General features: G+C 40.1%; 43 protein-coding genes and 1 pseudogene. 21 read left to right on the top strand and 23 right to left on the bottom strand.

Annotated elements, in window-relative coordinates:
• Window positions 1–151 precede the first annotated feature (151 nt).
• From V7L31_RS00160 to V7L31_RS00195, 8 genes are all read right to left on the bottom strand, one after another.
• Window positions 152–1,321: an aldo/keto reductase gene (locus tag V7L31_RS00160; RefSeq protein ID WP_334694434.1), complete on the bottom strand. Its 1,170-nt coding sequence runs from the start codon at window positions 1,319–1,321 to the stop codon at window positions 152–154.
• Between the two features lie 29 nt (window positions 1,322–1,350).
• Window positions 1,351–2,367, bottom strand: coding sequence for a fatty acid desaturase family protein (locus tag V7L31_RS00165; RefSeq protein WP_334694373.1), 1,017 nt, complete (start codon window positions 2,365–2,367; stop codon window positions 1,351–1,353).
• 52 nt (window positions 2,368–2,419) lie between these two features.
• A complete protein-coding gene (locus V7L31_RS00170; protein WP_334694374.1) occupies window positions 2,420–7,390 on the bottom strand; it encodes an amino acid adenylation domain-containing protein in 4,971 nt (1,656 codons plus the stop codon).
• Between the two features lie 66 nt (window positions 7,391–7,456).
• Window positions 7,457–8,251, bottom strand: a complete 795-nt coding sequence (locus V7L31_RS00175; protein WP_334694375.1) for an SDR family oxidoreductase — start codon at window positions 8,249–8,251, stop codon at window positions 7,457–7,459.
• A gap of 13 nt (window positions 8,252–8,264) precedes the next feature.
• Window positions 8,265–8,951, bottom strand: a complete 687-nt coding sequence (locus V7L31_RS00180; protein WP_334694376.1) for a cupin domain-containing protein — start codon at window positions 8,949–8,951, stop codon at window positions 8,265–8,267.
• A gap of 9 nt (window positions 8,952–8,960) precedes the next feature.
• Window positions 8,961–9,557 carry a LysR family transcriptional regulator gene (locus V7L31_RS00185; protein WP_334694377.1) on the bottom strand — a complete coding sequence of 199 codons (597 nt, stop codon included), beginning with the start codon at window positions 9,555–9,557 and terminating at the stop codon, window positions 8,961–8,963.
• A 59-nt stretch (window positions 9,558–9,616) separates the two neighbouring features.
• Complete coding sequence (locus tag V7L31_RS00190; RefSeq protein ID WP_334694378.1) at window positions 9,617–14,359, bottom strand: amino acid adenylation domain-containing protein; 4,743 nt, start codon at window positions 14,357–14,359, stop codon at window positions 9,617–9,619.
• Complete coding sequence (locus V7L31_RS00195) at window positions 14,360–18,649, bottom strand: SDR family NAD(P)-dependent oxidoreductase (RefSeq protein ID WP_334694379.1); 4,290 nt, start codon at window positions 18,647–18,649, stop codon at window positions 14,360–14,362.
• Window positions 18,650–19,325: 676 nt separating this feature from the next.
• Here V7L31_RS00195 and V7L31_RS00200 point away from each other — a divergent pair.
• From V7L31_RS00200 to V7L31_RS00240, 9 genes and pseudogenes are all read left to right on the top strand, one after another.
• Entirely contained in the window at window positions 19,326–19,466 is a 141-nt protein-coding gene (locus tag V7L31_RS00200; protein ID WP_334694380.1) for a microviridin/marinostatin family tricyclic proteinase inhibitor, read from the top strand.
• A 294-nt stretch (window positions 19,467–19,760) separates the two neighbouring features.
• Complete coding sequence (locus V7L31_RS00205; RefSeq protein WP_334694381.1) at window positions 19,761–20,747, top strand: MvdC family ATP-grasp ribosomal peptide maturase; 987 nt, start codon at window positions 19,761–19,763, stop codon at window positions 20,745–20,747.
• 91 nt (window positions 20,748–20,838) lie between these two features.
• Entirely contained in the window at window positions 20,839–21,816 is a 978-nt protein-coding gene (locus V7L31_RS00210) for an MvdD family ATP-grasp ribosomal peptide maturase (RefSeq protein ID WP_334694382.1), read from the top strand.
• A 131-nt stretch (window positions 21,817–21,947) separates the two neighbouring features.
• Entirely contained in the window at window positions 21,948–24,227 is a 2,280-nt protein-coding gene (locus V7L31_RS00215; protein ID WP_334694383.1) for a patatin-like phospholipase family protein, read from the top strand.
• Window positions 24,228–24,355: 128 nt separating this feature from the next.
• The gene (locus V7L31_RS00220) at window positions 24,356–24,760 is read left to right on the top strand and encodes a hypothetical protein (protein WP_334694384.1); all 405 of its coding nucleotides are present in this window, start codon (window positions 24,356–24,358) and stop codon (window positions 24,758–24,760) included.
• Window positions 24,761–25,189: 429 nt separating this feature from the next.
• The gene (locus V7L31_RS00225) at window positions 25,190–27,208 is read left to right on the top strand and encodes an ABC transporter ATP-binding protein/permease (RefSeq protein WP_334694385.1); all 2,019 of its coding nucleotides are present in this window, start codon (window positions 25,190–25,192) and stop codon (window positions 27,206–27,208) included.
• A gap of 28 nt (window positions 27,209–27,236) precedes the next feature.
• On the top strand, window positions 27,237–28,919 hold the full coding sequence (locus tag V7L31_RS00230; RefSeq protein ID WP_334694435.1) for a GUN4 domain-containing protein: 1,683 nt from the start codon (window positions 27,237–27,239) through the stop codon (window positions 28,917–28,919).
• Between the two features lie 19 nt (window positions 28,920–28,938).
• Window positions 28,939–29,215: pseudogene (locus V7L31_RS00235) on the top strand (ISKra4 family transposase); the annotation flags it as partial.
• A gap of 282 nt (window positions 29,216–29,497) precedes the next feature.
• Entirely contained in the window at window positions 29,498–29,980 is a 483-nt protein-coding gene (locus V7L31_RS00240; protein WP_334694386.1) for a hypothetical protein, read from the top strand.
• Between the two features lie 703 nt (window positions 29,981–30,683).
• Here the strand turns inward: V7L31_RS00240 and V7L31_RS00245 are convergent.
• On the bottom strand, window positions 30,684–31,763 hold the full coding sequence (locus V7L31_RS00245) for a hypothetical protein (protein WP_179065369.1): 1,080 nt from the start codon (window positions 31,761–31,763) through the stop codon (window positions 30,684–30,686).
• A 53-nt stretch (window positions 31,764–31,816) separates the two neighbouring features.
• Window positions 31,817–32,800 carry a hypothetical protein gene (locus V7L31_RS00250; RefSeq protein ID WP_334694387.1) on the bottom strand — a complete coding sequence of 328 codons (984 nt, stop codon included), beginning with the start codon at window positions 32,798–32,800 and terminating at the stop codon, window positions 31,817–31,819.
• A gap of 447 nt (window positions 32,801–33,247) precedes the next feature.
• Here V7L31_RS00250 and V7L31_RS00255 point away from each other — a divergent pair, with 447 nt between their 5' ends.
• From V7L31_RS00255 to V7L31_RS00275, 5 genes are all read left to right on the top strand, one after another.
• The gene (locus V7L31_RS00255; RefSeq protein WP_179065367.1) at window positions 33,248–34,000 is read left to right on the top strand and encodes a winged helix-turn-helix domain-containing protein; all 753 of its coding nucleotides are present in this window, start codon (window positions 33,248–33,250) and stop codon (window positions 33,998–34,000) included.
• 53 nt (window positions 34,001–34,053) lie between these two features.
• Window positions 34,054–35,379, top strand: a complete 1,326-nt coding sequence (locus V7L31_RS00260) for a sensor histidine kinase (protein WP_334694388.1) — start codon at window positions 34,054–34,056, stop codon at window positions 35,377–35,379.
• Between the two features lie 28 nt (window positions 35,380–35,407).
• Complete coding sequence (phoU, locus tag V7L31_RS00265) at window positions 35,408–36,076, top strand: phosphate signaling complex protein PhoU (RefSeq protein ID WP_334694389.1); 669 nt, start codon at window positions 35,408–35,410, stop codon at window positions 36,074–36,076.
• 678 nt (window positions 36,077–36,754) lie between these two features.
• Entirely contained in the window at window positions 36,755–37,381 is a 627-nt protein-coding gene (locus tag V7L31_RS00270) for a Crp/Fnr family transcriptional regulator (RefSeq protein WP_334694390.1), read from the top strand.
• Between the two features lie 127 nt (window positions 37,382–37,508).
• Window positions 37,509–39,158, top strand: a complete 1,650-nt coding sequence (locus tag V7L31_RS00275) for an iron uptake porin (protein WP_334694391.1) — start codon at window positions 37,509–37,511, stop codon at window positions 39,156–39,158.
• A 92-nt stretch (window positions 39,159–39,250) separates the two neighbouring features.
• On the opposite strand, the gene V7L31_RS00280 is transcribed toward V7L31_RS00275, so the two are convergent.
• Window positions 39,251–39,511 carry a hypothetical protein gene (locus tag V7L31_RS00280; RefSeq protein WP_334694392.1) on the bottom strand — a complete coding sequence of 87 codons (261 nt, stop codon included), beginning with the start codon at window positions 39,509–39,511 and terminating at the stop codon, window positions 39,251–39,253.
• A gap of 354 nt (window positions 39,512–39,865) precedes the next feature.
• Between V7L31_RS00280 and V7L31_RS00285 the strand changes: the two genes are divergently transcribed.
• From V7L31_RS00285 to V7L31_RS00295, 3 genes are all read left to right on the top strand, one after another.
• Entirely contained in the window at window positions 39,866–40,471 is a 606-nt protein-coding gene (locus V7L31_RS00285; protein WP_334694393.1) for a DUF3318 domain-containing protein, read from the top strand.
• Window positions 40,472–40,592: 121 nt separating this feature from the next.
• Window positions 40,593–42,137: a hypothetical protein gene (locus tag V7L31_RS00290; RefSeq protein ID WP_334694394.1), complete on the top strand. Its 1,545-nt coding sequence runs from the start codon at window positions 40,593–40,595 to the stop codon at window positions 42,135–42,137.
• Window positions 42,138–42,472: 335 nt separating this feature from the next.
• Complete coding sequence (locus V7L31_RS00295; RefSeq protein WP_334694395.1) at window positions 42,473–42,664, top strand: hypothetical protein; 192 nt, start codon at window positions 42,473–42,475, stop codon at window positions 42,662–42,664.
• A gap of 199 nt (window positions 42,665–42,863) precedes the next feature.
• Here V7L31_RS00295 and V7L31_RS00300 read toward each other — a convergent pair whose 3' ends face one another.
• From V7L31_RS00300 to acpP, 6 genes are all read right to left on the bottom strand, one after another.
• Entirely contained in the window at window positions 42,864–43,268 is a 405-nt protein-coding gene (locus V7L31_RS00300) for a hypothetical protein (RefSeq protein ID WP_334694396.1), read from the bottom strand.
• A gap of 330 nt (window positions 43,269–43,598) precedes the next feature.
• Window positions 43,599–44,000, bottom strand: a complete 402-nt coding sequence (locus V7L31_RS00305; protein ID WP_334694397.1) for a type II toxin-antitoxin system VapC family toxin — start codon at window positions 43,998–44,000, stop codon at window positions 43,599–43,601.
• Window positions 44,001–44,005: 5 nt separating this feature from the next.
• Window positions 44,006–44,299, bottom strand: coding sequence for a hypothetical protein (locus V7L31_RS00310; protein ID WP_334694398.1), 294 nt, complete (start codon window positions 44,297–44,299; stop codon window positions 44,006–44,008).
• A 123-nt stretch (window positions 44,300–44,422) separates the two neighbouring features.
• Entirely contained in the window at window positions 44,423–46,450 is a 2,028-nt protein-coding gene (gene tkt, locus V7L31_RS00315) for a transketolase (RefSeq protein ID WP_334694399.1), read from the bottom strand.
• A gap of 281 nt (window positions 46,451–46,731) precedes the next feature.
• Window positions 46,732–47,982: a beta-ketoacyl-ACP synthase II gene (gene fabF / locus V7L31_RS00320; RefSeq protein ID WP_334694400.1), complete on the bottom strand. Its 1,251-nt coding sequence runs from the start codon at window positions 47,980–47,982 to the stop codon at window positions 46,732–46,734.
• Between the two features lie 223 nt (window positions 47,983–48,205).
• The gene (gene acpP, locus V7L31_RS00325; protein WP_179065427.1) at window positions 48,206–48,460 is read right to left on the bottom strand and encodes an acyl carrier protein; all 255 of its coding nucleotides are present in this window, start codon (window positions 48,458–48,460) and stop codon (window positions 48,206–48,208) included.
• Between the two features lie 49 nt (window positions 48,461–48,509).
• Between acpP and V7L31_RS00330 the strand changes: the two genes are divergently transcribed.
• Entirely contained in the window at window positions 48,510–48,668 is a 159-nt protein-coding gene (locus V7L31_RS00330; protein WP_334694401.1) for a hypothetical protein, read from the top strand.
• 211 nt (window positions 48,669–48,879) lie between these two features.
• Complete coding sequence (locus V7L31_RS00335) at window positions 48,880–49,785, top strand: CoB--CoM heterodisulfide reductase iron-sulfur subunit B family protein (protein ID WP_334694402.1); 906 nt, start codon at window positions 48,880–48,882, stop codon at window positions 49,783–49,785.
• 404 nt (window positions 49,786–50,189) lie between these two features.
• On the opposite strand, the gene lpxD is transcribed toward V7L31_RS00335, so the two are convergent.
• Window positions 50,190–51,242 carry a UDP-3-O-(3-hydroxymyristoyl)glucosamine N-acyltransferase gene (lpxD, locus tag V7L31_RS00340; protein WP_334694403.1) on the bottom strand — a complete coding sequence of 351 codons (1,053 nt, stop codon included), beginning with the start codon at window positions 51,240–51,242 and terminating at the stop codon, window positions 50,190–50,192.
• A gap of 262 nt (window positions 51,243–51,504) precedes the next feature.
• Window positions 51,505–52,596: a hypothetical protein gene (locus tag V7L31_RS00345; protein ID WP_334694404.1), complete on the bottom strand. Its 1,092-nt coding sequence runs from the start codon at window positions 52,594–52,596 to the stop codon at window positions 51,505–51,507.
• Between the two features lie 328 nt (window positions 52,597–52,924).
• Here V7L31_RS00345 and V7L31_RS00350 point away from each other — a divergent pair, with 328 nt between their 5' ends.
• The gene (locus V7L31_RS00350) at window positions 52,925–53,410 is read left to right on the top strand and encodes an SMI1/KNR4 family protein (protein ID WP_334694405.1); all 486 of its coding nucleotides are present in this window, start codon (window positions 52,925–52,927) and stop codon (window positions 53,408–53,410) included.
• Window positions 53,411–53,644: 234 nt separating this feature from the next.
• Here V7L31_RS00350 and V7L31_RS00355 read toward each other — a convergent pair whose 3' ends face one another.
• The 3 genes from V7L31_RS00355 to V7L31_RS00365 all read right to left on the bottom strand — a co-directional run bounded on the left by V7L31_RS00355 (window position 53,645) and on the right by V7L31_RS00365 (window position 55,524).
• Window positions 53,645–54,883, bottom strand: a complete 1,239-nt coding sequence (locus tag V7L31_RS00355; RefSeq protein ID WP_334694436.1) for an NAD(P)/FAD-dependent oxidoreductase — start codon at window positions 54,881–54,883, stop codon at window positions 53,645–53,647.
• A 105-nt stretch (window positions 54,884–54,988) separates the two neighbouring features.
• Window positions 54,989–55,099 (bottom strand): rubredoxin, encoded by a 111-nt coding sequence (locus tag V7L31_RS00360; protein WP_442944331.1) that lies wholly within the window; start codon window positions 55,097–55,099, stop codon window positions 54,989–54,991.
• Between the two features lie 230 nt (window positions 55,100–55,329).
• On the bottom strand, window positions 55,330–55,524 hold the full coding sequence (locus tag V7L31_RS00365) for a hypothetical protein (protein ID WP_179065434.1): 195 nt from the start codon (window positions 55,522–55,524) through the stop codon (window positions 55,330–55,332).
• Window positions 55,525–55,946: 422 nt separating this feature from the next.
• On the opposite strand from V7L31_RS00365, the gene V7L31_RS00370 reads away from it, so the two are divergent.
• Window positions 55,947–56,504 carry an SRPBCC family protein gene (locus V7L31_RS00370; RefSeq protein ID WP_334694406.1) on the top strand — a complete coding sequence of 186 codons (558 nt, stop codon included), beginning with the start codon at window positions 55,947–55,949 and terminating at the stop codon, window positions 56,502–56,504.
• A gap of 149 nt (window positions 56,505–56,653) precedes the next feature.
• Here V7L31_RS00370 and V7L31_RS00375 read toward each other — a convergent pair whose 3' ends face one another.
• Window positions 56,654–57,649 carry a glycosyltransferase family 2 protein gene (locus V7L31_RS00375; RefSeq protein ID WP_334694407.1) on the bottom strand — a complete coding sequence of 332 codons (996 nt, stop codon included), beginning with the start codon at window positions 57,647–57,649 and terminating at the stop codon, window positions 56,654–56,656.
• Between the last annotated feature and the right edge of the window lie 22 nt (window positions 57,650–57,671).

The raw sequence follows: 57,671 nt of genomic DNA on the forward strand, positions 1-57,671 counted from the left end.
TACTTATTACTCATTACTCATTACTTATTACTCATTACTCATTACTCATTACTTATTACTCATTACTCATTACTTATTACTCATTACTCATTACTCATTACTTATTACTCATTACTCATTACTCATTACTCATTACTTATTACTCATTTATTTATCCTTTACTAGGTTGAGATAACAACCTATGGGCATCTTCTAATAAAGCTGGTATTTTGTCAGCATGGGGGCTTTGACGCAGACAATCACTTAGATCAAATTGTCTCACTCGTTCTGCTGTCAAACCAGGAAACCAAGGATCGGCAGTATTTAAGTGGTTGTAACGCCTTGTGGCATATTCCCACATATCAAAAGCGATCGCTAAATTTTGCAACCATAAAATCACTGGAATATTAATCTCACCAGGGGTTTGGGGATATCTGGGTAAACCAGTGTGCCAAGTAGAGTACCAGTCTTTTCCCAGTGAGGCGATCGCTTCTTTTTCCAACCGATTTAAAATTGGTAATAAAATCTCATCCGCTTTGTCTAAAAGTTCTATAACCTTCAAATGTTCGTCAAAATCTGATGGTTTAGATGCCCCCAAGCTGAGAGTATGTACTTGCGGATGACTCAAACAAAACAAATCGTTAAACACCATCGCGCTGAGAGGATGGCACAAATCTAATAACTTTTGTGGAGGCTTATAGAGCATACCACCTTTATCTGATGGGCTAATAATAAACACCCCCATGTCATGACGTGTGGCTACTTCAATAGCAGGCCAATTGAATTGATTAATGTAGTACCAATGGAGATTTACATAATCAAATTGATTGGTTTCAATGGTTTTGATAATTAAGTCCGTTGGCGCGTGGGTAGAAAAACCAATAAACTTTACCTTACCTTCAGCTTGCAATTGTCGCGCTACATCAAGACAGCCATTGGGACGAATGCTATCTTCAAATTGTTGGTCATAATTAATGCCATGTAGTGTTAATAAATCAACGTAATCTAGCTTTAATAAAGCCAAAGATTTTTCAAACAAACGGCGAAATTCTTCAGAGTCAGAGATAGGAGTAACCTTAGTCTGCACGATAATTTTTTCTCTTGGCAACTTAGGTAAAATCGCTCCTAATTGCATCTCAGAAGTTCCATACATTCGCGCAGTTTCGATGTGATTGATGCCAACTTCTAAAGCACGGCGAATAGTGGCTTCTAAATTCTGTTGATTTTCATCGGGAATTTTATCTTGAGTAAGTTCTTCAGATTCAGTATAGATGTAGCGCATTCCGCCGCAGGAAAAGACTGGCATTGGTAATTCTGTACGCCCAAATCTACGATATTCCATCATAAATGTGTTTTGATAAGAGCGATTCATTAATGACTTTTTGCCGAAATCAAACCCTGCATTATTTTTAGATGATACATCAAGTATGATTTTTCCAGATATTGCAGGTGAGGTTGAATTAACTCATGTATCTTGGAGTATTTAGAAGGTGGCATACTTGGATAAAGATGATGCTCTACATGGTAATTATTATTCCAGTAATAAAACCTAACGATGGGGTTAGAAATCATTGTTCGTGTATCATTCCATAGGTTGTGGTTTAAGTCAGACTCACAGCCATAGTGATCTGTAATACTGAAAATAAACCCGAATGGAGAAGCAAACGTTATTAATGGTATCCAGTAACCAAAGAATAAAATCCGAGGAAAAATTACGGTTAATCCTGCCATTAATACAACCCAACCCAATAGTAGCCAATTATTTTTTAAGACAAATTGACGTTGTTCTGGTGTTTTAAAATAGCTCAAATAAAAGTTAGTTGGTAAGGCTGATTCCTCTTCTGTATGGTTTTTCAAAGAGTCTAAATATAAATCTTTGGTAACAACCCACCAATTCTTCCAAGCTGCGAGAGGATAAAAATATGTCAAGGCCAGAAAATAGGTCTTAATATTAGGAAAGGTTTGCCATGCTGATGTATCTCCTACGATTTTACCTTTGAGTTTTGCTTCTCGATGATGTCCAATATGAATATATTTGTGAAATGAAAAGTTCATCAATAATACTAATGATAAGAAAGTCCCCATGAATCGGTTAGTATTTTTTGACTTATACAAACTATAGTGAGAGCAATAATGTATTGCCGCAAAAAAACAGACAAATAAAAATCCTTGAACAAACCAGACTAATAACCACACTGCCCAGTTATTCAACCAAAACCCAATAGCTGAGAGGATGAAATATGTACCAATTACAACGAATGTTTGAACAATCGGTCTAAATGTAGGAATCTCATGCAATATACGAAGTTCTTCGTTGGATATTTGAGTAACTTCACTAATACTAGGTTTGGCATTTTCAATTATTTGATTGTTTTTTGTAAGTTCCATGTTGTTCACCTCTATGTTGACAATAACAATTGAAAAACCAGATATTAACCTATTAACTGTTTAATTTGTCTTGGATGGCTGCTGCTAGCTGAAATACAGTAGGTTTTTCAAACAAGTAAATCAACGGTAGTTCGACTTGCAAAGCCGACTGTAGTTTACAGATAACTTCAAGAGTTTGAGCAGAATGCCCTCCCAGTTCAAAAAAGTTGTCTTGAGTGCTAATCTCCTCTAGCCCTAAAATTTCTTTCCAGATAGTTAACACAACTTCTTCGATAGAATTTTGAGGTTTAACAAAATCCTTCGATATTGGGATTACAAAAGTTTGAGTGGGCAAACTTGGTGGTTCAGATATTAAGATAAGTTCAGTTAAACGCTGGTTATAATTGGTTGTTATTTTTTCCAGCAAAGTCTGGAAATTATCAACCATTTTGGAAATAGTGGCAGGTTCAAATAAATCGGTTCTGTATACGAGCAAACCTTCAATACCTGTTGATGTTTCTTCGAGGGTTAACTCTAAATCAAACTCTGCGGTATCTTTTGTATCTCTAGCAATAAACTGCTCTTTCAAAACTAGATTAGCAAATTCTAAATTATCCCCTGGAGTGTTTTGAAAGACAAACATTACTTGATTTATTAATGTGTAACTGGGATCTCTGACTGGCTGGAGTTCTTCTATTAGCTTAATCAGGGGCATTTCTTGATGAGCATAAACACCCAAAGCTACCTCACGCACTCGGCCAAGTAGTTCCCGAAAGCTGGGGTTTCCTCCTAAGTTGGTACAAAATGGCAGTAAATTCACAAAGAAACCAATCAGTCCCTCAGTTTCTACTCTGGTGCGATTGGCAAGGGCGCTGCTAACAATGATCTCTTCCTGTGTTGTATAAGAGAAGAGTAATGTCTGGAATGCTGCCAACAAGGTCATAAACAAGGTTACGCCTTCCTGTTGACTCAGTACCTTCAGCGCATCGGTTAATTTCTGGGAGAGAATTATCGGTTGGCCTGCACTTTTAAAGGTTCGCACTGATGGACGGGGGCGATGCCTACGGCCAGCTTCGCTAACGCATGGTAGCTTCAATATTGGCGGAGTAGTGCCTAAATGCTTTTTCCAAAACTGAAGCTGAGATTCTAAAACTTGCCCTTGTAACCACTGCCTCTGCCATTGAGCAAAGTCGGTATATTTGATCGGTAACTCAGTCAGTGGCGACGGCTTACCCTCACAGAAGGCTTCGTAAACTTTTGCCAGTTCTTGGGTGAGGACACTAAAAGACCAACCATCAGCAACAATATGGTGGGTGACGGCAACGAATAGATACTCTTGTTCGTCCAAACGCCAAAGCTTGCTGCGTAATAAAGGGCCTCGTGCCAAATCGAAAGGATGCTTAATTTCCTGTTCAGCCTGTTGTGTGCCTTGAGCTTCGCGCTCAGTTTCGGGGAGGTGCTGGAGATCGATTACGGAAAAATCAAAGACAGGATCGTTAACAACAGCATAAACGACTTGCCCATTTTTAACCTGAAAGGTCGATCGCAATGTCTCGTGTCGCCGGACAATTTCTCTTAAACTATCTGATAATGCTTTCTCATTGAGCGCACCTGTGATGCGATAGACCAAAGGTAGATTATAGATGGAATTCCCTGGATAGAATTGGTCAAAAAACCACAACTCTAGCTGGGTTAAAGAAATTGGTATTGGTTCGTTTTGGGGGGGAAGTCGTTTTAAAGATAACTCCTGCCCGTCTGGTGCTTTAGCTGTGGCGATTTTTTGGGCTAAATGTGCGATCGCAGGAGATTCAAATAAACTCAATAGTGGTAATTCTATCCCAAATGCTTTGCGCGTTAAAGCAATAACTTGAGTTGCTAGTAAAGAATGTCCCCCCAAATCAAAGAAGTTATCGTAAATGCCAACTTGTTCTAACCCTAAAACATCTCTCCAAATCCCAGCTAAAATTTCTTCGGTGGGAGTACGCGGTGCAACAAAAGTTTGACCTAATTCCGGTCGGCTATTTGTGGGTTCTGGTAAGGCGCGACGGTTAACTTTACCATTGGGTGTAAGTGGGAAAGATGCCATTTCGACAAAAGCCGATGGAATCATATAATCTGGCAATTGCTCAGTTAAATAAGTCCGCAGTTGTTCGACTGTGATTGTCTCTCCCGGAATTGGCACAAAGTAAGCAACTAAATATTTTTCTCTGGCACTTTCTCCATAAACTTTCGCGACGGCTTGGTTAATCTGGGGATGTTTGCTCAAAACGGCTTCAACTTCTCCCAGTTCAACACGAAAGCCCCGAATTTTTACCAAATCATCTATCCGTCCCAAAAACTGGATATTCCCATCTGGTAGATATTGCGCTAAGTCGCCAGTTTTGTACAAACAACTTGATTTTAGATTTTGGATTTTGGATTTTGGATTATCAGAACTTTCAGCAGATTGGAAATTTTCACTTGTGTCCCTCAATCTAAAATCTAAAATCGGCAATCCAAAATCGGCAAACGGATTTGGTAGAAATTTCTGATTAGTCAAATCTGCACGGTTGAGGTAGCCACGAGCCAAACCATCACCACTCACGTAGAGTTCCCCAGGAACGCCAATTGGCACGGGTTGAAGATTGCTGTCTAACAGATAAACTTGCACATTGACAGCAGCTTTACCAATGGGTGGATAAATTGGCCATTCATCTGGCTTTTGGCTAAAAGTATAAGCTGTCACTAAGTCTGCTTCCGTAGGGCCATAGAAATTGTAGAGTGTACAATTTTCCAGACGCTTAAACAGCTTAATCATCGGCTGAGTAATTTGGAGTTGTTCGCCACAAGCGATCGCTTCTTGAATATTCTGAAATAGATGTGATTGCTCTCCGTATATTTCTGCTAATTGCTGCCAAAGGCTAACTGGCAGAAAAACTTTACCAATTGGGTTTAAGCTAAGTAATTGGATTAATTTATCTAAATCTTTGCGATCGCATTCAGAAATCATATACAGCGTACCTCCGAAAGCCCACGCCACGGATATTTCGTGATAACTGACATCAAAACTGAGGGAGGCAAACTGAAGCACACCAATACCTGTGGCCATTTTTGCCTGATGGTGTTCTACTAAATTGGTGAGCGATCGCTGGGTAACAAGAGTGCCTTTCGGAGTGCCGGTAGAGCCAGAGGTATATATGATATAGGCTAAATTATCACCTGCTACTTCAACTTGTAGATTATTCTCAGATTCTTTGGCGATTTCGTCCCCATCTTTATCTAACACAATTAGACGATGAGCCAAGTTGCCATTAAATAATGACTGCAAATGTGTTTGAGTTAAGATAACTGGTGTTTGAGAATCCTTGAGCATGAACGCTAAACGCTCTGGCGGATAGGTAGGATCGAGGGGAACGCAAACTCCCCCAGCCTTGAGAGTTCCTAAAATAGCGATCGCAGCTGCTAGCGATCGCTCTACACAAATCCCCACTGGAACATCTGGTTTCACACCGAAGCGTTGCAAGTAATGAGCAATTTTATTGGCTTGCTGGTTTAACTCTTCATAAGTCAATTGTTGGTTTTCATATACTACCGCCAAAGCTTGGGGTGTTTTTTTGACTTGTTCCTCAAATAATTGATGGATGCAACGATTGATGGGATGCGCTGGTGAGGTATCATTCCACTCGACTAAAAGCAAATCTTGTTCTGCTGGAGTTAGTAGCGGTAATTCCCCTGCGGTGCGATGAGGATTGATGGTAATTCCTTCCAACAGGGTGAGGAAGTGACCAGCCATGCGATCGATAATATCTGCATCAAAGCGTTGGCGATCGTAGTAAATTTTCACCGTCATTTCCTCGCCAGGAATTGCCAGCAGCGTGAGAGGATAATTGGTTTGTCCTCTGTCTTGTAGTTCCCCGATGCTCAAGTTTCCAGGGAGTTGCTGTAACGTTGCATTTACCGGATAGTTTTCAAATACAACAATGCTTTCAAACAACTGTTGAGTTCGAGGAATTTCACTCACACCCTGAATATCTACAAGTGGGGTGTATGAATACTGCTCCCGTTCTATATATTCTTGTTGCAACAACCCCAGCCAGGTTAACAAATCGGTTTTCTCAGGGATTTTTACCCGTGCAGGTAAAGTATTGATAAACAACCCCACCATCGACTCTACACCAGATAAAGTAGGGGGGCGACCAGATACAGTAGTGCCAAAAACTACGTCAGACTCGCCACTGTAGCGACTTAGTAACAGTCCCCAAGCGGCTTGTACCAAGGTGGCTAGTGTTAGATGATGTTGTTGGGCAAAAGATTTTAAAGTAGTTGTTGTTTCAGCTGATAGATGCTGCGATCGCACATCAATATTTTGCTGTTGGTGAGAACTCTGCCCAATTGCTCGTTCAACTATCAAAGGCGTAGGTGCAGTAAAACCCTCAAGATTTTGTTGCCAAAAAGCCTTCGCCCCAGCCAAATCTTGCTGTTGTAACCAATTAATATAATCCCGATAAGGACGAATAGGAGCTAAATATAACTGTTGCCCATTCTGAATTGATTCATATAAAGCAAATAATTCTTTGAAGATAATCGGCCAACTCCAGCCATCAACCAGCAAGTGATGAAAACTCCAAATAAACTGGTATGTTTCATCGGCTACCCGAATTAAAGCAAAGCGCATTAATGGAGCTTTATCAAGTTCAAAACCTTGTTTTCTATCTGCATCTAAAAAAGAATTGAGCCGGATTTCTTGCTCCTGCTGAGGAAACATCCGCCAGTCTAAATTAGACAAAGGCAAATTCACTTGTTTACGCACCACCTGAACTGATTGTTTACGATTCTTCCAAACAAAAAGAGTCCGCAGAGCCGAATGTCGCGCTACCAAACGTTGCCAAGCCCGTTCAAATATACCCGGATCTAAATTGCCATGAAGAGTTAATTTAAACTGCTCAAAATATATTGTCGATTCCGGCTCATAGAGAGTATGAAAGAGTATCCCCTCCTGTGTAGGCGAAAGAGGATAGATAGATTCAATATCTTTATTTTTAGTTTGGTTTTGTGCAACTACCATTGTTTTATATGATATTAATTATGGGATTTATCTCTTTTCTTTGCGGTTCGTTTAAAAAAGTAATTATTAAAAAGCAGACGTTGACAATCCGCCATCTACGGGAATAGTCACACCCGTAATATAGCTAGCACATTCTGACGCTAGAAAAGCAACCAAATTAGCAACCTCACTAGAATAACCGCGACGACCAAGAGGAATATTATTATTCGTTCCTGCGATGATTGAATCCACTGTCCGGCCTTCTTGTTGGGCGAATACTTCTAAATATTCTCTATGCCTTGGAGTATCAATCAGACCAGGATTAACAGCAGTAACTAAAACATTCCACTTAGCAACTTGCGTAGCAACAGTTTTAGTAAAGTTGATTAATGCAGCATTCGCAACTCCCGATCTTACAAGACGGCTAGAAGGTTCTTTTCCTGATGTTCCCACAATATTGATAACGCGCCCCCATTGCTGATTTTTCATCGTTGGCAGCACCAAATTAGTCATGCGAATATAGCCGAGTAACTTGCCATCAAAGACAGTTGCCCAATCTTCATCAGATAGATTTTCTACTGGTTCATTAGAAAATGTTGCCCCCTCAGAATTATTGACCAAAATATCAAGTTTTCCAAATTGACTGATAGCTTCTTGGACTAATTTTTGAGAATCACTTGCATTCTGCACATCAGCACAAATGGGAATAACTTTTGCTTGAGAGCCAACTAAACCTTGATAAGCTTGTTCTAATCGCTCAGAATTTCTCCCACAAATTACTAACTGACAACCTTCTGCTGCCAGCTTTTGGGCAACGCTATAACCAATACCAGCACTTGCTCCTGTCACTAAAGCTACTTTCTGTGTTAATCCTAAATCCATGATAAGTATGCCTTTAAGAAGTAGCGATCGCTGTCTTTGAAAAAATATTTTTGACTGAGAAATCAGAGCTAGGTTTAATCAGAATTTCAGTCAAAGATACTGTTTCATCAGAAAGATTATGTCCTCCATAAGGAACATCAGCCGGAGCATAATAAACACTACCATATTCTAGCTCTCGTTGCTGTTTTTCTATGGCGATCGCTAATTTACCACTCAGGATTATTCCCATTATTTCACTAGGATGTGAGCGAATTGGTATTACCCCTTTGGGAGGAATCTTAGTAATTAAAATCTCAAACCAAGAACCAACAACAGACTGGCGATCGAAACCTGTAACTTCGTCTTGAGTGGGTGTAACTTTTAAAATCTTCTCCTCAGCTTCCTCAGAATTTGTGATGCGTTTTACATCAAATGCTAATGCTGTTTCTGAGAAATAATTGATAGAACCATGAAGAACATTAGAACCAGCTACATAAACTTGCTTAAATGGCTTCAGAATTTCTTTAGTCCCGTTGAGGTTAAATTCCAAACGTCCCGCAATTTGCATTCCAATTTGACTTTCGGGATGTTTATGTAATTCAAAAGTAGCTCCTGGGGGAATAGAAACTAACTGCACAACTGTGTCTTCACACTGAAATACAATTAACTCTACATCGTAATTAATTTTGATGATTTTTGGCTGGGGAAAATATTTAGACATAACTTGCTATTAATTTAATTTTTTCTGAAAAATTGACCAACTCATCCGAATGTTTCCATAGGTGGAAACAAATTCTAAATCGTAAGCTTTTACAGCATTCTCATTAGTAATCGCAAAATCGGCTAAACCCTGCATTACCTGCATAGCTGAATCGCTGGTAGAAGGAGACAAATCTACTTGTATTTGTGTTTGATCTTGAGCATCTGGCAAGAGTTTTGTTAACAAAGGTAGAGGAGCCGGATGAGTAACAATTCTAGAACCTTTGAAAGCTACCTCTTTATTTTTTTTCTTAGCTAATCCATAGACTGGAGTAGGAAATATAAAAACGAAGCCTAGCTCAAAATTTGGCTCCATATAAAATTCATTAACTCGGTCGTAAGCATGAGGAACTAAAGCCATATCTACCTTGTCTTGCAGCAAAGCTTCTCTGACTTCTGTAAAAGTATCAAATAACTGAGTTGATACAGTTACTTGTTCTGAACTCAGACGGTTAGTTATATGTTTAGCAGCGTAGTCACTACTAGTAGCAGCCGGCCCCAAAGTGCCTATGACTAAATTTTTGGAAGGAGGGATACGAGGTTGAAATTCAATTTGAAATTCCAGCATAGTTTTTCCTAAGTAACATCGCGATCTTTTTTGGTACGGTTTTCTCAGCGTGGACGACTTCATTCAATTTCTGCTAACAGTTCGTCCAAAGCTTCTTGGCTAAACTCAACTTCTGGGAAATCTGAAGGAGTATAGCCGCCTGCATCTGGGGATAAACAATGAGCGATAATAGCTTCTAAGGCTTCTATATACTGATTAGCCAGCTTTTCTACAGTCGACCAGGAATGAAAATACTCGCTATATTGCCACTCTAGTTTCAGCCTCCCTTCCACAACTAATCCATTTACGGTTAGCAAATGGCTACGCTGTCCTTTGGGGCTGTGAATAGAACCGCTAGACTCTTGGGCATATTTCCATCCCAGGTTTGCTAACTGGGTTTGGTCGAATTGACCCAAGTAGTTAAAACTCAATTCAGCTTTGGGGAAGGCTTTTAATCGATCGCTCTCATCTGAGCTAAGATATCGCCAGATGCCGTAATCAATACCCCTGTTGGGGATACGTCGCAGTTGCTCCTTTACTGACTTGATAACTTCTCCGGGATCGTTGCGATCCTCAAGTTTTAACAGCACGGGGAATATACTGGTAAACCAGCCTACTGTGCGTGACAAGTCCACATCCTCAAACAAGTCCTCTCGTCCGTGACCTTCTAAGTCAATCAATAGGGAGTGAGAACCCGTCCAACGAGTGAAAGTCTGCACTAATGCCGTTAGCAGCACATCGTTAATTTGGGTGTTGTAGGCTCCAGGAACATCCTGCAACAGGGCGCGAGTCTGCTCTACACTCAGGTATACAGAGACAATCTGACTAGAAGCTACAGTGTTATCTTGGGCAACAGCAGCATAATCCAACGGTAAAGGAGCAATTGGGAACCGTATTAAATCCAGCCAATAATCTAGCTGTGAATGGAGTTCTGGACTGCGGGCATAATCCTGCAATCGAATTGCCCAATCCTTAAAGGAAGTTGTTTTTGCAGGTAGTTGGATACTTTTACCAACTTCTAATTGTTTGTATGCTTGAGATAAGTCTTCTAGTAAAATCCGCCACGAGATGCCATCGACAGCCAAATGATGGATGACGATGAGTAAACGTGCCGGGGAATTGCCTAAGTTAAACAGAATGACCCGCATCAGCGACCCATCTGTTAAATTCAGCGTCCTTTGTGCTGCATCTGCCCTGAGTGCGATCGCATTTAATTGTTCTGCTGGGGACAGATATGATAAATCTGCAATGTCCAACGATACTTTATCGCTGAGATCGCTGTTGTACTGCTGCCATTGCCCATCCTGCTGCACAAACCGCAGGCGTAAAGCATCGTGATGGTGCAGTAACTTTTGTAGTGCCTGCTGTAATAATTCCGGTTGCAAATTTGCAGGAACTTCTAGCAGGAAGGATTGGTTAAAGTGATGAGGTTCTGGTAGGTTTTGCTCAAAGAACCACTTCTGAATCGGTGTTAGAGGGACAACTCCTGTAACTAAACCTTGTTCTGATTTAACCGTGCTTATTATACCAGCAACAGTCGCTAATTCAGCAATTGTTTGGTGTTGAAATAATTGTTTGGGAGTAAGTTTGAGTCCAGCTTGATTAGCTTTGGCAATAATTTGCATACTAATAATAGAGTCTCCACCCAGTTCAAAGAAGTTATCGTGGATACCAACTTGTTTAAGCAGTAAAACATCCCGCCAAATCTTGGCCAAGACTTCTTCAGTGTGGGTGTGTGGGGAGACAAAGCCAGTAGATTCATCGGACTCGAACTCTGGTACTGGTAATGCCCGACGGTCTACCTTGCCGTTAGGGGTAATGGGCAGAACTTCCAGAACAGTGAAGGATGCAGGAACCATGTAACTGGGGAGCTTTGATTTGAGAAACAGGCGTAGCTCGTTACTGGTTGGCTGTGTCAGTTCTGGAATGATATATGCTGCCAAATTCTTCACACCAGGTATATCTTCTCTGGTGATTACAACAGCATCCCTTACCTGGGGATGTTGAGTCAAAGTAGCCTCAATTTCCGAAAGTTCAATGCGGAAGCCGCGAATTTTAACTTGGTAATCAATGCGACCCAAAAATTCTATATTGCCATCGGCTTGGTAGCGAACTAAATCGCCCGTCCGATAAAGTCGTTCTTGAGGTGCGAAAGGGTTAGGAATGAAGCGTTCTGTTGTCAGGTCGGGACGGTGGAGATAGCCCCGTGCCAAGCTTTCACCACCGATGTATAATTCTCCAGTCACACCAATGGGTACAGGCTGTAATAAGGAATCTAGTATATAAATTTGGGTATTTGCGATCGCTCGACCAATGGTAGGTTGTAAGTAAGCTTGTTGTCTTTTAGGAACAGTACCGGATGTTGCGACTACAGTATTTTCTGTTGGCCCGTAATTATTTACCACCTCAAAGGGATGAGAAGTTGAAGGATATTGATGAAGTTGATCTCCACCTGTGAGCAAAGTTCGCAAAGCAGCATTGGCCGGCCAATTTAATGACAGAATTTTTTCGGCCATTGGTGTCGGGAGGAAGCTAATGGTTATTGCCTTTGACAACAGCCAGTCTCGCAGTTGCTCAGGATCAAGCCGGGTTTCATCATCGGGAAAATGGATGCTAGCTCCCGCCGTCAGATAAGGCCAGATCTCCCAACCGCAAGCGTCAAATGCTACTCCAGCAACTTGTGTGACTCGATCGAGAGACGATACTGCAAAAGCTTGTTGATGCCAAAAGACAAGATTTAGCAGTCCTCGATGTTCAATTTGTACTCCTTTGGGTCTGCCGGTGGAGCCGGAGGTATAAATTACATAAGCTAGATTGTCGGTTGTGACTGTGTGGAGTAAATTTTCTGTTCTTGTGCTGGAGATGTCGCTATCAAGACAAACTACCCGCGCTTTATGTGGCGGTAACGTTGCAACCAAAGTTTCCTGGGTTAACAGCACCGATACATGAGCATCTTCTAGCATGAACGCCAACCGTTCTTGGGGATATGCGGGGTCAAGGGGTAGGTATGCTCCACCAGCCTTGAGTATGCCCAGCAATCCTACTATTAATAGGGGAGAACGCTCGACGCAAATTCCCACCAATACCTCTGGTTTTACCCCCAGTGAACGCAAATATTGCGCCAACTGATTTGCGCGATCGCTCAACTGTTGGTATGTGAGGGACTCATTTTCATAGACTACTGCGATCGCATTTGGTGTTTTTTCTACCTGCTGCTCAAATAACTCATGGACGCATTTGCTCTGAGGATAAGGCGTATAAGTATCATTCCATTCCACTAACAACTGATGTCGCTCTGTTTGTGTCAGCAGTGGTAATTCACCAATGGCTTGATTCGGATTAGCAATAATCGCTGCTAACAAAGTCTGGAAATGACTTGTCATCCTTGCAATGGTATCTGGCTCAAATAGGTCGCTGTTATATTCCCACGAACCTATCAGTCCCGCTTTTGTCTCCCAAATAGCCAAGGTCAAATCAAACTGAGATGTGCCACGTTCTACAAATTGAGGAGTCAGGGTGACATCGGTCAATTCTAATGTATCCAACAAGAAATTCTCTAAGACAAACACCACTTGGAATAGGGGATTGTAACTGAGAGAACGTTCTGGTTGCAATGCTTCTACCACTTGTTCAAAAGGAACATCTTGGTGAGTGTAAGCGGACGTTGCAACTTGTCGCACTTGTGAGAGAAACTCACTAAAACTCGGATTTCCTTTGATTTGGTTACGCAGTACCAATGTATTGACAAAAAAGCCAATTAATGGTTCTAATTCTCTACGGTTGCGGTTGGCAATGGGGCTACCAATGCAGATATCATCTTGACCACTGTAGCGAAACATTAAAACCACAAAAGCCGCTAGTAGGGTATGAAATAGGGTAGCTCCTGACTGTTGGCTGAAGGTTTTGATTTGCTTGCTCAAATTCTGGTCAATTTGAAATTCTTGGGTAGCACCACAGAAAGTCTGAACGGCGGGGCGTGGTTTGTCTGTGGGTAGTTCTAATAAGGGTGGCGCATCGGCTAACTGTTGCTTCCAGTAATTTAGTTGCTGTTTTTGAATCGCCTCAGTTAACCACTGTCGCTGCCAAACTGCAAAATCAACATACTGGATGGGCAACTCAGCCAGAAGCAGAGGGGAATCAACAGTAAAACCCCGGTAGAGATTGGACAACTCTTGGATGAATATCCCCATTGACCAACCATCTGTGATGATATGGTGCATAATCAACACCAACACATGAGACTCTGATCCCAGCCTTAGTAAAGTAACCCGCAACAAAGGGGCATTACTCAAATCAAAAGGTTGTCGAGCTTCTTTGGTGACAATCTGTTGTACTTCTGCTTCTTTTAAGCCTTGCAAATCCAGCACTGGTATGTTGATTGTCAAGCTAGGAGAAATGACTTGCACGGGTTTCCCGTCAACTGCGGGAAATGTTGTCCGTAAAATTTCGTGGCGACGGATGATTTCGTTGATACTTCGCTGTAGAGCTTCTACGTTGAGTACACCTGCAACGCGCAGCTGTAAGCCTTCGTTATAAAATGGGCTTTGGCTTTCTAAATGATAGAGAAACCACATCCTCTGCTGGGCAAAAGATAAAGGCAACTCTCCAGAACGCTGTATAGATGGTATTGGCTCAAAGGAGGAGTCTGTTGCAGTCTTAGCTTCTTCTAAAAAAGCCAGGATTTCTGATTTGCGCCCTAATAGTTTGCTTTTTAGGTCTGGGTTCATCACTCCCTTGGGAGCGCGATAATTTAACTGATCGCCTTCCAGCCAAACTTTGATGCCTAAACTATTTAAATAAGAGACAAATTCTATTGTTGTCATTTACAATACACCTCCCTCATATTCTGGTTCTGCGTCATCAAAAGCTACATTCCACTTGGTGACGACAGTTAGCAGCGCCTCCAGACTTTCTCCCAAACCAGCTACGGTAGGGGATGCAAAAAAACGATTGGGCGACAATTCAATAGAAAAAGTCTCGCGCAACCGAGAAATGACTTGGAAGGCTAACAAAGAATTTCCTCCCAGTTCAAAGAAGTTGTCGTAAATGCTGATTTGGGGTATTGCTAAAACTTCTTGCCAGGTTTGGGCTATTTGCCGTTCCATTTCGTTGCGGGGAGCGATCGCTTCTGTACGAGTCATCCCCCTAGCCAGTAAATCTCGATTAATTTCGCCGCTAGCGGTGAGGGGCATTTGTGATAGTTGCACAAAGTCACAGTTAACGGTGGTTGTGAAGCGATCGCACACCGTAAAATCCGATAACTCTGGTACAGCAGCACCGTTATGTGTAGTGAAATAGGCAGTTAATTTCTGTAACCCTGGAAAATCCGAGGTAAAACGCCGAATTTTAGCATTGCTGCCATCTAAACCGACTATCATCTGTCCTTGGTCATGATATAAACCAGCCAAGAAGGAAGATAACCCTTGTTGCAGACTCATCTCATAAAAGCCTTGAGCCTGGGTGATTTCTTGCCTCTGATAACCCTTATTGATCCCGGTATCACGCCAAATTGTCCAGGCAAAGCAATAGTTGTGCAACTCACCAACAGAACGCTGGTATTGATTAAAGCTTTCCAAAAAATTGTTAGCCGCAGCATAAGCAGAAATGGTAGCGCCACCAAAGAAACTCGCCAAAGACGAAAAACTAATGAAAACCCCCTTTCCTTGCTTTTTCAGAACTTGATGCAGCACCCAAGCACCTGACACTTTGGGACGTAAAATAGCAGCTAAACTCTGCGGTGTTTCATCCACTAACATTTGTTCGTGATAAGTTCCCGCCAGATGAATCACCCCATCTAGCTGACTTCCCCAGTTAGCCTTGACTTTTTCTATCACTTGTTGAACAGCTTGAAAATCGCAGATATCCACTGTTTCATAAACCACCGTTCCCAGCTGCTTTAATTCTTGGTAAAGCTTGACTTTTTCTAAGATTTCCGTAGAGACGTTAGATGTAATATCTTCACTTGGTAAACGAGTCCGACCTACTAATAATAATTTGGCATTAAAAGACTTAATTAGATATTTAGCAATTTCAATTCCCACACCCCCAAGTCCACCACTGATCAGATACATTCCCCCTGATTTAAAGGGAAGTTCTTGTTTTGGTTTGTCTTGCAGATTAACTTTTTCTAAACCTGCAATCAAACGCTGTCCATCTCGATAAGCAACTTCTTGATCTTTTGATAAAACTTCGAGTTCTTGCAGAATATAATTCCCATCAACTTCTACCAAATTTGGTACTAAATCAATGTGGCGACAATTTAACCAGGGTATTTCCTGGGGAATAGTTTTAATTACTCCCAAAACTGGAGATTTTTCATAAGCTATCTTGTCTATTGGTTGCGTAGACTGGGTGTAGCTAGAAACAAATAATAATTGAACTAAATCTTGAATTTCCTGAGTTTTTGCTAAAGCTTGTACAAGAAACAACAAACTATAAGTTCCCTGAATTTGGGCTATTTCCAGAGCATCTAGGCTGGTGATTTCTCCGTTATACTCCTGATAATTCCACAGATGAAGAATTTGACCAATAGTCTGATTGTCTGCCTTTATCGTCTCAAATAATCTCTGATAATGGTCTGCATTACCAGGAGCTAAAGAGAAGTGATTTTGGCTTTTTTTCGCAAACTCATATCCAGGTGAAATACAGATATAGGGCAGATTTTGCTGTTCTAGTTGCTGACAAATAAATGCTCCTAATCCTAAATCGTCGAGGAATATTATAGTTATATAATTTTTGGATAACGTCTTCAAAGGCTTGGCTTGCTTGGGTCGCCAGACTTTTTGATAGAACCAATCAGGAATAGTGTTACTATTATTTAATAAGATATCGAACCGTTTGAGAATTGAGTTAAACTCACCTGCATGGAAGCGATCGCTAAGTTGCGATCGCTGTATTTTACCAATAACGGTTTTAGGTATATCTTCTTTAGGTAATAAAATTAAATAGTCAGGATTCAACCCGATTTTACTAACAACTGTCTTGCGAACTTTCTTCAGCAATTCTAATATTTTTTGGTCTTCCGTAATCGGCGAACTGAAGAAGACAGCCAGTTTCTCTGTTGCACCATCAGCATTGCTAACTGCACAAGCGGCGGTGTAGGAAACTTCAATTTCGGCAATTTCTTCAACTACTGCTTCAATTTCATGACTGTAGTAGTTAGCTCCATTAATAATAATAGTTTCTTTGGCACGACCAGTAACCACCAATTGTCCATTAGCAATAAATCCTAAATCGCCAGTATCAAACCATCCATCTTGTAAAAATGATTGACTGTTGGCATTTTGGTTGTTGTAATATCCCGGAGAAACGGCATCACCTTTAACTTGCAAACGCCCTATAGTATCTTCTCTTAATACAGAGTTTTGCTCGTTTACGATGCGAATGGTAATTCCCGGAATGACTGAGCCTAAATCAGTAAAACTATTATAATTTGTATGGTCTATTTCTACTCTTTGAATAGTACCTTGTAAGATAGATTTATCTATTCTATGAAATAACAAAGGTGCTTCTTTAATAGGCTGATAATATGTAATTCCTGAACCCATCTCAGCCATGCCAAAAGCCGGTCGAATTGCCGTTGCTTTGAGTCTGTATGCAACTAAATTTTCTCGAAAATCCTCCACAGCTTTACTAGATACTGCTTCACCAGCTGTCAGTAGGAATTTCACACACGATAAGTTCCAATTCTGTTCTGATTCTTGTTTGAGAGAGTCATTAACTATGGAGTATGCAAAATTAGGGGCCCAGCTATGAGTAATGCGGTATTTATGAATCAAATCCAACCAGTTGAAGATGCGACCTAATATATATTCTTTTTGGGCATAAACTAATGTGCAACCCGCTTCCACAGCCCGGATATGCCAATCGGAAATGCTGCCAATATGATCGAATGGCAGCCAATTCAAAATCACATCTTCTGCCTCATGTTGATTAAGTTGGTTAGCACCTCTAGCACGAGCAATGAGATTTTTATGAGTCAATTGAACGCATTTTGGTATTCCTGTACTGCCAGAAGTCAGGTTAAAAAGAGCCACCTCATCTGGTTGACTATGATAATATTGTTTGCTGGCAGTATTGTTTTTTAATACTTCAATTGCACCTATTTTGAGGCGTTCTACTGGTAGCCATTGCGATAGGAATTCTATCTCTGGTTTGAGAGCTTCTGTAGTTAAGATGACTGGACTATCTAAGAACTGCCAAATATGACAAAGCTTATCCACCACCTTGTTTGATTCTCTATAAGTCGGTGGCACTTCCATGATTACGGGTACAAAGCCTCCCAATATGCAGCCCCAAAAAGCTGGGATAATGTCACAGCTAAGTTCCATCTGCAAAATGACTTTGTTGGTTGGCTTGAGTCCCAATTTTCTCAAACCAGCAAGAATCCGCTCTGCAACTTCCAGTAACTCAGTGTAGGATTGGCGTACTTCTGTGCCATCGGGCAACAGGTAAATAATTCCCGCACTTGTAACCTGTTGCGCGGCTCTTTGCAAAATTTCGGGTAAGGTAATAGGTGCGTTGCGATCGCTCGGAAGAACATCACCGTGACTGATGGCAAGTGGCTTTGGCTCTAAGAAATGTTGTTGTGTATCTGGTTGGGAATCTCTGGGAATTGAGGCAACGTTAGCGATGGGCAAAGCCCCGCCTGCCGCTATCGCGTTTTTGTCTTGCCAATCTGGAATCAAATCTGATAAATGAAGTGAGGGGATATTCTTTCTCAACTCCTGCACCACTACCACTGCTTGTTTAATTTTGTGATGAGAGTTAAGTTGCTTTTCTACTTGCTCAATTAAACTTTCATCAATAATAGGAAGGTTCATGAGAGCCAATTCGTCTACCTCTCCTGTGGCAGTTAAAGGTATATTTGACACTGGTACTACGGCTTTGGGTAATAATGTTTCCCCAGACACATTTTGAAGATAAGAGCGAATTTGCTTTAGCGAGTTATTTGAGCTTGAAACAATATATAGTATGACTTCCAGTGGATATGTTTTATTCACAATCACTGTGCATTCGTTTAATGGAGCTTCCTCCAATAAAACTAATTCAAACTTAGTTTTAAGTTGCTGTATTTTATTCAAATATAAACTCTCTTCTTCTAAAAAACTCATTTTTTACACTCTTTACCATAATACTTAAAAATTACAAGTCTATACTTACTGATCTATAATCTAGGCAACCGAGAAACTATTGCACAATATAAATTTTGCTTTTGTTTTATATCAATATAATTCATAAATAGCCTTTTTTTGTTACATCAATTTACTATAGATAATATTTAGAAATTATTGTTCTACTAAAGTACAAATTCTATGAATTAGTCTGTTTGACCTAAATCTTTTAAATAATCTCAGGTTTATCAATAAAATGCAATAGCAGTTAAGACAGTTAAGTAGATAATAAGGTAACTTCAAGAAAGTTAAGAAAGTTAAGAAAGTTAAGTAGATAATAAGATGGATAGTTAAGACAGTTAAGCAAGCATTTAACGTAATAATTCAGAATAAATAAAGAATCGGGAGAACATTTGATGACTAAATATACCAACCATTCTAGATTCCTGATAAATTCTGGCTCCTGACTCGTGGGTGCTGATTGATATTGATTACTTAATATTGATAAAGAGTTAATCAATTTATCTTATGTCGTTGCTTAACTTTCCTAAATTTCTTAACTTTCTTAAAGGCTTGAAAATAATTACTTCTTAACTGTCTTAACTGACCTTGAAAATATATTTAATTACTGATATATATATTAATTGAAAAAATAATTTCCTTTAAGGAAAACTCTATGCCTAAAAACAAAGTCAAAACATTGGATGGTGCAGCGTTACCATTTTTTGCACGTTTCTTGGAAGAGCAAGCTACTGAAGGTGAAGGAACAGATGTTCCTTGGACTTACAAGTATCCTTCAGATTTGGAAGATAAATAATTTATTTAGTCTTCTACATTTGAAAGTACCTTTCTAGTTGGAAAGATATCTTGTAGTTGGCTCGATCATAATTTAATAGAGTAGTAGTTATCAAATAACTGGAAACTATTCTTAGAGGCGCGATGGCGCAGAGAGATCGCCTACGGCGATCGCTTTCATATTACCTTTTCCAAAGATGGAGGTGATTGCTTTTTTTTACCCTAAATTCTTCAAAGATTTTTGGGTATCGAAAGCAATTTCTTTGCTAATCTAATATTTAATAGCTACCTCCTAAAATTATGATAAAAAATATTTATGCACCTGTCTCGTGATGTGGTTTTATTAATTACCCACAGTGGTGATTTCTTCACAATAGATAGAGTTGCAGAAGCCTTATCAAAAAAAGGGGTGCAACCATTTCGTCTAGATACTGATAAATTTCCTCTAGAAGTGCAATTAACAGCACATTTTGATAAGTCTAAAAGCTACCACACTATAGAATGTAACAACCACTCTATCAGCACAGAGCAGGTGCAAGCTGTATGGATGCGCCGTATTTGGGAACCACAACTGAGTCAAGAATTAGCGCCAAAGTTCCGAGAAGCTTGCCTTAGAGAATCACAAGCAACTTTAGATGGTTTTTGGGACAGTCTGAAGGGAGCTACGTGGGTAGACAATTTGGAGCGGATAGATTATGCAAGTAACAAGCTGCGTCAACTGCGGATTGCCTCTGAAGTAGGTTTTGTTATTCCCCAGACTCTTGTTACCAACAAGGCCCAAGCAGCACGAGAGTTTTTTCAACAAGTCAACGGCAAAATGGTGAGCAAGCTTTTAACTGCTCTTTCCCGCAGTATGGAAGCTAACTCCTCGTTTTTTCTGTACACTAGCATCGTCAAGGAAGAAGACTTAGAAGATGCCGAATCACTGCGCTACTGCCCAATGGTTTTTCAAGAGCAAATTCCAAAGCAACAGGAATTACGGGTGGTGTATGTGAATGGTAATGTATTTGTGGGGGCGCTAAATGCAGATGTGTATGCAGCAGTTGATTGGCGTAAACCAGGTGTTGAGGTTGGCGCATGGCAACATCACCAGCTTCCAGATGAAGTAGTTCGCCGTCTCAAAGACTTTATGGGGAAATTTGGGCTGTTGTTTGGAGCGTTAGATTTCATCGTCACACCATCAGGCGAATACGTCTTTTTGGAAATCAACCCTGTGGGGGAGTGGGGAATGTTAGAAAAGGATCTAGACTTACCGATTGCAAGTGCGATCGCAGATGCTCTTGTAGCAATTCGTAATTCGTAATTCGTAATTCGTAATGACGCTCCTGCGTCGCTAACGTAATTCGTAATTAAAAAAGTCAATTACTATAGGGTGTCTTAGGCGCAACTCAATTATGACTGTATTAATAGTCACGTTTAGCAAAGACAACGAAAGCATTCCTTTAGTTATCAAAGAAATTGAGGCTAGAGGAGAAAAAGCATTTCGGTTTGATACAGACAGATATCCCACCGAAGTCAAGCTAGATATTTACTCTGGCGATACTGAACGAGTAATTATTACTGATGGCGAACAAAAGCTCGATTTGAGTGAAGTCTCCTCAGTTTGGTATCGGCGGATGCGCTACGGACAAAAAATCCCCGACTCAATGGACAAGCAATACAGAGATGCGTCAATTAACGAATGTCGCGCCACAGTCAGGGGAATGATTGCCAGTCTTCAGGGATTTCACTTTGATAAAATGTCCAATGTGGATCGGGCTAATAATAAGCAACTACAATTGCAAGTTGCACGAGAAGTTGGTCTTATAACTCCACGCACTCTGACTTCAAATAATCCAGAAACAGTTAAGCAATTTGCTCAAGAGTGTCAGCAAGGTATAGTTACCAAGATGCTTTCTTCCTTTGCTATTTATGACGATCAGGGGCGAGAAAACGTTGTGTTTACTACTCCAGTTACAAATGACGATCTGGAGAATATGGAAGGACTGCGTTTTTGTCCAATGACCTTTCAAGAAAATGTGCCCAAGGCGTTGGAGTTGCGGACAACTATTGTCGGACACCGCGTATTTACTGCGGCAGTAGATTCCCAAAGTTTAGAAGGATCTACTTACGACTGGCGCAAAGAAGGGAGAGCCTTAGTTAAAAATTGGCAGCCTTACGATTTGCCAGAAGATATTGAGAAAAAACTGCTCAAACTGATGGCTTATTTTGGCTTAAACTATGGAGCAATTGATATTATTGTCACCCCCGATGGTCGTCATGTATTCCTCGAAGTTAACCCAGTCGGGGAATTTTTTTGGATGGAGATATATTCACCACACTACCCCATTTCGCAAGCGATCGCAGAAGTATTACTGGCTAATAAAAATTAGATTATTCAGCTTTGCATATTTTTCTTGTCTTCTATTTTATAAAGCGTTAGCGAGATTTCACTATTAAGTTTATTAATATTAAATCCCTTGTTTAAAAATACGAATTATTGATATTTGGAGATTAAATCCTCGTGATAAACCTAGTAAATACACAAACAGTTTTAACATTTAATGGGGTAAATGATTATATAGATTTTGGCAGAAACGATATTGGTGGCGTTTTCGCTCAAGGGAGTTCAGCTTTTACGGTTTCAGGATGGGTAAATCCACACGAACTAACAAATAAAGCCACTAGTTACGGGACGCGAAATGTATTTTTTGCCCGTTCTTCAGAGAGATATAGCGATAATTTTGAATTCGGCATCAGTGAAGCAGGAAGCCTAGATGTCTACATTGATGAAACAGTTAGCAAGGGTATTAAAACCTTTGGGCAAGGAGAATTAACTATAGAACAATGGCACTTTTTTGCTATTGTTTTTAATAGTGGTCAAGTAGCCGTATACCTTGACGATCGTGAATACAACGATTCTCTTAGAGGTTCATCTTTAAACAAAGCCACAAGTTCTATAACTCTGGGAGCAACGTTACACAAACAGGTCTATTTCAAAGGACAATTAGCAAACATTAGCGTTTGGAATTATCCTTGTACTCAAGCAGAAATCCAGACTCATCGTTCTGGGCTAATAGTCGGAGATGAAGAAGGATTGGTGGCTTACTGGAAACTAGACGATGGGCAAGGTACAACTGTCAAAAACCAAAAGGGAAAGTCCTATCAAGGAAATTTTCGTGGTAATCCTATTTGGACTTTAGCAGAAATTCCATTTGCAACACAACCATCAAATCCAGTTATATTGGCAGTAGAACCATCCAATCAAGAAGATATTCAAATTGAAGAGATCCAAACTGAGACAGTAGTTATTCCTGAAGAAAATATCTCACCACTAACCACAAGTTTATTAGCAGCAACGGTATCGTTAGTAAGCGACGAAAACCAACCAAAGGAAATTCAACAGACAGAAATAAACAGCGAAGAATCCGAGATTATTCCAACTGCGATCGCTCTCGAACCAGATGACGAGGAAACCAAAACAGACCAAATTGAAGATCCCGTCAATATCCAACAAGCACAAATATTAACTCAGGAGGAATCGCCGTTAGTAAACGACGACGAAAACCAACCAAAAGAAATTCAACAGACAGAAATAAACAGCGAAGAATCCGAGATTATTCCAACTGCGATCGCTCTCAGTCCAGATGACGAGGAAACCAAAACAGACCAGATTGAAAATCCCGTCAATATCCAACAAGCACAAATATTAACTCAGGAGGAATCCTCAGAAACTATGAATACAGAAGCCCGTCCCAAATATAAAATACTTTCCATTGATGGAGGCGGTATTCGGGGCATTATTCCGGCATTACTCCTAGCAGAAATTGAAAGGCGGACACAAAAGCCTATATTCAGTTTGTTTGATTTAATTACTGGCACTTCTAGTGGCGGAATTTTAGCACTTGGACTAACTAAACCCCGATTAAGTTCTGATGTATCTGATAGCTTGCCACTAGCTGAATATACTGCTGAGGATCTCCTACAGCTATTTCTGGAGTATGGGGTAGAAATATTTTATGAGCCGTTATTTGAAAGACTACTTGGCCCGTTAGAGGATATATTTCTCCAGCCAAAATATCCTTCCGAAAGCAAAGAAGAAATTTTCAAGAAATATTTTGGCAACGCCCTTATACAAAATAATCTCAAAGAAGTTTTTGTAACGAGTTACGATATCGAGCAGCGAATTCCGATATTTTTTACAAACAAACTAGAAAAACAGCAAACAGAATCTAAGAATTTTCAGAAGTTATCTGGGGGGTTTTCGCTCCTAGATGCAGCATTGGCAACTAGTGCCACTCCGACTTATTTTGCTCCTCATCGGCTTGTAAACCCCCACAATAGCGGCATCGCCTATACTTTAATCGATGGTGGAGTATTTGCTAATAATCCAGCCCATTTAGCTATTTTAGAAGCACAAATTAGTAGTAAACGAAAAGCCCAAAAAATTCTGAATACAGAAGATATTTTAGTAGTTTCTTTAGGTACAGGTTCGCTGACAAGTGTCTATCCTTATAAAGAAGTCAAAAATTGGGGACTCTTGCAATGGGGAAGACCACTTTTAAATATTGTGTTTGACGGTGGTAGTGAAGTGGTAGCTGGAGAATTAGAACAGTTGTTTGAACCTAGCGATAAAGAAGCTAAAAGTTTTTATTATCGCTTTCAAACATTGTTAGATAGTGAACTAGAAGAAATAGATAATACCAAACTCCCAAATACTCGTCAGTTACAAACTATAGCCCATCGACTAATATCTAACAAAAGTCAACAAATCGATGAACTGTGTAGTCTTTTGTTGAGCTAAATCAGATTTCTTACATCTTGCACCAGTTAGTTGGTGCAAGATGTAAGATTTTTAATTTCTTCCCAAAAGAAATTAGTAATGACTCTCTTAGTCATGTTTTCACTTTATAAGGATTGTAGGTAAGTACAATGGATGAACTCGTCAAAAAAATTTCTGGTTTAGGCCTTCCTGGCATACTTTTTGTCATTGCAACGGGTGCATCAGGGGGTAATGTCGCTGCCGTTGTCGCTATGCTTTCAACGCTGGGCGGGCCTTTCGGCCTCTTAGGAGGTTTAGGCTTGCTTGGGCTGGTAGCTGTTCTAGGGGAATATATAGCGGGATTTGGACTTGAAAACATTCTCAAGCTCGTCTATACAGAACGTAGCAAAACTGAATCTGTCAGATTTCTTCTCAAAGAAATTCAAGAATTGCCCATTTCAGATGAGTTAAAACTCAAACTGAAACATCATATTAGCCCAGTAGTCGTTACTGAACCTGACCAAGGCCCTTTTCCGAGAACAGTCGAAATTGTCGATGAGGAACCATTGATTTAGTGCATTCGATTTGATCCTCCTAGCCCACACGCCAATCGCTAGCCTGCTTTAACACTTACAGCGTTAAAGCAGGCTCCCCTTTAAAAGGTGTATACACAAGTCAAATTACCCCCCTTAATCCCCCCGATGTTTTAGAGGGAAACAGAAAATTTAGCTCCCTCCCCGTTTATTGGGTAGGGTTAGAGGATGTCTAAGAAGTATCAAATATTTCTTGATCCCCCCTAACCCCCCCCTTAAAAAAGGAGGGAATAAGAGTCTTAAAGTCCCCCTTTTTAAGGGGGATTTAGGGAGATCTACAAATCTCGAATACAACACCATAAAAGTTTTCAGACATTCTTTAAAAGGAAAAATGGCCTCTGAGTCTAACTTAATTCTCAAAGGTCATTTCAAAATTTCTAGGGTAATTAGTAACGGCTACATTTTTAGAATATGCAAACTCCATCTGTGCGTGAGCAAAATACAATAAATCCTTTTTCAGCCTTGATTCAATTTTGGCAGGATGTGAAAGTAGTTGCCGGGCCTTATTGGTATCCAACAAAAGCAGAAGGAAGAGCATTTTCAGATGTGATTAGCTCATGGGTAATGCTCATTTATTTAGTATTATTAATAGTCGTAATTGTCGGTGCAAATGCTGCAAATAGTTACTGGAATCGCTATGTAATTGATATCGTTATTGAACAGAAAGACCTTGATAAATACAATGGTACTTTATGGCTGTCCAGTCTCATTATTGTCGGGATGGTCTTGTTAGTAACTCTTTTGAGATATGTCAGAAAAAAAATAATTCTTGATTGGTACAAATGGCTAAATATTCATGTTTTAGAAAAATATTTAAGCAATCAAGCTTATTATAAAATCAATTTTAAATCTGATATAGACAATCCAGATCAACGCTTATCCCAAGAAATAGAACCCATTGCTAGTATTGGCTTGAGATTCTCATCTTCTTTACTAGAAAAATCTTTAGAAATGGGAAGTTCTTTGATAATTCTCTGGACAGTTTCTTCACAAATCGCAATTTATTTGGTTATTTATACAATTATAGGCAATTTAATAGCTGTTTACTTGAATCAAGGAATAAATAAAGTTAGCCAAGAAGAACTTGCATTTAAAGCGGATTTTGCATATTGCTTAACTCATGTTCGTAATCACGCCGAATCAATCGCTTTTTTTCAGGGAGAAGATGAAGAATTCAATATAATTCAGCGTCGATTTAATAATGTTTTAAAAACTGCTGAACGTCGGTTGAATTTAGAGAGGGGACAAGACGCTTTTGGCAGAGCATATCAGTCTGCAATTAGCGTATTTTCGATGTTTATTCTTACACCTTTATTTCTTCAAGATAAAATTGATTATGGACAAATAAACCAAGCTAGTTTTGCTTGCTTTATGTTTTCTAATGCTCTAGGAGAACTAATCTCTGAGTTTGGGATTTCAGGACGGTTTTCTAGCTATGTAAAGCGTTTAGCAGAGTTTTCAGATGCGCTACAGGCTGCTAGTAAACAACCAGAGAACGCCAGTACTATTCAAGTTCTAGAAGAAGAACGTTTAGCTTTTGAGAATGTCACTTTACAAACACCAAATTATGAACAGGTAATTGTTGAAAATTTGTCATTTGCTGTTGCCCCAGGTGAAGGGTTATTGATTGTTGGCCCTAGTGGTAGGGGTAAAAGTTCTTTGTTGAGAGCGATCGCTGGTTTATGGAATGCGGGGACTGGGCGTCTAGTGCGTCCTCCCCTAAAAGAAGTATTATTCTTACCCCAACGCCCTTATATCATTTTAGGGACTTTGCGCGAACAGTTGCTCTATCCTCACACAGATAGGAAAATGAGCGATCGCGAACTTGAACAGATTTTGCAACAAGTTAACCTGCAACACTTACTTACCCGCGTAGATGGTTTTGATATAGAAGTTCCTTGGGAAAATATATTGTCCTTAGGAGAACAACAACGCCTCGCTTTTGCACGGCTATTAATTACACATCCTAGTTTCACTATCTTAGATGAAGCAACGAGTGCTCTAGATTTAAATAACGAAGGTAATTTATATCAGCAGTTACAATCAACGAAAACAACTTTTATCAGCGTTGGACATCGAGAAAGCTTATTTAATTATCATCAATGGGTGTTAGAACTTTCACAAGAATCTAATTGGCAACTTGTTTCTATACAAGATTATCAATTGCAAAAAGGGATTGTTATTAAACCAGTTGAAAAGGAGCAAATTACGATAGATATTTACCCGAAAAATGAACTTAAAATGAAACCAGCATCAGCAGCGAGCGTCACAATTATAGGACTTTCTCATAAAGAGCTTCAGACATTAACAGACTATTCTCTTACTACAATCAGAAGCAAGGCTAGTCAACAAAAGTCTGTGACTACTAAGGATGGTGTAACCTACTGCTATAATAGAAACCCGGAGGTGTTGAAATGGGTAAGAGTTTAGTAACTATTGGTATATTTCAAAACAAGTGATGCTAACTAAAAAGCAAAAACAATTAGTTACTTATAAATCTATTACGATTTATGAAAAATATTACAAATTTCCTACCTTAAAAAATCCAAAGCTAAAAAAAGTTCAAAGAAAAATTAGAAAATGTCAAAGTTTAATTAAAGAAGGTACTAAATATCATTCTTATTTTTGGGGAATAATCAAATGGAAAAAAGAAATTAGTCAAAAAGAAACTTTAGCAAAGGTTAAATTATTAATTTCAGATTATACTCAACTTCTGGATTTTTTAGAAAATTATAAAAATAGTTATCAAAATTTTTTATTAAAATTTATAGATGACTGGAAAAATCTATTTAACCAAAAATATTATGAAATTAGAAAAGTAAATGAAGAAAGAAGTAAGTTAGAGATAAAGAATAATAAAGATTCTCAAATAATTTACAAGTTAAAATATGAAGAAGAAGAAAATTTAAAATCTATTTTACTGTTAAGTAATACTAACTTTTTAATTTTAGAAAAAGTAAAACTCCTCAGTGAAGGAATTAAAAATTTAGCGGAAGATACCAAAAATCAAAAGCAAGCTATTCAGAAAATACTTAAAGATATAGAAGTATATCAAGAAATTTATGAATATCAAGTCAAAGCTACAAAAATTCGTCAAGAAATCGCAAAAATAGCTGAAACAGCAATTAATCTAGAAAACTCTCTACAAGATTACTTTAGCCCGTTTCAATCTTTAATAGATGATGTCGTAAAAGTAGATGCAGATTTTTATGCAATTGTAGGAGAAATTCAAAATTTAGCAAGTAGTACTCTAAATTCTCAAGTTAATTTATTAACGATACAAGATACTAGTACTATGTCTCATGACATCCTCAATTTATTAGTGGCAAGTTATGATAAAAAAGATAGACTGCAAGATGCTTTTTTTCAGTCAAAATTATTAGATTTACAGGTTCATGACTTTGATTTTAGTAAAGATGAGATAACTTTAAATCAAGCGATTTACTTAATATCTAATTATATGTCTAATCAACTGGTAGCTCAAAAGAAAGTGCTAGGGATAGAAGAAGCAGATATTGTTTCTTCTTATTCTCAACTTTCTATCGAGAAAACAGAATTGGCGGAACCACCTAATATTGATATTGGGCTTCCTACAGAATTTAAAAATAATTGGAATATTGATTATAGTAAATTGCAAAACCTTCTTACGCAGTATAAGTGGCAAGAAGCTGATATTGAAACAGCTAAAATAATGCTACAAGTCATGGGTAAGAATGATTGGAATGAAGTTTATAAACAAGATATTCTTAACTTTTCATGTCAAGCTTTTCATAAAATCGATCGACTTTGGCAACAATACAGTCATGGTTACTTTGGCTTTAGTGTTCAGCAAAGTATTTGGAACGAAATAGGCGGTCAAATAGATTATGAAACAGAAAAAAGACTTGGCGATCGCCTGGGTTGGCGAAAAGAGGGAAACTGGTTAAATTACGACCAACTAAGTTTTAAATTATCCCCGACGACACCGATGGGACATCTACCAGTTAAATGGTTACATTATGACCAAAATATACTAGACATACCCCCACACTCATCTACAGCCCCCCTATCAATGGCAGCTTGGCGAGTTGGATCTTGGCTAGTATGGCAGATGCATTTATTTTTCACTCGTGCTAAAACTTGTCATGAAACTTTACCATGAGTGAATCGCACATTATTTAATAGATGATGGACATCCAGGAATTTGGAAAATAATTCGACAATTTAATTGTCCAGGGGAAAGACGGGAGATTTTAGATTGGTTCCATCTGATCGAAAATCTACATAAAGCTGGTAGTTCTCTCAAGCGACTCAAAGCTGCGAAAACTTTTCTTTGGTAAGGAAAAGTTGATGAAACTCTCGTTCTCATCTCTGCGATTAAAAATCTCTGGCGCACAATGGGATGAATCGAATGTTTCTCAAGTCCTCAAGCATCGCTGTGCTTATCTTAACGCCTAGCTTTAGAGCCTGTTTAGTTCTTTTATTCTAACAAATTTGATATGCTCCCAGCCATAATTACGGACAACCTCAATAAGCTAATAGACATTTCCAGAAATTAAAGATGCGTTACCTAGAACCCTTGTAGAGACGTAGCAATGCTACGTCTCTACAAGATGTCTAATGAGCATACAAGTTGTATAGAACCCAACAGGCTTAGATTTAGAATTTTTCTCTCCCCTGCCTCCCCTAGTTTTCCCCGATTGTTTCCTAATTTATAAAATATCGAACTGAGGTTATTCCATGATTCACCATATTTCAATTGCTGTTAAAAACCCTAACCACGTTGCCCAAGTTCTGGCAGAAATCTTAAAAGCACAAGCTGTTTCCTTTCCTCCTAACCCAGGAAGCTATATGGTTATACCTTTTGATGAATACGGTACAGCCATTGAACTTTATCCTTTAGGGTCTCAAATCGAACCTGGTGAAGGTGATGAAGAATGCGTATTTGTGCATACTGCTATTACTGCCAGGTATACAGATATTCATGCAGCTATCTCTGTACCTATTAGTCAGCAAGAAATTGAACAAATCGGTATTCGTGAAGGTTGGCGTGTAGTGCGCTGTAACCGGGATTCGTTCTTTGATGTGATTGAGTTCTGGGTAGAAAACAGATTAATGATTGAGTTGCTAACACCAGAAATGGCATCTAAATATTTAAATTTTGCCACCCAGCAAGAAAACCTCAAATATTTTTTGACAGAACCAGCTTTAGCAACTACTTGATAAATGCAAGAATCATATTTGATTTTTGAAAAAACTCTGGGGAGCATCTAGTTTTGAAAGATATACAAGTTCCAGGAAAATAAAAAAGTGTACATCACCAACCATGACCCCAGTTGAAAAAGAATTCAAAAGTCAGAATTCAGGAGCAGAGCCAGAGCCACTCCTGAATTTTATTTAGCATATCTGTTTTATGAATAGTCAGTATATTTTCAGTGCGATCGCCCAACTGCGTAAGCTGCGATCGGCAAGAAAACCCTAACAGTTAGTTGATTTAGATTATCTAATAACTTTTTTTAGTTAAACTTAAATTTTCTGTGATATATTGATGTAGTCAAGAATACCCGTAATGTAGATAATATTGTATTAGATTTTAAAACATTAGTATTATGTCTAGTCAAGAACAAAATTCCAATAAAGCATTGAATCAAACACAAGCTAGCGGAACAAAGAAGAAGAAAATACAACCTCCCCCAGACATCAAAAAACCAAAGAAAACCGAATAAAAGCATCACGTAGCAACTCTTGGAGATGCTGCACCTAGCAAGATCCCTAAAGGGGTACGCTCCTCAAAATTCAATAGCAACCAGCAAATCCCCGACTTATTTAATAAATCGGGGATATTTTTGATTACGAATAACTCAAGATTGCTATAGAGACTTAAATGCAATTAAGTCTCTAAAATTATCATCAAAAATCAATGAATTTATTTATTTTTCGCTTGAGTCTTTGCCTGTTCTAAAGCTATTTCTTTGATTGCCTGATATGAATTAACATTTGAAGTACCTTCAATAGCTTTAACAGCCAAATCCTGAACTTGTTTTAGAGCAGATTCAAGTTGTTTAGAAAGATTTTGAATTCGCGTTTCTTGATTCGTAATAGTTTGTTCTAGAGATTGCAGTCTTTGTTCATAAAAACGCTTTTGCCCTTCCACTTCCTTAGAATATAAATCTGATTTTATTTTAGCTTGGTAGTGAGCAATACCTTTGCCCTCTTCCGTAGCTTTTTTAATGGCTGCTTCTTTATCTTTCGGAAAAGCCTCTACCTTAGCTTTTAACTCTTCAAATTGTTTCTCTCGTTCAGAAATCGCTTTCTCCCGTTCAGCCCATTGCTTTTCTGTCTCTTGTAGTAATTCTTCCAGCTGCTTATATAGCCCTTTCTGCTCTTGTTCGTATTCGTCATTTTGCAGTTGTCGCTGGAGTTCTAAATTATACTTATACTCTGAAGCATCGCGTTGTCGAGTTTTATTCAAGTTTTCATTCCGTTCTTTTATCGCCCGTTGCTGTTCCTCCTGTTCTTTTCCCCAAGCATTTCTTTGCTCTAGTATTTCTTGAAATAACACTTCAGAACGTCGGGTATATTCTTCTTCATAAGCTTTAGTATTATCTTCATAGGCTTGGATGAGAGTATCCAAGATATCATCAGAAATTTCTAAATTGTGCAACTGCCTTAATTGTTGAATTTCTTCTTCTAAAGTTCGCCTAATTTCTTCCAACTTAGAGGATTTTGTGGTTAGCTGTTCTGATAATTCATTAGCAGCACTGCCAAAACCTAATTGAATCTTCGCCAAGCTTTCAATTGTATTATTCATCTTTTGTTGGACACTAGAAAGCTGATTCATAGCTGTTTTTTGTTCTAATTTAGGCTGTTCTTTAGTTCCAGACTGGTTTTCTTTGGCAACTTGATCGAGTTCCGATTTTAGCGCTGCTTTTTCTTTTGCTAACTCCTCATACGCCTGAAGAATTTCTACTTTAGTATTCTTATCAGTCGGTTTTTTCCCCACCACAACAAACCTCCTCTTCAGGAATTAAAGATGATTAAGATGCTATAGACTCACAACTATTTAGGATTGGAATTACCAAAAGCCCTCATAGCTAAGTCTTGTGCTTGTTTTAATGCAGTTTGCAATTGAGCAGAAATACTTTCTATTTGCTCAGACTGTTTCTTAATTGTTTCTTCCAGAGATTGAATTTTTTGTTCATAGCTCTGTTTGTTAGATTCCCATTCTCTTTCAAATAAATCAGCCTCAATTTTAGCTTTTTGGCTTGTTTCTTTAATTGCTTCTTCTCTAGCTTTCTTAACGGCTTCTTCCAGTTCGTTAGGAAATGTAGTTACTTTTTGTGCATAATCTGCAAAGAGTGGTTGGCGTTCAGCAAATATTTTTTCTCGTTCTGCCCAATCTTTCTCTTTCTTTTGAGAATTTTCTTGTATTTCCCTTTGCTGTTGGCGCTTTATCGCTTCGTAGCTGTCTCTATTGAGTTTACGAGTAGTTTCTAACTTATACTGAGATTCTTCTTGTTCTTGCTGGCGATCTTTGGCTAATAACTCATTATATGCTTGGAGCTTTTCTTCATACTCTGCTTGCTCTTTTTGCCATTCTTTTCGCCTAATTGTAATTTCTTTTTCTAGTGCTTCCCTCTTACTAATAGTATCTTGTTCGAGGATTTTTAATTTTTCTTGGTGTTCTTGACTTAAAACGTCTAGAGTATCTGCAACAACTCTGATTTGTTGCAGTTCTTGTAGGCGTTGAGTTTCAATTTCTATAGCTCGATTCAATTCATCTAACTTAGAATTTTCTTGAGCTAATTTTTCAGATAATGCGTTAAGAATACTGCCAAACTCCAATTGTAAATCAGCTAAACCTTTGACAATACTATCAACTGTATATGCAGCAGCCGCTTGCAGAATCTCTTGACTTTTTGCCTTTTCTGCTTCCTCTTGTTTAGTTGCTATTTTAGATTCCAGCTTTTTTCTTTGGATAATAATTTGTTGAAATGCTTGCATTAGTTGTTGTTTGCTGTCCTTGACTCCAACTGTAGTCATCTTTCAACTCCCTTCAATAGGCAAATGATTTATTGGGTAGCAAGCCATACCAATGACTACCCTATGCAGACATCAGAGTAGCCTTTGAATCAACATTTTTAACGCAGTGGAAATACTGAAATGATCCACATCCGACACTTAAGTGGGTACGAGTTTTCCACAGATGTGTCCTTTTGTTTTTCAGGTATAGTTTTCCCTTTGAGGATTAATAGTATTTTTGTACTAAAATAAATATACCTAAGCGAATCTCCTCTTGTCAAGACAAATTATTTAGAAGCTTGTAGCCATAGTGATTGACGGTTAGGAGACTGCTGTGATGTATGTTACTTTTTGTAAAGAAAATCTAAAAGAATTAACCTGAGCCGAAGCGCGGTTACAGTAAAGCGGGATAATAGATTCAATTAATCCTAATTGATACAAGCACAGTCCTAGACTTTTGTGATATCAATGTACACCACTGAATCGACCAAATATTCTGCTAGAACGGACATTGGACAAACCAGCCGTATTTTAGTAGTAGAAGATGAAGAATTAATCCAGGAAATGCTAGCTGTAGCTCTGGAGGAAGAAGGTTATGGGGTGATAACTGCCCCCGATGGGCGGTCTGCTATCGAGTATCTCAAAAGTTTTGAAACCAATTCAGGGGAACTCCCCTTCGATCTGGTCATTCTTGATTTGATGCTACCTCAAATCAACGGGCTAGATATTTGCCGTTTGCTGCGTCATCAAGGCAACCCAGTACCTATTTTAATGCTGAGTGCTAAGGGTAGTGAAACTGACCGGGTTTTGGGGTTAGAGGTGGGCGCTGATGACTATCTGACCAAACCCTTTAGTATGCGGGAATTAGTGGCTCGTTGTCGCGCTTTACTCCGCCGTCAACGCCTAAGTAATTTACCCCAAATACCAGTATTAAAATTTAAGGATGTCTCTTTGAATCCCCAAGAATGTCGCGTGCTGGTTCGCGGTCAAGAAGTCAGTCTTTCTCCCAAAGAGTTCCGCTTGCTGGAACTGTTTATGAGTTACGCCCGCCGGGTATGGTCACGCGAACAATTGCTCGATCAGGTTTGGGGGCCGGATTTCGTCGGCGATAGTAAAACTGTAGACGTTCATATTCGGTGGTTGCGCGAAAAATTAGAGCAAGACCCCAGTCATCCTGAATATATTGTGACTGTACGAGGTTTTGGCTATAGATTTGGATAATTAGTTGCGATAGTTGTTAGTTTTTAGTAGTCAGCAAGAAACTAACAACTCAAATGCTTTTATTGGGATTTTTTCTGGGTTTAGCGGTAGGCATTGGGTTTTGGATTTGGCAACAGGTTCAACTTAACCGCTACCTGGGGCGCTTACTCCGACCGTTAACCTCCCATTCTCACAAGATGGGACTGCTGTTGATTCCTGGGTTGCGGCAAGAAATAGCGATGGTGAAGCAGCAACGGCAAGATTTGCAGCAGTCGTTGCAAACTTACCAAGACCTACTAGATTTTGCACCAGTGGGATATTTGCAGGTGGATGAGGAAAATCAACTGCTGTGGTGCAATCGACAGGCGCAGGAAATTTTGTATCTGCAAAGCTGGCAACCAGAACAGGTGCGCTTGTTATTGGAGTTAGTACGGTCTTATGAACTTGACCATTTAATTGAGCAAACTCGCGATCGCCAAAAACCACAGATGGGAGAATGGATATTTCATCCATCTTGTGATGATGCGGCAGAGATGGCAACAATCAAATCTCTGGCTTTGCGGGCTTCTAGCTTGCCTTTACCCAATGGACAAGTGGGAGTCTTTTTAGAAAATCGTCAACCCCTATTAGATATAAATCAAGTACGCGATCGCTCTTTTTCTGATTTAGCACACGAACTGAGAACGCCGCTAACTTCGATTCGCTTAGTTGTAGAAACTTTACAAAACCGTTTAGAACCACCTTTAAATCGTTGGGTTAACCGTTTGATGCAGGAAGTCGATCGGCTAATTAACTTAGTGCAAAGCTGGTTAGACCTTACCCAAATGGAAGCAAACCCAAATATCCAATTGCAAACCAAAGCTGTAGAATTGCGATCGCTAATTACATCTGTTTGGGAAACTCTAGAACCCTTGGCAGGGCGTCAACATCTGTCTTTTTCTTATTCTGGCCCTGAAAATATTTGGATTAAGGCAGATAAAGCCAGGATTTACCAGGTTTTTCTCAACTTGCTAGACAACAGCATTAAGTACAGTCCTCCTGATACAAGCATTCACGTCCAAGCAAAAATTCGCTCAATAGATAATAATGAGAGTGATGCTGTTTCCCAAATCCTGGAAATAAATCTGATTGATTCTGGAGTTGGGTTTTCCGAGGCAGATTTACCCCATATTTTTGAGCGATTTTATCGAGGAGATAAAGCCCGAACCCATTCCCCTCAAGATAGTAACTCTATTGGGGCGATCGTTGGTAATGGATTGGGATTAGCGATCGTTGAGCAAATTCTGATCGCCCACGGTGGTTCAATCAAAGCGATGAACCATCCAGAAACCGGTGGTGCGTGGATGCAGCTCCAATTTCCTGAAGTTATGGCAAACTCCCTAAGCCAAGACTATAGTTAGTAATATCTTCACCTTTGAGACAACAAGTGTGAAAGCCGTCGATTATACTCCCAATCCTCAAAGACCACAACTAGCACGCGCCATTAGGCGCTTAGAACGGGATGTATTACGCATGGGTGCTTTGGTAGAACAATCATTTCGCCTCAGCCACCAAGCGCTATTTGCTCGTAACTTAACAGCAGCAGAAGAACTTCCCCGATTAGATAAAAAAATCGATCGCTTTTATCGTCAAATCGAGTCAGACTGTACGGCGATTATGACTCTGCAAGCGCCTACGGCTCCAGATTTGCGCTGTTTAAGTGCCTTTATGCAGTTGGTGCGAGACTTAGAGCGCATTGGTGATTATGCTGAGGATTTAGCTGAGATTGCGATTAAAATTTTTCCTTATGCGCCTCATACGTCAATGCCTGACATTGAAGCTATGTCCCTTCACGCTCAGGCGATGCTAGCAACTAGTTTAAAGGCCTTGGGAGATTTCGATGAAGCCGGTGGACGCCGTTTAAAGCACCTAGATGATACTGTAGATGATGCCTACGATCGCGTTTATCAGACTTTAGCCCAACAACGAGATGTGCCTGGTGTCGTCGAGCCAATTGTACTACTAGCACTGGCAATTCGTTGTCTGGAACGTATGGCAGATCATGCCACTAATATTGGTCAAAGGGTAGCATATATTGTCACTGGTCAACGTTCTTAATTGGCGTGCTGCCCAGATCCCCGACTTAGGGAACTGCAAGAAATAAATTATCCAATATTGTGGGGTGAGCATCTTGTCAGCCTTATAGACTGGGCGGGCAAGATGCTCACCCCACAAGAGTTAATTGAATATTTTTTTATTTGTCAGTCCCTTATTGAAGAAGTTGGGGTTCTGAATCCAGTACCTACATATTTATAGCAACGGATAAGAAAGTTAGGACATTAACTGATGATAAAACCTATATACAAACAGACTTTCAACCTAGTTCCTAGTACCGCAAGGCGGAATTAAAAATTAAAAATTAAAAATGAATACGACGTAAGCGTTTCATTGATTTGGAATGGGTGGTTTATTTCCGCCGTGCTGTACTAGTCCCCTGCTATACCTGAAAATAGCTGTAAAAAAATAAGTTAACTAAATATTTTACTAAAAGCTTACCTTTTCTTAAACTTGCACAATTAAAGTAACAAATAAATAACTAAAAAGTCCTGATTTCTCTCACTGATAGATACCCCAAATAATAAACTGTTAGTATCAGAAAATTTGGAGTTACTTCCTAGCTCTAATTGAGAAGAATAAACTTTCAGATATACAGGTAGATTTTGATGCAAATTATTAGAGTTTCTTAATCATTACAAGTAGCAAGAGTCCCTGATAATTTTGAATTTACGGTTAATTATGTATTCCACAAGTTCTACTTCAAACTCTTTTGCCCTATCAAATAGTTCTGCATTCAGCGGACAATTACCCCAGCAAATGTTTACCCGTCGGGAAGTAATTCCACCTCAAAATGATGTCCTTTGGCGTATTGAGCATGGTGCAGTTCGTACCTTAACCTGGAGTGAAGATGGAACATTCATCACTCTCGGTTATTGGGGACTAGGGGATCTGATTGGCTATCCTTTGTCTAGGGTCAAGCCTTACCAAATTGAATGCCTAACTGGCGTAGAAGTAAGCATTGTGCCACCTCATCTGTGGCATCAAGATGTTAATGCTTTGTTGTCTCACATTCAACAGGCAGAGGATCTACTAAGTATTGTGCATCGCAAACCAATTTCGCTACGTTTATGGCAGTTTTTGGTATGGTTAAGTGAAAAATTTGGACGTGATATAGATAAAGGCAAATTAATTGATTTAAATGTTACCCATCAAGATATTGCTGAAGTGTTAAATACTACGCGAGTAACAGTTACCCGACTCCTGCAACAGTTGGAGGAGGAAGGAACAGTCTTACGTCACAAACGCCGCATTATTTTGCGCTCACCAAATAAATTAATTAAAAATTATAGTTCAGCACTATATTAAATGACTTGTATTTCTCACAGGATAAAGGTATAATCGTCGCTGTGATTGTGTGTAAAATTCCTGAAAGTAAAGTGTTTTAAGCATTTTACCGTGATTAGATTAGTAGGTGTGAGTGAGAGTAAATAACATGACAAAACGATTCTGGAATCTTTTTAAGGTTAGTCCGGTTGTGCTGGCTGCTGCATTTTTCGCTGCGAATAGTGCTTTAGCTGCTGAAGTTAACGAAACAGATGTTTCCCAGTTATCTGAAGCTCAAGAGTCTAACAATATAGATCAGGTAACATCAGTTTCGCAATTTTCGGACGTACAGCCCACGGATTGGGCATTCCAAGCTTTACAATCCTTGGTTGAGCGCTACGGCTGTATTGCAGGTTATCCCAACAGTACTTATCGTGGGAATCGTGCTTTGACCCGTTACGAATTTGCCGCAGGTTTGAATGCCTGTTTAGATCGGGTTAACGAATTGATTGCTACAGCTACAGCCGATTTGGTCAGCAAACAAGATTTAGCTACTTTACAGCGCTTACAAGAAGAATATTCTGCTGAATTAGCAACTCTGCGCGGTCGTGTGGATGGTTTAGAAGCCCGCACTTCTGAGTTAGAAGCTAATCAATTCTCGACTACCACCAAGTTGGTTGGGGAAGCAATTTTCAACATATCTGAGCCTTTTGGTGGGAACATAGCTGCTAGATCTGGTAATTCAAATACTCCCTTGAATTCCAACACGACTTTTGGGGATAGAGTTCGTTTGAACTTGTACACCAGTTTCACTGGTAAAGACCAGTTGCAAACTCGGTTAACTGCCGGGAATATCATCAATAATAATACCACTACTGGCGCGACTGGTACTAACATGACCCGCTTGGCCTATGACGTGACTACCGCAGACAACAGCGTTAGCATAGATAAACTCAACTATGCTTTCAACTTTAAAGACTCAGTGCGTGTCAAAGTTGATGCTACTGGTGGTGAGTTATACGAAAACGTTGATGTTTTCAATCCTGACTTTAGAAGCAGTGGTACAGGCGCTCTTTCTCGTTACGGACGTTTTAGCCCCATCTACCGTCAAGGTCAGAATGGTGCTGGTTTGACTGTTACTTTAAATCCTAACGGCCCTATTAGCTTTACTGGTGCTTATTTAGCACCTTCTAGTGGTAATGGTCTCTTTGGTGCTAATAATCCCGCCGCTAATAACGGGCTGTTCAATGGTGATAATACTATCTTCGGACAGGTATCTTTCAAACCCAGCAAAGCCTTGAATATTGGTCTGACCTACGCCCATAGCTACCTAGCTGGGAATGCTGTTAACAACTTCTTCCAAGGTACAGGTAGTGTTTTTGCCAATAGCCCCTTTGCGACTGTGGCTGGTATTCGAGCTGAATCCAACAATTACGGTGTAGAAGCTACGTTCCTATTTAGCCCTAAGTTGGCTCTTAGTGGTTGGGGAGGTTACACAACTATATCTACTCTTGCTGGTGCACCTAGAGATGCAGAGGTTTGGTACTACGGTGCAACACTTGCTTTAAGAGACTTTGGCAAAGAAGGCAACGTTTTAGGTATTATCTTTGGTCAACCACCCAAAGTTACTGGTGGTAACGTAAAAACAGGTAGTCCTTTTGACTCTGGTACTTCTTATCACTTAGAGGGTCTTTACAAATACAAGGTTTCGGACAATATTCAAGTCACTCCTGGTTTGTTGGTAATTTTCAATCCAGAGAATAACAACAATAACGACACTGAATATGTAGGTACTCTACGTACTACCTTCACCTTCTAAAATTGGTGATGAAATCTCAAGCTCAGAATTAGATAAACAAAAGCCCACCTCAACGTGGGCTTTTGTTTAAGAAGAAAATTAGCTAGTGTTGGCTATGTGGGATTATAATCTGGCTGATTGGATATATCTTTTGGGGGGCGATCACTACTCCAAGCCCACCATACAGAACCACAGTGACAGTAGTAGAACTCTTGCCATTTGCGACGACGGTCTTCTGTAAGTACAGGCGATCGCCGATTTAGCCAAACTTTTTCAGCTTCTAGGCTACTTGAGTGGCAGTTAGGACAGCAAAAATTGTATGCATGTACTGCCTGATTTGTCCATTCAGGTGGGAGGGGAGCAAAAGCATCCATGTAGTTACAAGTGTAGTCTCAATTGCGATCCAAAACTTTGAGGTTTTGAATTGGGCGGCAAACAAATACTATAAAATTCCGCCACACGATCAAACTGCTTAATCAATATTTTTATGAAGTCAGAATTCAGGGTTGAATTCTGTACGGCTGGGTAATGAATATTGGTTAAAACCCCGCCCGGAGTTAAGCGAAACAAGTATTAAATACACTGCCTTAAAACTCTATCCCTTTTTGGGTGGAGTATTCGGAATTCTGATAAGACCGCGATCGCATCTCACAAATCAAAGGTTAACACGAAAAGTTTATTTTTTACATAGCTAGTTACTATGCACATTATGGCTAATAATTAAACTTATGGAGCCAAATGTTGAAATTCGCCGTTTGTTAGATGTGATGCCTGCTTCTGGTCGGATGACGACAAAACTTGTTAGTAAGCCAGAACAGGCAAAAGTGATTGACGCCTCCTTTCCCCAACCCTGGAATCAGGCGCGACCGATATATATTAATTTCGATTTGTGGCGTCGCTTGACAAAGCCGCAACGAGACTTGCTGCTATTGCAAATGGTTAGCTGGTTAACGGGGGTAAAGTGGTTTAAACCCGATATTTATCAAGGTGCGGTATTAGCCGGGTTGTTAGGTGGATTCTTGGAAGCAGCACAGTCAGATGTAGTGGGTGTAGCTGTAGCTGGGGGATTAAGTGCGATCGCGGCTTTTCGGATCTGGCGTACTAATAAATCTCAAGAGTCAGAGTTAAATGCCGATGCTGCTGCGATTAAAATAGCACAGAGACGCGGTTATTCCGAAGCTGAAGCAGCACAGCACCTATTATCTGCAATTGAAGCGGTAGCTAAAATTGAAGGGCGTGCTAGTTTCAATTTTACCGAGTTGATTCGTTGCCAAAATTTACGAGCGATCGCAGGTTTATCACCAGTGGGTATACCAGAAAGCTACGATAAGTAGAATATAGAGAAAAATTAAAGAATCAGGAGATTATTTTATAAATTAATAAGTTTTACCACAGATTGTAATAACAATCTGTGGCAACATCTTTGCTCAAAATAAATTTCATTTTTAACTAACAATGTTAAACCAAAAAATCATCAAATATACTTCAAAATTATCTTTTCATTCTCCTTGGTTTATTATCATTATTTTTTCTGTTCTTGGTTTAATAGGTATTCTCAACCATTCGATGTGGCGAGATGAACTAAATCCCTGGCTCATTGTCAGAGATAGTAAATCTCTAGGGAATTTAATTGCAAATATTCGTTATGAAGGCCATCCTCTTCTATGGTATTTTTCTCTGGAACTTCTGAGAAAAATAGTTGACAATCCTATTATTATGCAAATTTTTCATTTGGCAATTACTGTTGTTTCGGTTACTCTTTTTTGCCTATATAGTCCTTTTAACTATCAACAAAAGTTTCTTTTTTCCTTTGGTTTCTTTCCTTTTTACGAATATCTTTTAATTTCTCGAAACTATGCTTTTAGTATGTTATTTATTTTTGCCTTCTGTACAGTTTTTTCATCCAGGAAAACAACTTATACTTATTTGGCAATTTTATTGGCTTTACTAGCAAATAGTAGTGCTTATGGTTTATTGGTAGCATTTTCTCTATCATTGACTTTGCTAGCTGAATTTTGTTTTGATAGTGAACATCGCCAGATGTATTTTAGTCAATGCCAAAAATACGACTTATTTTTAAGTATTTTAGTTATCACATTTTCGTTTATTTTATCCATTTATATTATTACTCCTCCGACAGATAGTTATCTTCATGGTGGGTTAAGTAATGGTTGGCTAATACAATTAGATATCCGTCATTTATTGAGAAGCATAGGTAGAATATTTGGTGGTTATTTATTAATTATTCCTCAACACAAAAGATGGCTGGATTTAATTATATGTGCGACAATTGCTCTCTTTATTGTAATTTTAACCTTACTTAAATTATCTAAAAAGCCAGTTCCATTGTTTTTCTACATTATAGGTAATTCTATAATATTTGCCTTTACATACTTCAGATTTACAGGTATGCCTCGGCATTTTGGACATTTCTATTTAGTTCTGATAGCGGCTTTATGGCTAGGAAGTTATTATCAAGAGTCTATAGTTATACTAAATAATTTTTTTGTTCGGCCAAATTCAATTATTTTTGTTCAAAAATGGCATCATATTGCTTTGATGCTAATTTTTTATGTCCAGTTTTTAGGAGGTATTTCTAGTTTTTCTAGAGATTTAGTTGTACCATTTTCTGCAAGTCTGGAAACAGTTCAATATATTCAAAAAGCTGGGTTAGATAATGAGTTTATTGTTGCTAGTCGAGATGCAAATATGGCTCCTTTATCGGGTTACCTCAATCGAAATTTTTACTATCCTGAGCTTCAAAAAATGGGAAGCTTTACCCTATTTAAAAAAGGTCGTCAATATGTCGAACAAGCTGAAATATTAAGCCAAATTAATTTTCTCCTCAAGAATCAAGATGAGCGAAAGAAAATTTTGCTGATTTTAAATCAAAAACTGAATGTCAACCGCAATGATTTGAAAATTGTTCCAATCAAAGATTTTGAGAGAAGCTGGACGAGTGATGAACTATATTATCTTTATTGGGTAGATGCAGCATAAGGATAATCAGGGCAATTTCATTACTATCTAGCCCGCCTCAAGCCTTTGGACAACAGGTGCAAAATATTGAGCCTCCAACTAGCGCGATGACAGTTTCAGTATATCAATGATGAAATGATGTTTTTTACATCCTTTGACTAGCTTGCCACCACTGATAACTAGTTGCAAAGGGTGAAGCTACTCTACACTGGAATAAGAGAATGTGTATTTAACTGAACTTAGATGTTAGAGACTGAGGAGTTTATTGATACCTTCTCGGTGTTGGTTATGAAGTGCTTACCTCGTGTGGTAAAACTTAAGTTAAATTCTGTCAGTTACTAACGGAGTTGATGGGAATGGGTAACTTTATTATTTTTGCCTTGATAGTCGTTTACGGAGTCGGCGTTTTGAAGTTCTGGAATGGGTTTGAGCGGACTAATTTTAATCCAGCCTTGAGTAATCGGATTCGTTTATCTTTGCTATGGCCGGCTTTGTTTATTACAAATCAATCCTATCGTCGAAACTTTAGAAAGGCGTTGAAGGGTTAGGTCTTATGTATTAGGTGTATTGAGTCTAATCATCATACGATTTTGACAGTTGACATATATCTCAATATAAATCTAACGCGCTAACCTCCCTTCCTTACTAAGGAAGAGAGGTTGGCTTGCTCCTTTTAGGAGAGAGAGGAACTAGGGAGAGATAAGTTCGTTAACCGTTGGAAAATATTTCAGCTGATGACTTTACGAATTATTTACCATTGGTTAATAGATGGATTGCTGCACCGACAGCGGCACCATCAACAGCATTGCCCAGGGTATCTCTGCTATCGCCAGTAACTACGCCTGTTACTGCGCTAGCCCCTGCACCGACTCCGACATCTTGACCAAGGTTCCGGTGACGGCGACCGCGAGTGTTTCTCAGACCATTTGCGCCATTTACGGCTGCACCAGTCACACCACCCTTAACAGCATTGCCTAATACACTACCATTTCCCCTAACAGCTCCGGTTACAACATTGGTAACAGCACCAATACCTGCATCTCTCAGTACTTGGTCATCAGCAGCAGCGGGTTTGGCGGGAACTAAAGTTACACCAGCTAAACTTGCAGCCATGAGGCTGGGTAGAAGTGTGCGTTTTAGGATTTTATTCATTGTATTACCTTCTCAAAACATCAAACAATTGGCTAAAAACCAAAGTTACTGAAATCTGATAAAAGATTTTTTCATCTGAATAACAGCAACTATTTATTGTTCGAGTACACATATATTATTACATTTGCAAGGTCTAACTACATCTACTGAAAGCATGAAGATAGATTCAGTCTACAGAAGGCCTTGCTGATTTATTAGACCATACTAGGGATTACCTATTGACAAAGTAAATAAAATATGCGTTTAGAAGTTTTCATTCCTAGCAAGGGATTTCTCATGAAAAAGCGCGTAGTGTTTACCCTATCTATCTCAAGATAGTTGGCAAAATAACTAAACTAACCAATTTTCCAAGCTTAGTCTTTCAACTCGCAGCAAGTCAGAGTCATTAGAAACCAAAATTAAACCGCGTGCGATCGCTGTAGCCGCTATCAATATATCTTGTTCTTGTCTCTTCAAACCTCTACGTTGCAAATCCACATGGATTTCGCAGGCTCTTTCAATAATTTCTATATCATCCAGGAATAAAACTTCATATTTTCTAGAAAACTGATTAAAATCCCCTAGCTGCCTTGTAGCATTTGCATACAAAAGTCCTCTTTTAACTTCATAATAAGTTATGCAACTGATAAATACTTCTTCTCCTGAACGATTAGCATCCCGTAATTTGCTACTAACAGTTGTATTTCTCTTCAAAATGTAACTAACAATATTTGTATCTAATAAATAAGTCACTTTATCTATTTTCGCTTTACTGCTTCATCGTACATTTTGATTTGCTCTGGGGTCAAATCATTTAACGTACCGGAAACTGCTTCTAAGATAAGAACCTTATCAATTCTGCGGGTCAGTTCATAGTCGGTAATAGCTCTCATTTCTTCTGGTGAAAGCTGCCCAAAGAGTTCTGTCAACATTTTTATTATTTCCTGTTGGTTTAACTTAGTTTGATATAAGCTATTACCTTTAATGAGCTTTTCAACGATTAGTGATATGCGGTTATTCAGTTCTTGATGATAATTAGCAACTTCTGGCATAATTCCCTCCGTTCATCAAATAATTATTTTAATTATAAACAATCTCCCTCAGCGCCCTTCTGCGTAAAAAAAAAGGCGGGCAAGATGCCCACCCCACACAATTTTGAAAATATTCTGTTGCTATTAACCCAACAATGCCTTTGCTTTAGCTAATACATTATCAACTGTGAAACCAAATTTCTCTAGGAGAACATTACCAGGAGCGGAAGCACCAAAGCGATCGATACTAACAGTATCGCCTTCAGTACCAACGTACTTGTGCCAACCGAAACTGCTAGCAGCTTCTACAGACAAACGCTTGGTGACAGCTTTCGGCAGAATGGACTCTTTATAAGCTGCATCTTGTGCGTCAAACAAATCCCATGCGGGTAGTGAGACAACACGGACTTTCTTGCCTTCAGCTTTGAGTTTTTCGGCTGCGGTGACGGCGAGGCTCAATTCGGAACCAGTGCCAATCAGGATGATATCAGGCGTACCTTCGCTATCTACCACGGTGTATCCACCCTTAGCTACGCCCTCAACTGATGTACCTGCCAAATTGGGGACATTTTGACGAGTGAACGCCAATAGGGTAGGAGCGTTTTGGCTTGCCCTTTCAATTGCTATTTTGTAAGCCCCAGAGCTTTCGTTTCCGTCTGCGGGACGAATTACTGTCAGGTTAGGAATAGCACGCAGGGAAGCGATGGTTTCAATTGGTTGGTGTGTGGGGCCGTCTTCACCTTGTCCGATTGAATCGTGGGTTGTTACCCAAATCACGCCAGCGCGGGAGAGGGCAGATAAGCGGATAGCAGCACGCTGATAGTCGGTGAAGATTAAAAAGGTGGCTGCATAGGGAATCAATCCCGAACCATGTAGCGCTATGCCATTAGCGATCGCGCCCATACCATGTTCCCGAACACCAAAGTGGATGTTACGGTTTTGGTATTCTCCTTTTTGGAAGTCACCGATACCTTTGAGTTCGGTCAAGTTGGAGTGGGTTAAGTCAGCCGATCCACCAATTAGCCCAGGGACAACAGCCGCTAGTTTGTTCAGAGAAATTTCTGAGTGTTTACGGGTGGGCAAACCCTTGTCTTCGGGGGTGTAGGTTGGTAGTACTTTATCCCAACCGTCGGCTAGTTTGCCACTAATGTAATTTTCAAATTCAGCCGCTTCTTGGGCATACTTCGCTTTGTAGTCGGCGTATGTTTTATTCCACTCAGTTTCGTAATTAGCACCGCGCTCAACTGCTTTGCGGAAGTGATTCAGGGCTGCTTCTGGAACTTCAAAAGGCTCGTATTCCCAACCCAAATTTTTCCGAGTTAAGGCAACTTCGTCTGTACCAAGGGCTGCACCGTGAACACCGGCAGTGTTTGCCTTGTTGGGGGAACCGAAACCGATGGTGGTTGTCACCTTAATCAAAGTTGGCTTATCGGTGACAGCTTTAGCATCGGCGATCGCCTTTTCAATTCCGGCTAAATCGGTATTGCCATCTTTGACATGGAGGACGTGCCAGCCATAAGCTTCAAAGCGCTTGGAAACATCTTCGGTGAATGCTACATCTGTAGAACCATCGATTGAGATGTGGTTATCGTCGTACAGAGCAATTAGTTTACCTAATCCCAAGTGTCCCGCAAAAGAAGCAGCTTCACCAGAAACGCCTTCCATGTTACAACCATCACCCACGATTACGTAAGTGTAGTGGTCAACAATTTTAGCATCGGGTTTGTTGAACTTAGCAGCTAGGTGAGCTTCGGCGATCGCTAAACCGACTGCATTGGCAATTCCCTGACCTAAGGGGCCGGTTGTGACTTCCACACCTTCTGTTTCAAAGTTTTCTGGGTGTCCGGGAGTTCTAGAACCCCATTGACGGAATTGCTTAATATCTTCAATGTTTACACTGTCGTAGCCTGTCAAGTAGAGCAGGGCGTACTGCAACATTGAGCCATGACCGGCAGACAAGACAAAGCGATCGCGGTTAAACCATTTGGGATTCTTGGGATTAAAGCGTAAAAAGCGATCCCAAAGTACAAAAGCAAAGGGAGCCGCGCCCATTGGTAGTCCTGGGTGTCCCGATTTTGCTTTTTCTACGGCATCAATAGCCAAGAAGCGGATCGAGTTAATAGCCAGTTCTTCGACGGACAATTCTTTGGCGGATTGGGTTGCAACAGTCATAATCTCTTGTTTTTAACGACGGGTTAGCACTCTTCGTAGATTCTTTTGCTGGGGTAATTTTAGATTCCCCACACTATCTTCATCATCCCACTCCCGCTTGTGGATGGACAAGCGGGATCTCCTGAGTTTGTGGTGATAAATCAAGCTGATAATTGGGTCATGCTGAACGCTTACTTTATATCCGAATGTTCTGATACTTTGGGCATTGGGCATTGGAAAGAGGCAGAGGGGAAAACTCTCCTCCCTTGCTTCTTCCCCTGCCTCCTGCCTCCTGACTCCTTTTAAACGTATTTTTTAAAAGCCAATGTGACATTATGACCGCCAAATCCGAAAGAATTGGATATTGCTACCTCAACTTTTTGAGCGCGGCTAGAGTGAGGAACGTAATCTAAGTCACACTCTGGATCGGGATTTTCCAGATTGATTGTCGGGGGAATTTGGTCATTAGCGATCGCTAGTACTGTTGCTACTGCTTCAATCCCGCCAGAACCGCCTAATAAATGACCTGTCATCGATTTAGTGGAGCTAATTGCCACCTTATAAGCATATTCTCCCAAGGCTTTTTTGATTGCTGAGGTTTCAGTTGAATCATTAGCTGAGGTGCTAGTACCGTGGGCATTAATATAGCTAATCTGTTCGGGAGTTATGCCAGCATCCTTGAGGGCTAGTTCGATGGCTCTCGCGGCTCCAAGTCCACCGGGTACTGGGGAGGTGATATGGTAGGCGTCACAGGTCATACCATAGCCGATCATTTCGGCATAAATGTGAGCGCCGCGACTGATGGCGTGTTGCAGTTCTTCGAGAATTAAAATTCCTGAACCTTCACCCAAGACAAATCCATTGCGATCGCGGTCAAAGGGACGGCTAGCATGGGCTGGATCGTCATTGTTAAAAGAGAGTGCCTTGCAGGCGGCGAACCCAGCTATCGACAATGGTGTGACAGCTGCCTCTGTTCCCCCGCAAATCATCGCCTGGGCATATCCCCCTTGAATCAAGCGAAAAGCGTCTCCAATGGCGTTGGAGCCAGCAGCACAAGCAGTTACGGGGCAGGAGTTTGGCCCTTTCGCACCCGTGTGAATTGCCGTTAATCCTGCGGCCATATTGGCGATCATCATCGGGATCATGAATGGACTACAGCGATCGGGGCCACGGTTGAGGTAGATAGTTTGCTGGTCTTCTAATACCTTAATGCCACCAACGCCAGAACCGATCATGACACCGACCTGTTCTGCATTCAGGTCATTGATCACTAACTCCGCGTTAGATAGAGCCTGTTGTGCTGCCGCAACCCCAAACTGGGAAAACCGATCCATGCGCTTGGCTTCTTTACGCTCCAAGTAATCATGCGGATCGAAGTTTTTCACCTCACCAGCAATCCGGCAATCATGGCGAGACGCATCAAATAATGTGATGTAGTCAATGCCATTGCGTCCACTTAATAATCCATCCCAATATTCTGTTGCTGTGTTACCTATAGGTGTAATCGCGCCAACACCAGTTACAACAACGCGTTTACGTGTATGATCTGTCATGATTCAGTTAAAAATGGCGAAAAAGCAGCAGGCAAAAAATTCGAGGCTAGCGACTAGGTACTGGTAAGCCAGCGCGGTCTTAAAGGTTTCCTTTATGAACGACTGGCGTCGGATTTCCAGACTTAGAGCGACTGGCATTAGCTACGTTAAGAGCGTTACCCAAAGGTGACTAAGTACGGGGAAAAATCTTCCCTATCCCCAATCCCTAATCCCCAATCCCCAATTAAGCTGATGCGGTAACTTTGTTATTGATGTAATCTACTGCGTCTTGAACCGATGTAATCTGCTCGGCAGCTTCATCGGGAATTTCGATTTCAAATTCTTCTTCCAAGGCCATCACCAACTCAACAATATCCAGGGAATCTGCTCCCAGGTCTTCCATGAACTTGGCTTGTGGTGTGACTTTATCAGGGGGTTCAACACTCAATTGTTCAACGACGATTTTCTTGACCTTATCAAAAAGTTCCACTTGGCTCATAAATAAAAGTCCTTAACCACTTGCTACGATCTACTCTTTAGAGGAGATATTGTTTTTAGCATATACATCTTATCGTCAAGCGCGATCGCCCGTATACTGTCAAGAGTTTTTCTATCAGAAAACCTCTGCCATTCCGAAAATAAACGGGGTAAGCTTTCTGGAAAAATTTGGCAGTGGAGCAGGCTACGCCATCGCCGATACTGTGTAAATACTTTGTTTTTCCAATTATTGCTAAAATTTTTTACAATGTCTCGATCGGTATTTACAGCCTTGATAGCAATCAGAATATGGCGATGCTACAGCTTTGAACCTAGACGGTTAAAGGGTTGCTAAACGTCAAACATCAGAATTTTAGTGCTAACAAGAGATGATAAAACAGTTATTGTTTAGAGCGATCGCTCTAACCCAAGCATACTTCTATGGTATCTCAGACACTCAAATACGCTTACTTCCCTGGTTGTGTTGCCCAAGGGGCCTGTCGGGAACTTTACCAGTCAACTCAAGCGCTTACTCAAGCACTAGGTATTGAACTGGTTGAACTTAAAAAAGCTGCTTGCTGCGGTTCCGGCACATTTAAAGAAGATTCCCAACTACTAGAAGATACAGTCAACGCCAGAAATATCGCTTTAGCAGAAGAATTAAATCTGCCCTTACTTACCCATTGCAGCACTTGTCAAGGTGTCATTGGTCATGTAAATGAACACCTCAAAGAATGTAAAACTTCTAACCCTGTCTACATTGAACAGGTTAATGGCTTGCTGCATAAAGAAGGCTGTTCGCCTTATCGCGGTAGTACTGACGTTAAACATCTTCTTTATGCCTTGGTAACAGATTACGGTTTAGAGGAAATTACCAAACGAGTCACTCAGAAGTTAAGTGGATTAAAATGTGCGGCTTTTTATGGCTGTTATCTCCTCCGCGCCCAAAAATCCATGCCCTACGATGACCCCTTCCAACCAGAAGCAATGGAAAATGTATTTCGGGCGGTGGGTGCAACACCTATTTATTACCGAGGTCGAACACAATGTTGTGGTTGGCCGCTTTCTAGTTATGCCACTACCCAATCTTTCAAGATGGCGGGGATGCATATTCAGGATGCTTTAACATCTGGTGCTGACTGCATAGTTACGCCTTGTCCTCTGTGCCACTTAAATTTAGATTCCCGTCAGCCAGAGGTAGAAAAGGTGATTGGACAGAAACTAGGTTTACCAGTGTTGCATTTACCCCAGTTGATTGCTTTAGCACTTGGGGTTAGTCCAAAAGAACTGGGTTTAGAACGTCATGTTGTTTCCACAAAGCCAGTGTTGGAAAAATTAGGATTTTAGTTTATTGGTAGTGGCATACGAATAAAACAGGAGTCAGAATACAGAATTCAGAATTCAGAATTCAGAATTCAGGATTCTGAATTCTGAAAACTATACCCATAAAGGGATAGAGTTTTCAGGCGAGAATATTTTAATTTTTTTCGCCCACCATTCCACTCGCTTTTAACCAATATTCAGATGCGACTCGACTCCCTCTAAGCGTTAGCGGAGTCTCTCGTAAAGAAGGTTTTACGCTGCGCTATCACTTACTCGTACAGAATTAATACTGAATTCTGACCGGAGGCGGAGCGTCTCCGGCTCCGCTCCTGAATTCTGAATTCTTCTTATAAAAAGCTCCCCAATTTCTTCAAAAAATCGGGGAGCTGAGCTTTGTGCTTCATGCAAAAGAAAACTGCTGTATCATTTTAATCATTGTTATTTTTGATTTGACGTTGCAATTGTTTTAGCGATTGATAGATATCTGGCAGACGACTATAAATAGCAGATGCTTTGAGATATAGTTTGTGAGGAATGGCTGGAGTTCCAGAGACAATTTCTCCTGGTGGAACATCGTGTAAAATGCCAGTTCGAGCCGAAGCGATCGCACCATCACCCATTTTCGCTTGATTGGCAATTCCTACTTGCCCAGCTAAGATTACCCGATTCCCAAGTTTGACAGCGCCAGCCATACCAGCCTGACCGGCGATCGCACAGCCAGAACCGATTTGGCAACCATGACCTATTTGGACTAAGTTATCAATGACTGTACTGCTACCGATGCGTGTTTCTCCGACGGCTGGGCGGTCAATGGCGGTATTGCAGCCAACTTCGACGCTATCTTCTAGGACTGTGTAGCCAGATTGTTGCATTTTGAACCAACCAGTCCGAGTAGGAACAAAACCAAAGCCTTCTGCACCGATGACAGCACCACTGTGAATGACGCAATCAGCACCGATGCGGGTGCGTTCGTGGATGGTACAGTTGGCGTGTAAGATGGTGCGATCGCCGATTTTGGCGTCTGGATAAATCACCACATTCGGATGAATTATTGCACCATTACCAATTTCTACCCCTTGTTGAATCACAGCATGGGGGCCAATATAAACATCACTGCCAACTTTGGCGGTGGAGTGAATCACAGCGGTGGGATGAATTTCTGGAATGGGGCGATATGGTTGGTAAAAAAGAGCGATCGCTTTGGCAAATAACAGTCGCGGATCTGAGGTCGCTATCCAGAGAATACCGCTCTCGTTTGCAAGCAGCTGCAATTTTTCGTCCTGGGGCAAAATTAAAGCAGTAGCATTGGTTTTGCTGATAAAAGACCCAAATTTTGCCCCTTCAACGTAGCTGATAGTACCGTTGGTAGCTTCATCAATGGCTGCTACCCCTGTAATCTCTGGGTCACGGTCTGGGTCGTTAGTCAGGCTATGATGAGTAGCCGTGTCACCAAATTGGCGGAGGATTTCGCTGAACTTCATTGTTGGGTGTATTCAAAATTAATCTACGATAGCAAGATAATTCTCCCTCTTTATGCTCCAGTACAATAATTTTGTAGACGGGTAGTTAAGGGACTGACAAATAAAAAAATATTCAATTAACTGTTGTGGGGTAGGCATCTTGCCCGCCTATAAGAAACTGGGCGGGCAAGATGCCCACCCCACAATATCGGATAATTTATTTCTTGCAGTTCCCCAATCAGACAATCAGACCTTTCCTAGCTTCGCTTCAGGTTGAAATACTTCACCGACATTCTTCTGTTGATGGCTCTCGTTGTAAAGATGAGCCTAATTTTTGGGAATCTTGTCTCAGTAGCGTCTTGAGGCGTTGATTATCTTCAGCAGCGATCGTTTCACCATAGTGATGAAGTTGAAAAAGCTGACAATAACGATTTTGTTTGGCGCACATCAAGCAGCCATAGGCGTGATTACCGTTAGTACCGCATAGCCGATGTCCCATCACTGGGCCCAGAGAAGTATTTTGCTCGCTAGCAACAGTGCTGAGAATTGAGCGCAATTTTGACTCAAATTCCAATGACAAGTATTGCTTACGTCCTGGTTGTGTACGATCCCATTCTGGAACGATTAATTCCTGTTTTAACAGACTCGTTTCAATCTCTTCAGACATGACAAGCCCAGACAGAATAACGTGATGGGAAACATGGGGTAATAGTGTGCGTGCTAATTGCCACATTAAAGCTTCATCAAACCACTCTTCAACCAGTGGACGCAGATACCAACAACATGGAATGCCAAGATTTACTAAATCTTGCAACAACTGTACCCGACTCTGAATTGAGGCTTGCTCATAGCCTGGTTTTAAGGGTGGTAAACTAACAAAGACAGTAACCCGAAGTGAATGAGGTCGCTGTAGAGTTTTTTTGAGTCGCTCTAGAAAAGATTGACCAGGATGGACTTTGGTGGTGATGTAAACTATGTTGGCAGCTTTGCGGTCAATTAGTGCATCCAAAATTGATAGTACACGTTCTCGATGGGCTGGAATAAAGGGATCGGAGTAGTCGCATAGTGAAATCGGAAAGCCCTTTTGTCCCTCCTGGGTAGCAAAAATGCAGTCTAGCAAAGAATCAAGCAGGTCAACTGGTGCTGAGACTTCCTGAAAATTTTGTGGATAGTGATGCCAGTCACGATCTTGATGACAGACACAATAGGCACATTCAATTGGACAACGATTCTGGGCATTTGGTAGAAATGGATTGAGACTAAAGTATTTTACGGCACGCTCCTCATCTGGAACACCAAGCACTGGAAAACCATGCAACATATACTGGCTCCCCTGCAACGTAATTTCAGACGCCGTATTTTTATCAGTGTTCATATATTTTTTATGAAAAAACGAATACACCCTGAAAATTTTGACTTCTCTAGGGTGGCTGGTGTGAATGTATAGTGGCAAGGTGGGAAACGCTAGAAGATTAGTACAAATTTTGATAAGTAAATATAGTTAAGTAGCGATCGCTTGTTCTTAAAGAACAGGTAAATAGTTGAGGTTAACACGGAGACTCTATTGCTAGTAAGCTTTAAGAGTAGGGGTATACTACGATGTACATACTAATGCTAAAACCTAACTTGATGAGTCTTAATTTGCTGTTTTAACCTAATTTAAGATAGAGATTCTTTATCTTATAGAAAGTTCGAGTTGTGAAATGATTAATAATATCCAAGAATTAAAAGAGCGTTTATTTAGTAGTGAAATAGTAAAAAATGAGCAAGAGCTACAAGGATGTACCCCAGAGGAAATTGCATACATTGAGAGTAAATATGGAGTTTTGCCAAGAACTTACAGGGAAATCTTAGGCTTACTTGGGCATAGTGCCGGAAAGCTTATTAGAGGATCGGAATTTGAGTTTTATTTCGATCAACTTATTAAGATGAATGAGTGGCAGCAAGAGATTATCCTTGAGTCCATTGCTGAGGGGGAAGAATGTACACCTTTACCTGATAATGCTTTCTGTATCTGTGCTTTACATGGAGATCCGTGGTTTATTATTGCTAATGGACAAGATGACTGTTGTGTTTATTTTCTACATGACGATGGCATCACAATCAAAGAGTCCAGTAAATCTGTAATGGATTGGATAGAAGGATTTGTAGAACAAGTTGAATATTTGATAAGGAGAGGACTAAGATAAAATTTTCAAGTTGTCTTTTTGAGAATAGACTTTAACGATAACCCTTATATAAGTCCGCTACATTAATTTTGATAAATTCGTAGTAAAGACTTTAGTCCTTATTTTCTAAGAACTAAAGTGCGGACTACTAACTATCTTAAACTGTCATAATCCCTGTGTAGTACTAGTACAGCACGGCGGAAGTCAACCACCCATCCTAAATCAATAAAACCCTTGCGGTATAGGAATTACGAATTACGAATTAGTCGCCATTGCTATACCTGCTAAATAACCGGTTGTCCAAGCACTTTGGAAGTTAAACCCACCGGTAACGCCATCGATATCTAAGATTTCTCCGGCAAAATAAAGACCAGGAACTAACCTACTTTCCATCGTCTTGAAGTTGACTTCTTTGAGGTTGACACCGCCACAGGTAACAAATTCTTCTTTGAAGGCTCCTTTGCCGTTGATTAAGTATTTTCCCTGAGTAAGTTCTTGCACTAGTTGATTTAAAGTTTTACTAGATATTTCTGCCCAACGGTCTTCTGTGGTAATACCTGCACGGGCAATGATATATTGCCAGAGACGATGCGGGAGATCAACGCCGCGATGCAATGCGATCGCTTTCTTTCCCCATTCATCCTTAACTGCTAAAACTTTTTCTCGCACTTGTTCTTGGTGCAAACCAGGCAGCCAATTAATCAATAATGTGGCTTGATAGCGGCTTTCGTGCAGAACTCTCGCACCCCAAGCCGAAAGCTTCAAAACAGCCGGGCCACTTAAACCCCAATGGGTAATTAGCAATGGCCCAGTTTGTTGTAATTGGGATTTTCCTCCCGTAGATAAGCGCAACTGGGCAGGGTTAACGCTAACTCCAGCCAATTCCCGCAATTTTTGATCGACAATGTTGAAGGTAAATAATGAGGGTACTGGCGGTTCAATTTGATGACCTAACTCTCGGACAATTTTATAACCTACAAGGCTGCTACCGGTCGCCAGAAGTAGGCGATCGCATTTAATCGTTTCTCCCGACTTCAAAAGAATATCAAACCCCCCATCTGCTGAGGTTCGTTTCACTGAAGTTACATGCGTACCGATACGAAGTTTTACCCCAGATGTGGCCACCGCTTTAATCAGACATTCCACAATGGTTTCTGAAGTATTGGTGACAGGAAACATCCGCCCATCAGCTTCAGTTTTGAGATAGACTCCGTGAGTAGCAAACCAAGCTACCGTATCTTGAGGCCCAAACCGAGTCAAAGCACCCCGCAAAGCTTTTGCACCTCTGGGGTAATTTTGCACCAATTCCTCAGATTCAAAGCAAGCGTGAGTCACGTTGCAGCGTCCGCCGCCAGAAATTAGCACTTTCGCTAGGGGTTGGCGACTGGCTTCGAGTAATGTAACTTCGGCTTCAGGATTGGCTTTAGCACAAGCGATCGCGCCAAAAAATCCCGCTGCCCCACCCCCAATAACTACAATTTGTAACGGTAACAATTTCAAAAATATCTCTTTTACAGCACTTACCTTCTAGGCTAGCTGTTATCTTTACTATTCAACTAATTCAAAGTCTTGTTTTGAAGCACCGCAAGTCGGACACACCTAATCGTCTGATATATCTTCAAAAGCTGTTCTCGGTGCTATACCGCTATCTTCATCGCCTTCTGCTGGGTCATATTCATAGGCACAAACAGTACATATATACTTTGCCATGTTCGTTTCCTCTAGTAAATTGTTGGCATTGTTTAAGTATTAAAAACTTCTGGTAATTAGTCAAAATAGGCTTAGTCTATTAGTCCAAGAGAAACCACGCCCATCTAAGGGCAAAGCTCAGGCATCCCTTGGGACGTAGTTTGAATTAGTTTCGATATCATTAGTTTTTTCGCCCAGAAGCGGGGCGATATATACCAAAAACTCTTGTATCTTAGACAAATGACAAATGACTAAAAACGCCACCAAGTTCTTTGGGCGTAACTGATAATCCCGATCGCGATCGCCCCTAGTAGCAGTAGCCAAATTATGCCACCTGGAATAAAAGTAAGAATACCAAATCCTCTCAGTACCCAGACGGCGACACTAATGCCGAGAAGGATACCAAAAATCTGAATTAATCTACGATTTAAAGAAGATTGACTCACTTAATTTTCCTCTCAACTCAACAGAACATTACACTTGATATTGACAATTAAGATATGAAGTTACGATGAAGTGGCAGTTTCATCAGAAATAACACGTAAAAATAGAGAGATGGTATCCAAATTTTGGAGTAAGGTGCTTGATATTAGCTTGTGTTTGTGCCATTCTAGCTGTTAATAACGCAATTTTTCATCTACAAGTATTCTTCCGATAAATTTCACTTAAGTATCAATTGTGTGGATTGTGATAAGAAACACATTTTTTAGAGTAAAGTGAATGAAATAATTAGCAGAAAATCATCGTTTCCGGAAAAGATAAGCATTAGACTGGAACTAAATTAAATGGGTTGGATCTAAATCAAGCTTTATGGCTTGTGGTTTCAACTCAATTTAGGTGGATGAGTTGAGGAGTAACTTAAATCATTATGTCTGCGTCTTATATATCAGACTCAATTATTGCAGGTTCAGATATGGCTTGGAGTCAAGACAAGCAAAAGTTATTGGTACAGGGTGAAATTTTGGTAGAAACGCGATCACACAAGTCATCAGGTGGCTCAGTGACAGCGTGGATGTACGTGCCGATGGTGCGATCGCATGTTTGGCAGCAATTAACTGATTACCCCCGCTGGGTGCAATATTTCCCCGATATCACCAAGAGCGAGGTAGTACAAAAAGGTGAGGTCAAACGTCTGTATCAAGCAGCACAAAAAGCCTTTTTCTTTTTCACGGCTCAAGTGGAAATTTACCTCAACGTTGTAGAAGTGCTGGGGCAGCAAATTCAATTTCGTATGGTAAAAGGGACTTTTGAAGATTTTGACGCCAATTTGGAACTCAAAGATTGCGGTAACGGCACAATACTTGCTTATACTGTGCAAGCCACACCTCTGATTCCAATTCCATCTATTTTCATTCAACAAGCAATGAACTTAGAGTTGCCTGCAAATATGCGTAAAATGCGACAAGTTATGTGTAAAAATCATTGAAGAAGAATTCAGAAGCGGAGCCGGAGACGCTCCGCCTCCGGTCAGAATCAAGACGTTTGATAGCGAACGCGCAAAGCGAATCCTTGAGCGTCTGACTCGCTAAACAATCAGTGGTGGGTTCCAATAAAATCGGCGGGATTCCCGCCGATTTAGTCATTGGTACTAATAACTTCGATTTCCCTGCGGCTTTTTATAAAAAGGAGCAAACGCGCAGAATATCGCCATACAGGCGATGTTTTTGTAGCTGTGGGATGAGTTAAGTCCCCAGTAATTGCTGTCTTATGTTTGAAATATGAAATCGATTTCATGAATCGATTGTGAATCGATTGAGGTAATCGTTGTGGATACTTAGAAAAATAGAAAATTCTTAATGTAATAAAAAGTATGATTCGATTCAAACGTACCTCCCATTGCTCAATTAATGGGAGTGTTTTAGCATAATCCTTAAACAACTGTTGGATTCGCGTTTGACTTGTTCCATTTGTAGAATCATCAAAAGTTTTTGTTCCTGGATAATATCTAAAATTTCCCCAAAGTTCATTAAAATATTTCACATGAGCTACTTTAACTGCTTTCAGTAAGAAATCTATATCCATTACATAATGCTCTGCAACTTTGTAGATTCCAACTTTTTGATGTAATGATTTGTGGTAGAAGTAAGCCGATGGATTAACCGGAAAAGTAACATCAATCATGCCATCATCATTAATTTGCTTTTCCATCAATAAATCAACTGGTCGTAGTCGTTTAGGTTTATTAATCTGAATTAAGTTGTTTCGATGATCCCAAATATTACAATTACCAACAATCAAGCTAGGTTCTGGTAGATTTGTAAAGAGTTCTGAAATGCGGCTAAGAACATTTGGCTCATAGAAATCATCAACGTTTAAAATGCCTATAATCGCTCCTTGCGCCATAGCAATTCCTTTATTCATCGCATCTGATTGTCCCTGGTCTTTTTCAGAAATCCAGCGGATGTGGGGATATTGATTGGCGTAATGTTTGATAATATCTATTGTTTTGTCCGTTGAGCCACCATCGGCGATGATATGCTCAACTTCTGCAAAATTTTGGTTGATGACATTTTGAAGGCAAGATTCTATAAATTTCTCACCGTTATAAACTGGTGTAATTATACTAATCATTAGTTATCAATGGGGAATGGGG

Source organism: Nostoc sp. (assembly GCF_036916655.1).
In the GTDB taxonomy this organism is placed as follows: domain Bacteria; phylum Cyanobacteriota; class Cyanobacteriia; order Cyanobacteriales; family Nostocaceae; genus Nostoc.

Coding starts and splice junctions, on each gene's coding strand:
- V7L31_RS00160 (WP_334694434.1), bottom strand. CDS start 1,321: ATGGAATATCGTAGATTTGGGCGTACAGAATTACCAATGCCAGTCTTT.
- V7L31_RS00165 (WP_334694373.1), bottom strand. CDS start 2,367: ATGGAACTTACAAAAAACAATCAAATAATTGAAAATGCCAAACCTAGT.
- V7L31_RS00170 (WP_334694374.1), bottom strand. CDS start 7,390: ATGGTAGTTGCACAAAACCAAACTAAAAATAAAGATATTGAATCTATC.
- V7L31_RS00175 (WP_334694375.1), bottom strand. CDS start 8,251: ATGGATTTAGGATTAACACAGAAAGTAGCTTTAGTGACAGGAGCAAGT.
- V7L31_RS00180 (WP_334694376.1), bottom strand. CDS start 8,951: ATGTCTAAATATTTTCCCCAGCCAAAAATCATCAAAATTAATTACGAT.
- V7L31_RS00185 (WP_334694377.1), bottom strand. CDS start 9,557: ATGCTGGAATTTCAAATTGAATTTCAACCTCGTATCCCTCCTTCCAAA.
- V7L31_RS00190 (WP_334694378.1), bottom strand. CDS start 14,359: ATGACAACAATAGAATTTGTCTCTTATTTAAATAGTTTAGGCATCAAA.
- V7L31_RS00195 (WP_334694379.1), bottom strand. CDS start 18,649: ATGAGTTTTTTAGAAGAAGAGAGTTTATATTTGAATAAAATACAGCAA.
- V7L31_RS00200 (WP_334694380.1), top strand. CDS start 19,326: ATGCCTAAAAACAAAGTCAAAACATTGGATGGTGCAGCGTTACCATTT.
- V7L31_RS00205 (WP_334694381.1), top strand. CDS start 19,761: ATGCACCTGTCTCGTGATGTGGTTTTATTAATTACCCACAGTGGTGAT.
- V7L31_RS00210 (WP_334694382.1), top strand. CDS start 20,839: ATGACTGTATTAATAGTCACGTTTAGCAAAGACAACGAAAGCATTCCT.
- V7L31_RS00220 (WP_334694384.1), top strand. CDS start 24,356: ATGGATGAACTCGTCAAAAAAATTTCTGGTTTAGGCCTTCCTGGCATA.
- V7L31_RS00225 (WP_334694385.1), top strand. CDS start 25,190: ATGCAAACTCCATCTGTGCGTGAGCAAAATACAATAAATCCTTTTTCA.
- V7L31_RS00230 (WP_334694435.1), top strand. CDS start 27,237: ATGCTAACTAAAAAGCAAAAACAATTAGTTACTTATAAATCTATTACG.
- V7L31_RS00240 (WP_334694386.1), top strand. CDS start 29,498: ATGATTCACCATATTTCAATTGCTGTTAAAAACCCTAACCACGTTGCC.
- V7L31_RS00250 (WP_334694387.1), bottom strand. CDS start 32,800: ATGACTACAGTTGGAGTCAAGGACAGCAAACAACAACTAATGCAAGCA.
- V7L31_RS00255 (WP_179065367.1), top strand. CDS start 33,248: ATGTACACCACTGAATCGACCAAATATTCTGCTAGAACGGACATTGGA.
- V7L31_RS00260 (WP_334694388.1), top strand. CDS start 34,054: ATGCTTTTATTGGGATTTTTTCTGGGTTTAGCGGTAGGCATTGGGTTT.
- V7L31_RS00270 (WP_334694390.1), top strand. CDS start 36,755: ATGTATTCCACAAGTTCTACTTCAAACTCTTTTGCCCTATCAAATAGT.
- V7L31_RS00275 (WP_334694391.1), top strand. CDS start 37,509: ATGACAAAACGATTCTGGAATCTTTTTAAGGTTAGTCCGGTTGTGCTG.
- V7L31_RS00280 (WP_334694392.1), bottom strand. CDS start 39,511: ATGGATGCTTTTGCTCCCCTCCCACCTGAATGGACAAATCAGGCAGTA.
- V7L31_RS00285 (WP_334694393.1), top strand. CDS start 39,866: ATGGAGCCAAATGTTGAAATTCGCCGTTTGTTAGATGTGATGCCTGCT.
- V7L31_RS00290 (WP_334694394.1), top strand. CDS start 40,593: ATGTTAAACCAAAAAATCATCAAATATACTTCAAAATTATCTTTTCAT.
- V7L31_RS00295 (WP_334694395.1), top strand. CDS start 42,473: ATGGGTAACTTTATTATTTTTGCCTTGATAGTCGTTTACGGAGTCGGC.
- V7L31_RS00300 (WP_334694396.1), bottom strand. CDS start 43,268: ATGAATAAAATCCTAAAACGCACACTTCTACCCAGCCTCATGGCTGCA.
- V7L31_RS00310 (WP_334694398.1), bottom strand. CDS start 44,299: ATGCCAGAAGTTGCTAATTATCATCAAGAACTGAATAACCGCATATCA.
- tkt (WP_334694399.1), bottom strand. CDS start 46,450: ATGACTGTTGCAACCCAATCCGCCAAAGAATTGTCCGTCGAAGAACTG.
- fabF (WP_334694400.1), bottom strand. CDS start 47,982: ATGACAGATCATACACGTAAACGCGTTGTTGTAACTGGTGTTGGCGCG.
- acpP (WP_179065427.1), bottom strand. CDS start 48,460: ATGAGCCAAGTGGAACTTTTTGATAAGGTCAAGAAAATCGTCGTTGAA.
- V7L31_RS00335 (WP_334694402.1), top strand. CDS start 48,880: ATGGTATCTCAGACACTCAAATACGCTTACTTCCCTGGTTGTGTTGCC.
- lpxD (WP_334694403.1), bottom strand. CDS start 51,242: ATGAAGTTCAGCGAAATCCTCCGCCAATTTGGTGACACGGCTACTCAT.
- V7L31_RS00345 (WP_334694404.1), bottom strand. CDS start 52,596: ATGAACACTGATAAAAATACGGCGTCTGAAATTACGTTGCAGGGGAGC.
- V7L31_RS00350 (WP_334694405.1), top strand. CDS start 52,925: ATGATTAATAATATCCAAGAATTAAAAGAGCGTTTATTTAGTAGTGAA.
- V7L31_RS00360 (WP_442944331.1), bottom strand. CDS start 55,099: ATGGCAAAGTATATATGTACTGTTTGTGCCTATGAATATGACCCAGCA.
- V7L31_RS00370 (WP_334694406.1), top strand. CDS start 55,947: ATGTCTGCGTCTTATATATCAGACTCAATTATTGCAGGTTCAGATATG.
- V7L31_RS00375 (WP_334694407.1), bottom strand. CDS start 57,649: ATGATTAGTATAATTACACCAGTTTATAACGGTGAGAAATTTATAGAA.